General features: G+C 46.9%; 51 protein-coding genes, 1 tRNA gene and 1 pseudogene. 24 read left to right on the top strand and 29 right to left on the bottom strand.

Annotated elements, in window-relative coordinates; genetic code table 11:
* Positions 1-119: 119 nt before the first annotated feature.
* Entirely contained in the window at positions 120-938 is an 819-nt protein-coding gene (locus FC96_RS08660) for a C40 family peptidase (RefSeq protein ID WP_056942709.1), read from the bottom strand.
* Positions 939-1,073: 135 nt separating this feature from the next.
* Here FC96_RS08660 and arsC point away from each other — a divergent pair, with 135 nt between their 5' ends.
* Both arsC and FC96_RS12920 read left to right on the top strand, forming a co-directional pair.
* Positions 1,074-1,487, top strand: a complete 414-nt coding sequence (arsC, locus tag FC96_RS08655) for an arsenate reductase (thioredoxin) (RefSeq protein ID WP_056942708.1) — start codon at positions 1,074-1,076, stop codon at positions 1,485-1,487.
* Entirely contained in the window at positions 1,488-1,664 is a 177-nt protein-coding gene (locus FC96_RS12920; RefSeq protein ID WP_156403201.1) for a hypothetical protein, read from the top strand. It begins immediately after the preceding gene.
* 68 nt (positions 1,665-1,732) lie between these two features.
* Here the strand turns inward: FC96_RS12920 and FC96_RS08650 are convergent, their stop codons facing one another.
* The gene (locus FC96_RS08650) at positions 1,733-2,464 is read right to left on the bottom strand and encodes an SDR family oxidoreductase (RefSeq protein ID WP_054661151.1); all 732 of its coding nucleotides are present in this window, start codon (positions 2,462-2,464) and stop codon (positions 1,733-1,735) included.
* Between the two features lie 74 nt (positions 2,465-2,538).
* Here FC96_RS08650 and FC96_RS08645 point away from each other — a divergent pair.
* Positions 2,539-3,007: pseudogene (locus FC96_RS08645) on the top strand (MerR family transcriptional regulator).
* Between the two features lie 4 nt (positions 3,008-3,011).
* Here FC96_RS08645 and FC96_RS08640 read toward each other — a convergent pair.
* From FC96_RS08640 to FC96_RS08610, 7 genes are all read right to left on the bottom strand, one after another.
* The gene (locus tag FC96_RS08640; RefSeq protein WP_056942707.1) at positions 3,012-4,415 is read right to left on the bottom strand and encodes an amino acid permease; all 1,404 of its coding nucleotides are present in this window, start codon (positions 4,413-4,415) and stop codon (positions 3,012-3,014) included.
* Between the two features lie 89 nt (positions 4,416-4,504).
* Positions 4,505-5,008 carry a cysteine hydrolase family protein gene (locus FC96_RS08635; protein WP_056942706.1) on the bottom strand — a complete coding sequence of 168 codons (504 nt, stop codon included), beginning with the start codon at positions 5,006-5,008 and terminating at the stop codon, positions 4,505-4,507.
* Positions 5,009-5,204: 196 nt separating this feature from the next.
* Positions 5,205-6,224, bottom strand: coding sequence for a uroporphyrinogen decarboxylase family protein (locus FC96_RS08630; protein WP_056942705.1), 1,020 nt, complete (start codon positions 6,222-6,224; stop codon positions 5,205-5,207).
* Between the two features lie 33 nt (positions 6,225-6,257).
* Positions 6,258-7,121, bottom strand: coding sequence for a transporter substrate-binding domain-containing protein (locus FC96_RS08625; RefSeq protein WP_056942704.1), 864 nt, complete (start codon positions 7,119-7,121; stop codon positions 6,258-6,260).
* Positions 7,122-7,136: 15 nt separating this feature from the next.
* Complete coding sequence (locus FC96_RS08620) at positions 7,137-7,847, bottom strand: amino acid ABC transporter permease (RefSeq protein ID WP_056942703.1); 711 nt, start codon at positions 7,845-7,847, stop codon at positions 7,137-7,139.
* An 11-nt stretch (positions 7,848-7,858) separates the two neighbouring features.
* On the bottom strand, positions 7,859-8,530 hold the full coding sequence (locus FC96_RS08615; protein WP_056942702.1) for an ABC transporter permease subunit: 672 nt from the start codon (positions 8,528-8,530) through the stop codon (positions 7,859-7,861).
* A gap of 21 nt (positions 8,531-8,551) precedes the next feature.
* Complete coding sequence (locus FC96_RS08610) at positions 8,552-9,295, bottom strand: amino acid ABC transporter ATP-binding protein (protein ID WP_056942744.1); 744 nt, start codon at positions 9,293-9,295, stop codon at positions 8,552-8,554.
* A 566-nt stretch (positions 9,296-9,861) separates the two neighbouring features.
* Here FC96_RS08610 and FC96_RS08605 point away from each other — a divergent pair.
* The 5 genes from FC96_RS08605 (at position 9,862) to FC96_RS08585 (ending at position 14,735) form a co-directional block, all read left to right on the top strand.
* Positions 9,862-10,806, top strand: coding sequence for a C39 family peptidase (locus tag FC96_RS08605; RefSeq protein WP_054661146.1), 945 nt, complete (start codon positions 9,862-9,864; stop codon positions 10,804-10,806).
* A gap of 65 nt (positions 10,807-10,871) precedes the next feature.
* A complete protein-coding gene (locus FC96_RS08600; protein WP_235804747.1) occupies positions 10,872-11,858 on the top strand; it encodes a DUF5776 domain-containing protein in 987 nt (328 codons plus the stop codon).
* A gap of 142 nt (positions 11,859-12,000) precedes the next feature.
* The gene (locus FC96_RS08595; protein ID WP_056942700.1) at positions 12,001-12,276 is read left to right on the top strand and encodes an autorepressor SdpR family transcription factor; all 276 of its coding nucleotides are present in this window, start codon (positions 12,001-12,003) and stop codon (positions 12,274-12,276) included.
* A complete protein-coding gene (locus FC96_RS08590; protein ID WP_056942699.1) occupies positions 12,266-12,841 on the top strand; it encodes a DUF1648 domain-containing protein in 576 nt (191 codons plus the stop codon). The genes FC96_RS08595 and FC96_RS08590 overlap by 11 nt, the downstream gene beginning before the upstream one ends.
* 127 nt (positions 12,842-12,968) lie before the next feature.
* Positions 12,969-14,735: a phosphatase PAP2 family protein gene (locus FC96_RS08585; RefSeq protein ID WP_056942698.1), complete on the top strand. Its 1,767-nt coding sequence runs from the start codon at positions 12,969-12,971 to the stop codon at positions 14,733-14,735.
* Between the two features lie 71 nt (positions 14,736-14,806).
* Here FC96_RS08585 and FC96_RS08580 read toward each other — a convergent pair whose 3' ends face one another.
* A complete protein-coding gene (locus tag FC96_RS08580) occupies positions 14,807-17,170 on the bottom strand; it encodes a hypothetical protein (protein ID WP_056942697.1) in 2,364 nt (787 codons plus the stop codon).
* A gap of 98 nt (positions 17,171-17,268) precedes the next feature.
* A complete protein-coding gene (locus tag FC96_RS08575; RefSeq protein ID WP_054661142.1) occupies positions 17,269-18,138 on the bottom strand; it encodes an AraC family transcriptional regulator in 870 nt (289 codons plus the stop codon).
* Between the two features lie 301 nt (positions 18,139-18,439).
* Here FC96_RS08575 and FC96_RS08570 point away from each other — a divergent pair, with 301 nt between their 5' ends.
* Positions 18,440-19,744, top strand: a complete 1,305-nt coding sequence (locus FC96_RS08570; RefSeq protein ID WP_252192414.1) for a glycoside-pentoside-hexuronide (GPH):cation symporter — start codon at positions 18,440-18,442, stop codon at positions 19,742-19,744.
* A gap of 54 nt (positions 19,745-19,798) precedes the next feature.
* On the opposite strand, the gene citF is transcribed toward FC96_RS08570, so the two are convergent.
* From citF to citD, 3 genes are read right to left on the bottom strand one after another with little or no spacing between them, the layout of a single operon-like run.
* Complete coding sequence (gene citF / locus FC96_RS08565) at positions 19,799-21,346, bottom strand: citrate lyase subunit alpha (protein WP_054661141.1); 1,548 nt, start codon at positions 21,344-21,346, stop codon at positions 19,799-19,801.
* Complete coding sequence (locus tag FC96_RS08560; protein ID WP_056942695.1) at positions 21,343-22,242, bottom strand: aldolase/citrate lyase family protein; 900 nt, start codon at positions 22,240-22,242, stop codon at positions 21,343-21,345. The genes citF and FC96_RS08560 overlap by 4 nt, the downstream gene beginning before the upstream one ends.
* Positions 22,243-22,536, bottom strand: a complete 294-nt coding sequence (citD, locus tag FC96_RS08555; RefSeq protein WP_054661140.1) for a citrate lyase acyl carrier protein — start codon at positions 22,534-22,536, stop codon at positions 22,243-22,245.
* 189 nt (positions 22,537-22,725) lie between these two features.
* Here citD and FC96_RS08550 point away from each other — a divergent pair, with 189 nt between their 5' ends.
* Entirely contained in the window at positions 22,726-23,592 is an 867-nt protein-coding gene (locus tag FC96_RS08550; protein ID WP_056942694.1) for a LysR family transcriptional regulator, read from the top strand.
* 277 nt (positions 23,593-23,869) lie between these two features.
* Here FC96_RS08550 and FC96_RS08545 read toward each other — a convergent pair whose 3' ends face one another.
* Entirely contained in the window at positions 23,870-24,760 is an 891-nt protein-coding gene (locus tag FC96_RS08545; protein WP_056942693.1) for a hypothetical protein, read from the bottom strand.
* Between the two features lie 247 nt (positions 24,761-25,007).
* A complete protein-coding gene (locus FC96_RS08540) occupies positions 25,008-25,910 on the bottom strand; it encodes a hypothetical protein (RefSeq protein WP_056942692.1) in 903 nt (300 codons plus the stop codon).
* A 1,143-nt stretch (positions 25,911-27,053) separates the two neighbouring features.
* On the opposite strand from FC96_RS08540, the gene FC96_RS08525 reads away from it, so the two are divergent.
* On the top strand, positions 27,054-27,848 hold the full coding sequence (locus FC96_RS08525) for a hypothetical protein (RefSeq protein ID WP_056942689.1): 795 nt from the start codon (positions 27,054-27,056) through the stop codon (positions 27,846-27,848).
* A gap of 186 nt (positions 27,849-28,034) precedes the next feature.
* On the opposite strand, the gene FC96_RS08520 is transcribed toward FC96_RS08525, so the two are convergent.
* The 3 genes from FC96_RS08520 to FC96_RS08510 form a co-directional block, all read right to left on the bottom strand.
* Positions 28,035-28,334 (bottom strand): hypothetical protein, encoded by a 300-nt coding sequence (locus tag FC96_RS08520; protein WP_054661132.1) that lies wholly within the window; start codon positions 28,332-28,334, stop codon positions 28,035-28,037.
* A 279-nt stretch (positions 28,335-28,613) separates the two neighbouring features.
* Positions 28,614-28,685 (bottom strand) — tRNA-Arg (locus FC96_RS08515).
* 66 nt (positions 28,686-28,751) lie between these two features.
* Positions 28,752-29,078 carry a hypothetical protein gene (locus tag FC96_RS08510; protein ID WP_054661131.1) on the bottom strand — a complete coding sequence of 109 codons (327 nt, stop codon included), beginning with the start codon at positions 29,076-29,078 and terminating at the stop codon, positions 28,752-28,754.
* Between the two features lie 151 nt (positions 29,079-29,229).
* Between FC96_RS08510 and thrC the strand changes: the two genes are divergently transcribed.
* The 3 genes from thrC to FC96_RS08495 all read left to right on the top strand — a co-directional run bounded on the left by thrC (position 29,230) and on the right by FC96_RS08495 (position 32,081).
* Entirely contained in the window at positions 29,230-30,726 is a 1,497-nt protein-coding gene (gene thrC, locus FC96_RS08505) for a threonine synthase (protein WP_056942688.1), read from the top strand.
* A 77-nt stretch (positions 30,727-30,803) separates the two neighbouring features.
* Positions 30,804-31,289, top strand: coding sequence for a MarR family winged helix-turn-helix transcriptional regulator (locus FC96_RS08500; RefSeq protein ID WP_054661130.1), 486 nt, complete (start codon positions 30,804-30,806; stop codon positions 31,287-31,289).
* Between the two features lie 156 nt (positions 31,290-31,445).
* Positions 31,446-32,081, top strand: a complete 636-nt coding sequence (locus FC96_RS08495) for an NAD(P)H-hydrate epimerase (protein ID WP_054661129.1) — start codon at positions 31,446-31,448, stop codon at positions 32,079-32,081.
* 50 nt (positions 32,082-32,131) lie between these two features.
* On the opposite strand, the gene FC96_RS08490 is transcribed toward FC96_RS08495, so the two are convergent.
* Both FC96_RS08490 and FC96_RS08485 read right to left on the bottom strand, forming a co-directional pair.
* Entirely contained in the window at positions 32,132-33,472 is a 1,341-nt protein-coding gene (locus FC96_RS08490) for a M20 family metallopeptidase (protein ID WP_054661128.1), read from the bottom strand.
* 221 nt (positions 33,473-33,693) lie between these two features.
* Positions 33,694-35,214 carry a YfcC family protein gene (locus tag FC96_RS08485; protein WP_420835111.1) on the bottom strand — a complete coding sequence of 507 codons (1,521 nt, stop codon included), beginning with the start codon at positions 35,212-35,214 and terminating at the stop codon, positions 33,694-33,696.
* Positions 35,215-35,446: 232 nt separating this feature from the next.
* On the opposite strand from FC96_RS08485, the gene FC96_RS08480 reads away from it, so the two are divergent.
* Together FC96_RS08480 and FC96_RS08475 are read left to right on the top strand one after the other, a co-directional pair.
* The gene (locus tag FC96_RS08480) at positions 35,447-36,007 is read left to right on the top strand and encodes a M15 family metallopeptidase (RefSeq protein ID WP_056942686.1); all 561 of its coding nucleotides are present in this window, start codon (positions 35,447-35,449) and stop codon (positions 36,005-36,007) included.
* A gap of 12 nt (positions 36,008-36,019) precedes the next feature.
* Positions 36,020-37,894, top strand: coding sequence for an FAD/NAD(P)-binding protein (locus FC96_RS08475; RefSeq protein ID WP_056942685.1), 1,875 nt, complete (start codon positions 36,020-36,022; stop codon positions 37,892-37,894).
* A 98-nt stretch (positions 37,895-37,992) separates the two neighbouring features.
* On the opposite strand, the gene FC96_RS08470 is transcribed toward FC96_RS08475, so the two are convergent.
* Positions 37,993-38,646, bottom strand: coding sequence for an LVIS_2131 family protein (locus FC96_RS08470; RefSeq protein WP_056942684.1), 654 nt, complete (start codon positions 38,644-38,646; stop codon positions 37,993-37,995).
* Positions 38,647-39,564: 918 nt separating this feature from the next.
* Here FC96_RS08470 and FC96_RS08465 point away from each other — a divergent pair.
* From FC96_RS08465 to FC96_RS08455, 3 genes are all read left to right on the top strand, one after another.
* Positions 39,565-40,455: a linear amide C-N hydrolase gene (locus FC96_RS08465; RefSeq protein WP_055679929.1), complete on the top strand. Its 891-nt coding sequence runs from the start codon at positions 39,565-39,567 to the stop codon at positions 40,453-40,455.
* 317 nt (positions 40,456-40,772) lie between these two features.
* Positions 40,773-41,201 (top strand): C40 family peptidase, encoded by a 429-nt coding sequence (locus FC96_RS08460; protein ID WP_420835112.1) that lies wholly within the window; start codon positions 40,773-40,775, stop codon positions 41,199-41,201.
* Positions 41,202-41,532: 331 nt separating this feature from the next.
* Entirely contained in the window at positions 41,533-41,865 is a 333-nt protein-coding gene (locus FC96_RS08455; RefSeq protein ID WP_056942683.1) for an ATP cone domain-containing protein, read from the top strand.
* 123 nt (positions 41,866-41,988) lie between these two features.
* Here FC96_RS08455 and spx read toward each other — a convergent pair whose 3' ends face one another.
* On the bottom strand, positions 41,989-42,384 hold the full coding sequence (spx, locus tag FC96_RS08450; protein ID WP_055679927.1) for a transcriptional regulator Spx: 396 nt from the start codon (positions 42,382-42,384) through the stop codon (positions 41,989-41,991).
* 366 nt (positions 42,385-42,750) lie between these two features.
* Here spx and FC96_RS08445 point away from each other — a divergent pair, with 366 nt between their 5' ends.
* On the top strand, positions 42,751-44,913 hold the full coding sequence (locus FC96_RS08445) for a cation:proton antiporter (protein WP_056942682.1): 2,163 nt from the start codon (positions 42,751-42,753) through the stop codon (positions 44,911-44,913).
* A 315-nt stretch (positions 44,914-45,228) separates the two neighbouring features.
* Here the strand turns inward: FC96_RS08445 and FC96_RS08440 are convergent, their stop codons facing one another.
* The gene (locus FC96_RS08440; RefSeq protein WP_056942681.1) at positions 45,229-45,987 is read right to left on the bottom strand and encodes a rhomboid family intramembrane serine protease; all 759 of its coding nucleotides are present in this window, start codon (positions 45,985-45,987) and stop codon (positions 45,229-45,231) included.
* 155 nt (positions 45,988-46,142) lie between these two features.
* On the opposite strand from FC96_RS08440, the gene FC96_RS08435 reads away from it, so the two are divergent.
* Complete coding sequence (locus FC96_RS08435; protein WP_056942680.1) at positions 46,143-47,720, top strand: bifunctional metallophosphatase/5'-nucleotidase; 1,578 nt, start codon at positions 46,143-46,145, stop codon at positions 47,718-47,720.
* A gap of 70 nt (positions 47,721-47,790) precedes the next feature.
* On the opposite strand, the gene rny is transcribed toward FC96_RS08435, so the two are convergent.
* Both rny and FC96_RS08425 read right to left on the bottom strand, forming a co-directional pair.
* Positions 47,791-49,386, bottom strand: a complete 1,596-nt coding sequence (gene rny / locus FC96_RS08430; RefSeq protein WP_056942679.1) for a ribonuclease Y — start codon at positions 49,384-49,386, stop codon at positions 47,791-47,793.
* Between the two features lie 165 nt (positions 49,387-49,551).
* On the bottom strand, positions 49,552-50,496 hold the full coding sequence (locus FC96_RS08425; RefSeq protein WP_056942678.1) for an alpha/beta hydrolase: 945 nt from the start codon (positions 50,494-50,496) through the stop codon (positions 49,552-49,554).
* A 144-nt stretch (positions 50,497-50,640) separates the two neighbouring features.
* Here FC96_RS08425 and FC96_RS08420 point away from each other — a divergent pair, with 144 nt between their 5' ends.
* From FC96_RS08420 to FC96_RS08410, 3 genes are all read left to right on the top strand, one after another.
* Positions 50,641-52,428, top strand: coding sequence for a M3 family oligoendopeptidase (locus FC96_RS08420; RefSeq protein WP_056942677.1), 1,788 nt, complete (start codon positions 50,641-50,643; stop codon positions 52,426-52,428).
* 186 nt (positions 52,429-52,614) lie between these two features.
* The gene (locus FC96_RS08415; RefSeq protein WP_056942676.1) at positions 52,615-53,040 is read left to right on the top strand and encodes a helix-turn-helix domain-containing protein; all 426 of its coding nucleotides are present in this window, start codon (positions 52,615-52,617) and stop codon (positions 53,038-53,040) included.
* A 34-nt stretch (positions 53,041-53,074) separates the two neighbouring features.
* Positions 53,075-53,932, top strand: coding sequence for a hypothetical protein (locus tag FC96_RS08410; RefSeq protein WP_056942675.1), 858 nt, complete (start codon positions 53,075-53,077; stop codon positions 53,930-53,932).
* Positions 53,933-54,071: 139 nt separating this feature from the next.
* Here FC96_RS08410 and aroB read toward each other — a convergent pair whose 3' ends face one another.
* Genes aroB through FC96_RS08395 form a run of 3 tightly spaced genes read right to left on the bottom strand, consistent with a single transcriptional unit; the run spans position 54,072 to position 57,045 of the window.
* Positions 54,072-55,139: a 3-dehydroquinate synthase gene (gene aroB / locus FC96_RS08405; protein ID WP_056942674.1), complete on the bottom strand. Its 1,068-nt coding sequence runs from the start codon at positions 55,137-55,139 to the stop codon at positions 54,072-54,074.
* Between the two features lies 1 nt (position 55,140).
* Positions 55,141-56,160 carry a 3-deoxy-7-phosphoheptulonate synthase gene (gene aroF / locus FC96_RS08400; protein WP_055679923.1) on the bottom strand — a complete coding sequence of 340 codons (1,020 nt, stop codon included), beginning with the start codon at positions 56,158-56,160 and terminating at the stop codon, positions 55,141-55,143.
* 18 nt (positions 56,161-56,178) lie between these two features.
* The gene (locus tag FC96_RS08395; protein WP_055679922.1) at positions 56,179-57,045 is read right to left on the bottom strand and encodes a shikimate dehydrogenase; all 867 of its coding nucleotides are present in this window, start codon (positions 57,043-57,045) and stop codon (positions 56,179-56,181) included.
* Between the last annotated feature and the right edge of the window lie 626 nt (positions 57,046-57,671).

Raw genomic sequence — 57,671 nt, 5'->3', positions numbered from 1 at the left:
ACCAAAACGGAGGCGGTGAGATGACCCTGAAAACGCACCCGTAATGACTGATCACTTTTACGATCAACGGAGATGGCGAGCGAATAAAAGCTGACCCAGCGATTCAAGTCGTCACCTAGCTAAGCCACCATTCGACGAACAGTCCCATTCACATACCGGCGCCAATCTGGCTGATTAAGTGTCGAAATGCCAACACCGTGCGTATCGGTACTTGGAACCGCCTCGATAAACAGGTTGTTGCCAAGGTACATCCCCACGTGATCATTCGCGTGCTTAATACTGAAAAATAGTAGGTCACCGCGTCGCATCGCTTTGAAAGGCACCGCCGTTCCCTGATTGAGTAAAGTGTAAGTCGTGGTCCCGCTCAGTGGTCCAATATCGACGCCAGCTTGCGCGTAACAATGACGGACAAACGACGAACAATCGTAATGTCGATGTTGGATATCCGTTAGATTACGGCCGCCGCCATAGACGTACTTAGCCTTGCCAATCAGCGATAAGCCGGCCGCAACAGCCGCTTCCACCTGCGGATTAGTCCCCTTTAAAGCTGCCAAGTCACGGTAACGAGTCTTTTGAACACTAATCCAGTATGATCGCCCATGTTGGGAAAATTGAACGTACCCGAGGGTCCGATTACCATTAAGATCCTTTCGCGTTTGGCCCACTATAGCGGTCGCCAAGTTTAAGGTCTTGACCGTCCCAAGTGCCCGAGCGCCCCACGTCCCGGCCGGTGCCGAATACACAGTGGCCTCAGGGTCCGTAATCTTAAGTTGGTACGGGTAGCGATACGTCTGATAGACGTGATTAGGCACGACACGAGTCATTAACTCGCTCACTGCGTTAGGTCGACTTGTGACGTCGTACAAAGCGCGACCCCCTGCCAAAATGCCAATAATGCCGAGAACGGCGATACTGCCCCAAATTATCCGATGCTTCATTTGAATTCCCCCCAGAGTTTTAACTGTATTAAACGTAGCATAAGGTCGGGTGCTCGGCGCGGCTCTTATTCATTCTTTATATACTATAAGAAAAATATAAACTTGATTTAAACAAGGAAAGGGGCGCAACCACCCATGAAACTTGATTTTTTATGTACCGGTAATTCCTGCCGCAGTCAAATGGCTGAGGGCTTCGCCAAGCGACTATTACCCGCCGACTGGCAAATTCATAGTGCGGGCATCCGAGCTGATGGCCTTAACCCAATAGCGGTTCGCGTTATGGCTGAGATTGGCTTCGATATTTCTGACCAAACGTCGACCGTCCTAGATCCTAAGGCACTCCAAAGTAGCGACCTTATTGTGACGCTCTGTGGCGACGCTCGCGACCATTGCCCGGTCACACCAGCTCGGGTTCAAAAACAACACTGGCCACTGCTCGACCCGGCGCAAGCCACCGGTAGTGAAGCTGAAGTTCTCGATGCTTTTCGCACGGTTCGCGACGCCATCAAGGCCCGGGTCACTGAACTCGCTGAATCGGAGGTGAGCTAGTTGCTCAAAGGTATCCTGAATGCGGTCATCATGCTAGTCTCACTCTTCCTGTGCATTGGGTTTGTCGCCGTTATCCACCTTACCGATAGCATTGTTTTTATCGTGTTAGGGGTTCTAGGGTTTGCCATTTTTTCTTTTCTATTTTTGGCCACTTTATCTGCATTTCGGTCACACTAGCCCACTCAATAATCCAAAAAAGCCTTATGATGACTGGGTGACCAATCATCATAAGGCTTTTTGTCTCATTAGCTATCCTGCCGCGTTGCGGCAATGTCGATTTCGCGGACGTTCACCTCTTGTGGCATGTTATAAATAAACGCGACTGCTTCGGCGACGTGCTTGGGGTCAAGCGTCAAACCGCCCATGGTCTGCTTCCATGCCCCATAGTCCTTTAACGCACCATCATCTGTGACATGCGTCAACAGTTCCGTTTCAGCCGCACCAGGCGCCACCATCGCTACCCGGACGTTATGACGAGAAACTTCTTCCCGGACCGTCTCACTTAGCCCGTGAACGCCAAACTTGCTGGCCACGTATGCAGCGTGGTTCACGAAGGTCTTCTTACCCGCCAACGATGAAATATTAATGACTGTTCCGCCCTGTCGTTCCGTCATTTGAGGCAACACAATTTGCATCCCATTCAAGACGCCCATCACGTTGGTATCCAGCATCGTTTGCCACTCTGCCGGATCCTGCTTCAAGACGTTACCCAACAGCATGACCCCAGCGTTATTGACCAGTAAGTCAACGGGACCGTACGCCGCTTGGGCATCATCAATGGCAGCTTGAAAAGCAGCTTTATCCGTCACGTCAACCGACCGAACCATGACGTTCTCAAAGTTCAGGGGGAGGGCTTCAATCTTTTCAGGTCGTCGTCCAAGTAGCAACAAGGGATTTCCAGCTGCATTAAAAGTCTTCGCCATTTCGGCGCCAAACCCAGAACTCGCACCAGTGATCACAATTAAATGATTTTTCATTTTAAATTCCTGCCTTCTTTGTTAAACTGTCATCATCATACAAGCTCAAGTATACTTGAGGGCAAGGAGAAAAAATGAAAACTTATTCAATCAGCGAAATTGCAGCAAAATACAACGTCACCGTCGCCACACTTCGGTACTACGATGATTCAGGACTGCTACCCTTCGTTAAGCGCAACGGTGCAGGACAACGCGTTTTCACCGATGACGACCTCGGTTACTTGGAGGTCATCGACTGCTTGAAACGCTCAGCCATTCCGCTTAAGGCCATCCGAAAGTTCATGGACCATGGACTGGTGCATGATGGGCGATGCCACCCTACCCAATCGGTTTGACTTTATGGTTGAGCAAGAGACCCTCTTAGAACAGAAAATCGCCGTCTTGCAGGCTAACCTGGCCTTCCTACGCTGGAAAAAATGGTACTATGAGCACGCCAAAGACGCTGGAACCGAAGCTGTTTTCTGGATCCCTGGCACCCACATCGTGGACCCTAAGTGGCGAGCCCAATACGTCGCGACCACTGAAACGGAAAAAACGGACTGAAAAATCAGTCCGTTTTTTGACTATGTTTACCCTTTTTTCGCCGGTGTCTCACCATGTAAAATAGTGTCGCCAACACCAACACCAGCGCCCCAGCTGTGACAGAGACCCGGGTATCTGGATTGATGAACATGAACGCCACAATGACGAGCAACATCGCAATCGCAAAATAGTTGGAAACCGGGTAGAGCGGCAGTTTGAAGGGATGGGCCGTCATCACCTGCGGATTGTTCTGGCGGAACCGAAGCTCGGCCAATAAGATAACAAACCACGGTACCATACCGGGTAAAACGGAAGAACTAAATACGACAACGAAAAGGTTAGCAGTAGATTTATTATAGATAGAAAATAGCATATCCAAGATAAAGCCGAGCAAAATGCCGCCGGAAATCCCCATAATTGCAGCATCGGGAACAATCCGCTTAGAAATTCGGCCAAACACCTTCGGCGCATCACCTTCATGCGATAGTTTAAACAACATCCGACTGGAAGAATAAATTCCCGAATTGGCCCCTGAAAGTGCGGCTGTCAAGACTACAAAGTTGATAATTGAAGCGGCCGCTGTAATGCCCACTTTAGCAAATGTGGACACGAACGGTGACCCAATGGCACTCAACTGATTCCACGGATAAATGGTCACAATCACAAAAATGGCGCCTACATAAAAAATCAAAATACGAAAGAGCACGGATTTCACAGACTTGATAATGGCCTGTTGCGGGTTGGCCACTTCTCCGGCCGAGATCCCCAGCAGTTCGATTCCCTGGTAAGAGCCCACGATAATTGACATGGAAAAGAAGAAACCCGTCACACCACCAGTAAAGAAACCGCCGTGCGCCCACAGGTTACTGAATCCGGTGGGGTGACCACCGTTTCCAAGACCAAAGAAAATGACCAAAAAGCCTAAAATGATCATCATGACAATGGTGACCACCTTAATCATCGCAAACCAAAATTCCAATGAGCCATACGCTTTTGCACTCGCTAGGTTAGCCGCTACGAGAAACGCAATAATAATGAGGCCCACCGTAAAGGCGTTAATGTGCGGCCACCAATATTTCAGGTACTCGGTTGCGGCCACGACTTCCGACATTCCGACCACGATGTACTCAAAAACGTTGGCCCACTTCGCCAGGTACCCAGCCAAGGGGTGCACATACTCGGTTGCGTAATCCGCAAAAGACCCCGTACCGGGATTGACGTAAATCATTTCACCTAATGCTCGCATGACAATGTACAAAATCAGGCCCACGAACGTGTAAGCCAAAATAACTGAGGGTCCCGTCCACTTAATCGTTGACGTTGATCCCATAAATAATCCGACCCCGATGGCCCCGCCCAACGAAATCATTTCCATTTGCCCAGCCGTCATGGAACGCGATAGCTTCGGCGTGTTCTTGATATCCTTCATAACTATGCCTCGTGTCATCCAAATTAGTTGTCTGCGAAAAAACAAAATCCGCTTAACTATAGCACACGGTTAAGCGAATTGTCAGGCCCTTATTCAGTTGATTTGGCTTCTAAGAAAGTGACAAACCGACCGTCCCAGACCGTTTGGTAATGGTTAATGAGGTCTGGAACCGCAATCTTTCCCATTGGGGTCATTGAAACGGCACCACGCGTGATGAAAAGGTCGTAGCCTTCATGAAAAGCTACCCGGATGGTCGTATCCACGCAGAACGGAATTTCAGCCCCACAGATTTCTAGTTCGGTAACCCCCAACTGATCTAATAGGGCTGCTAAGTTGGTCTTTAAGAATGCATCCGGATACGTTTTGCGGACGTAAAAATCGCTCGGTAAGGCGTCTAACCCCGAAACGAGTTGCCACCCCTCACTCTGGTACACCATACCAGCCTCCTCGTGTTGGACGAAGACAACGGGCTGATTGTTCTCTCGATAAGCGGCAATTCGTTGATTAATCAATGCTAATACCGATTCGGCCTGGTAGAGTGGTGTTACTGCGTTTTGCATATCAATGACCATTAAGGCGCGGTTATATTGCATTGAAAGGACCTCCAAAATTTATAGTTGGTTACATTGTAACACCAACCAAAAAGGGGGGGTGAACTTGGTGGAATTTCACCGCCTGATTACTGATTATGAGCTAACTACAGCAACTATCTGACCAATCTTTTTAAATTATCTCAACTTTCAAAACCACAAGGCAGTAGTCGTCGTGTAAACTCAACGTCACTCTTTGTCAATTTATATTGCTATAGTCATGTGCTGCCTCTGTTGCCCATCGAATGTGATCAACTGGCGTATCACGTTGAACCGTGCAATCAGCACCAATAATAACGCCTTTAGTACCCGCTTCATTAATAAGACGGCGAACTTCAGATTGAATTTCCTTTTTTGTCCCCTTGTACAAGATATCATTCTTAGTAATCCCCAATCCGCCAAAAACAGCCTTATTCTTAAATAATCTCTTGCCCTCACCCAAAGTGTAACCATCAATTTGCGTTGCCCAGTTAACTACTGGTAGGTCATAGTCAACAAACCAAGGAAGATGATTGGTTGCTTCACCAAATCCACAAACATGGAGAATTCCAATTTCATCTTGCGCATTGATCTCAGCAATTAACTCACCATCAAGCTTCTTTTGAACGGTCTCAAAGAATTCTTGACCAATTCTGTCATCCTGAATTTCCTGAGTACTGAACAGTACGCCGTCAATTCCTGAACTGTGTTGCGCGGCAATTTGCTTCTTAATATCACTATTAATCACGCGTAAAGCTTTTTTAACGGTTTCCGGATCTTCAATGTAAAGGTCCGCAAAAATGACATCGCCTTGAGATAAGTCAGTTTCAGGGGTATCCGCCACCAATTTCCACTTGAATAACGTCACCGCTGAGAAAACATTGCTCAATATGACCGTACGACTGTTTATACTTTTAATCTGCGCTGAGATTAAACTAGATTGCTCCTTCAGCCATACATCATCTTCCGCAATTGGCGTAATTTTAGCCAAAGATCTTAAATCTCTTGGGTTGTCCACATTATTGAGTTGATATGTGAAGTAACCGTCATTCATCAACTTGATAAAGTCTGGATGTACCGCATCTACAAATTCTGATTCTTTATTTAAATCTGCACTGTACATCCCATTAGTTGCAGTCGCCTCCACATGTTCATTTGGTGTGAAATGGTGCCAAACTGAAAATGGGATTTGTGATTCATCCTGATTTTGAAACGCCTTAAGTACTTCTAATTTATTCATGACATCCTCCTATAAAAACCTTCCTGACCTTTTTCACTTCGTTGGATCGGCGTTAAACGTTGTGTCAGCGTCTGGCAGTTTAAACGTATTTTCGTAAAGATACTGCTTCGTAATTTTTTCGAGATACCCGTTATCTTTGAGTTTCTTTAATTCTTTGTTCAGTGCCTTGAGTAGTTTTTCGTTCTTGTCATTTTTGTTCAACAAGAAGTAGCTGTTCTCAAGACCAATGGACTTAGAAATCTGAAGTTTCTTGCCTTCACTAGTGTCGCCAACAGGCTTGTAGGCCGCGTAAGGATAGATTGCAACATCATACTGACCGTTGGAAACTTGCTTCAATGCATCACCAGCAGACTGATCGCCAATCCCCTTTAAATCAATTTTATAATCTGGGTTCTTGGCATTGTAATCTTGAATAAACGCATAACGCGCATCATCGGTCGAAATTGGTGCTAATGACAATTTCTTAGTTGCAACATCCTTAAGAGAATTAGCCGATTTCCCACCCTTTTTGGTAATCAGGCGAAGATCGTCCAACCCGTTTGAAGTTGAGTGCAGATACGTGTTAAAACGTTCCTTTGAATACCACCAGTTTGAAACGGCTAGGTCGTATTTACCTGATTGCAAACCAACAAAAACCGAGTTTTGTGCGGTTGTCGTTTGTTCAAATTTGTACTGCTTCAGGTCCTTGTCTATACGTCCTAACAACGCCCCATAATATCCCCCAATTTTCCCGTTATTCGGATAGGTGTACGGACGGTTATTATCTGGTGCAGCGACACTAACTGTCGTCACACTAGAGCTAGATTTGGCTGAGTTATGCAGCGCTCCTACCGAGATAAACCCGATTACCACAATAGCTATAATCACATATAAGATAACTCGATTTCTTGATTTCAATTTGTTAAACCCCTTCTAAATAAATTCTTGCGTGTGCGAAACGCGTTTCCGAGAAAAAACTTCCAACAACTGGAATAGTTTTGCAAAAATCCAGCAAATAATGATGTAAATAATCAGCGCATCTAGGTATGTCTCAACGTACTTAAACCCTAATGATGACAGAATATTAGCTTTAGCCATAATTTCAACAATCCCAATATTGTAAACAATTGCCGTGTCCTTGATTAAGTCCAAAAACAAATTTGAGAAATTTGGGATGAGATTGGTAATGAGTTGTGGAATAACAATTCTGGTCATAGCACGAGTCGGTTTCATTCCAACAGTCACAGCAGCCTCATACTGCTGATAATTGACTGAGTGGTACGCTGACCGAATACTTTCCGAAATATTGGCTGAAGCATTAAACGAATAAGCCAAGATGGCAATCAACATCACCGGTAGTCCATTAGTGGTCGTATTTAGTCCCATATTTCTGAGTGCTACCAATAGTTGGGGAAGTCCATAATAGACGACATACAGTTGAACGATTATGGGCGTTCCACGAATAAACGAAACATATACTGCTGCAATCGGCTCAAGTACTCTGATTTTTCGCTCTCTCACGATAACAATAAATATTGCTAAAATCAGTCCAATGATTGTCGCAATAATTGATAAAATAATCGTTTCGGGGGCAACTGACAATATTTTGGGAAATGAGTTAATTGCAAACCTAGTATCGAACATGAATCCACCTCCTAAACCGTCACGTATTCATAATCATTTCTGATACTTCTAAATATCCATTCGATTGTAAGCACTATCAGCCAGTAAACTAGTGCAAGAACAACAAAGATCCCTAGCTTATAAACACCTTGATTTTGGTTCGATAAATCTGTTGCAGCGTTGTACATGTCAATGAGGCCAATAACGTAGACCAGAGATGTCGCTTTAACTAAACCAATCACCAGATTTTCAATATTAGGAAGTGCTATGAGCGCAGTTTGGGGCATGATGATTTGCCAGAACGCGTCTTTCGAGTCCATGCCAACGACCAGTGCTGCCTCGTATTGACCTTTATCAACAGACAGGTACGCTGAACGAAAAGCTTCGGATAGATAGGCACTCCACCCCACTGATAATCCAGTAATCCCAAATATCATCTTGGCCCAATCATTAATATCGACTCCGATTAACATGAAAAGTTTGGGTAGTCCATAATAAGTCAGCAGCAACATCAGTAGCGGCGGGGTACCTCGAATAAGTCCTAAATATAGTCTAGCGGCCCCAGACCAAAAATTGTTTTTTCGTAAAGCCAGCCAGGCGACACCCAACCCGATGGCTGATGCGAAGACGAAAGAAAATACTAATAACGTTAGCGTAACTGGCAAACCGGAAAGCAACGTTGTTATGATCCGACTTAGCTTCATAGTCAATCCCCCTCATCATTTTTAGTAGTCCTCAGCAATAGCCGATAGAAATTGTTTCGTTCGGTCATTTTTAGGGTGGTCAAAAATTTCATCAGCATCCCCCTGTTCCAAAATTTCACCATCTGCAAAAAACATCACTCTGTCAGCCACATCCCTAGCAAATGACATTTGATGTGTCACCACAATCATCGTCTGTCCTTGTTCTGCGAGTTGCTTCATATCTCGTAACACTGTACCCACCAATTCCGGATCCAGAGCTGAAGTCGGTTCATCGAATAAAATAATGTCCGGGTTTAACACCGTAGCCCTCGCAATTCCAATCCGTTGTTGCTGGCCACCAGACAGCTGAGAAGGATAGAAGTCTTTCTTATCTAGCAATCCGACTTGATCCAGAGCTATCTCTGCTAAAGAATCAGCCTCCTTTTTGGCCATATTTTGACCGAAAACCAATCCTTCAGAAATATTTTCTAAAGCGGTCTTATTCTTAAACAGATTGTAGTTTTGAAAAACCATGGCCATATGTCTTCGAGTCCACAAAATTTGTTCTTTACTTGGTCTTGCCATGTCGATATTCTGGTCTCGAAATGTCATTGAACCCGAATTAGCTGTTTCTAAAAAATTGATATTTCTCAGAAGTGTCGTCTTTCCAGAACCAGAAGGGCCAATGATTGCTACCACTTCTCCTTGTTCAACCGTGAGATCAATGCCCTTTAACACTTGATTATCTTTAAATGTTTTTTCTATATCCCTAAGTTCTAGTAACATATTTCCTCTTCTCCCACTGCAGATAGTTATTAATATTTCAAAACCAAAATAAAAAACACTCTCGTCTTGCTCTAAACAAGGACGAAAGTGCATTCCGTGGTGCCACCTGATTTCACACTGATAACAGTGCCTTAAGGGTATTTAAAACTAAATACCCTGAAAGATAACGGTCTCTGCCGAATATCCAGCCATTCAACCAGATATTTCTTAATTCAAAGCTCATCTTCACTACTATTAAGAACTTGCCCGCTCTCATCCTAGTACGGGTTCTCTGTAAAGGTCATTAGTAGTTACTCTTCTTCTCGAAAGATTGTAATTTAATTAGTTCAATAAAGCGAACTCTAATCTAAATGCAATTATTTGTCAAGTGCAAAATTTCTATCGCTAACTTGGATGTTTTAGTCATTTTTTGAAATGCAGGTTCAATTTAGATTTTAGTTTCAGTTCTGATGCGTGAAACCTAAATTATTGAACACCCACTACAGTTCCTTCCCTAAATAGTTCTTGCACATTCTAAGTCCAGAAGATTATACTTATAATCATCAAAGAGACCTTGGAGTGTAACCATGAGAATAACGATATCGCCTCACCTATCTGGGCTTGTTGTGGCGCTTGCCTTTGCGACGACCCTATCGATGGCAGGAATGGTGTCTGCATCCGCTGATGTCAGTCCCGTCGCTACGGATCAGCCAACTACGACTAGTGGGTCTGATTCAAGTGCGCCGACCGATTCGCCACAACCCGAGCCGACGCCGACACCGCCTAAGCCAACTTATACGTCAATTACCGCACGCAAACAGTTGAATTATTACACCACAATGGGCGGCAATGCCACTTATAAAATCTACAAGACCGGGGGCTACAATACCTCTGCTTCGAATAAAATAGCTGTTAGCACCAGTCGTCAATTCGTCGGCAAGTCGCTTCATATCACCCAGTCTGAACGGACCGGCGGCATCACTTGGCTGAAATTCACTTACAACCACAAGTTCAGCGGGTGGGTCAATCAACACGCCACCGTCAGTACGACTTATAAGTTGTGGGTCCCGCTCATTGCGCAACGGCCACAGCTCCCAACTGGATGTGAAATCACTGCGACTGCCATGATGCTCCAATTTGCCGGGGCTAAGGTGACAAAACTCAGCTTAACTCGGGAAATGCCGCGTAGTAGTGACCCTAATAAGGGATTTGTGGGCAGTCCGTACTCGAAATCGGGCTGGTACATTTACCCGAAAGCCGTTTTACCCATCGTTAAACGGCATTTAGGAAGCGCACAAAACTTGACTGGTGCCCGCCTAAGCACCATCAAGAAATATGTTCGTCACGACCATCCCGTCGTTGTCTACGTTGCTGGAGTTGATGGTTTCAGCAACCACGCCCTAACCGTCACCGGTTACTCGAAAACCCGGATTTATTACAATGATCCGTGGACGAATAAACGGGCAAGCATGTCAAACAGCGTGATGACGAAGCACCGAAAAGCAGACGCCAACCGCGCGTTTAGCTACTAAATTTATTTGGGGGAAGAAAAATGAAAGCAAAATGGATCCTATCACTCGGTCTGCTGGTCACATCTATGGGCCTAGCCACGACAAGTGCTCAAGCAAGTAGCTATTATTCAACTAATCCAGGTATTATCAGGGCTAAAAAGACCGTCGCAGCCTACACAACGGCAACTAAGTCTAACAAGACCCAAGCGATCAAAAAGGGAAGCTATGCTAAAATCACAAAACTTGTCAGCGTAAAGGGTCACGCTCCGATGTTACAAACAAACACTGGAAAATACATTACCGCGAACAAGGCTTTCGTTGCAAAAACGGCAGGCTACCAAAATCCTAAAAAGTACTATCAAGTACAGTATCACCAAATCAAGCCTTACGGAAAAATCGGCTACACCGTTAAACCCGGATACGAAGGGATCAAGACTTGGCTAATCATGAAGAAAATGCACACCACTAACGGTTACAACAAGTACAATAGTGCGACGGCTTACGCTGTGAAGGCCTTTCAACGTCGGCACCATCTGAAGGCCACGGGAAACGTCAACGAGGCCACTTGGGTTAAGATGGGCTACTCCAAACACAGTTGGACTGCGATTGACAGTTACGTTGCACCGCTGGGCGCACAGGCTTGGCAAGGTCGTTCCGCTCACATCGAAGCCATGATCAAGCAGGCCTACAAGTACATGGGCAACCCATACTTAGTTGGCTCATCTACTAGCCCCAAGTACGGGACTGACTGTTCTGGGCTTGTCATGCAAGCACTCTACGCTGGCGGCATTAACCCACTTCCAACGAGTTCTATCCACCATGCTTTCCCTGGCAACGAATGGAATTCACGCAACTTATGGGCTGCTAAAAAATTGAAAAAGGTTTCTTACGCTCACAAGCAACGGGGTGACTTGGTGTTCTACTACCAGCCAGGCACTCACACCATTTGGCATGTCGCCATCTACCTTGGCGGTGGCAAAGTCATCGAATCATGGCCACCACGCATCATGGTTCAACCAATCCGGAACGGGCAACGTTCTTACATTGCCGGGATTAAGCGACCATTTATTTAAATTTTGAAAGTCTGTTCATCAGCCAAACCTAACGCTGATAAACAGGCTTTTTATTTTGCCGGAATCTATATAGATATTTTTCTAAATACCTGTTATACTCTATATAGAAATATTTCTAAATAGGATCTTAGGAGGTGCCACCATGGGACTATCTGACACATTGAAGGCCATCAACGATCCGGTCCGACGTGCTATCTTAGAATTTTTGAAACAGGGCGACGCGTCGGCGGGCACCATCGCCGACCAGTTTGACCTGACGCAAGCGACCGTTTCATACCACTTGAAACTGTTGCGTCAAGCCGAGTTAATTACCGTTAAAAAGGACAAAAACTTCGTCATCTACCATCTCTCGGCCTCGGTCTTCGAAGACCTACTGGCCTGGCTCTACACGATCGGAGGAACCCCTCATGACAATTAAAAAAAACTTCTTCACCACATCACCCGTTATCATCGCACCCATCCTCTATGGACTGGCGGTGTATTCCAGCCTGCCAAACAAAATGACGACTCACTGGGGCTTCACTAATCAACCGGACGGCTTTATGGCTAAACCCCTTTTAGTCTTTGGCTTGCCACTACTCATGCTGGTCTTTCAGTTCATTGTGCTCTTCGCTACCGGCCACTCTAAGGACGACGCAACCCGTCTAAACTACATTGTGATGTGGTTGCTGCCGCTCGTAACCGTTGTCGCGTACCTGACAACTATCCAATTCAACTTAGGCACAACCCTCGACATCCGCCGAATCGCAACACTACTGGTTGCCATTATTTTCCTAAGCATGGGCAACTACCTCCCAACAGTGACACTCAGTGACCAATCCCGACGGCAACCAAAGAACCCCACCCGGTTTTATCACCGGATTGGCTACCTACTAGTTGGGGGTGGGCTGGCCCTTCTTGTTAGTCTCTTGTTTGGACCGTGGGTGTCCACGGTTATCTTGGGGCTGGTGATTGTGGGATTGATTGCGGTGATATCATTGTAGTTTTAAGAAATCGTGAGGCAAAGAGTCTCACGGTTTTTATTTTACAGATTATTTACACAACATATGCGGCGCCTTTACGCAACCCAGCTACACTGATGGTGATCTCAAAGATCATGGAGGGTTGAAAATGAAAAAAATGATTGGCACCATCGCTAAGTGTACCTTGTCACTGGTTCTTTCTGGGGTTGGGGTAGCAACCACCAGCAGACCCGTGCAAGCTCAGACCGTAACGCCAAAAGAACTTCATCACCTTTTGGCACCCAAACGGGCCAGTTACGGCTACTATATCGAAACGTACCAAAGCAATACCGACAAGGACGTGACGCCAGCGCATAACGCTGCCACAGCCTTGTTTAACAACAGCTTTGCGACGTACTGGGACCCAACCGGTACCGGTCGGCCGCTTAACGCTAAGTTACTCAAAGAAAATCAGCAGAAATCCGTAACCATTTCCCAAAAAGAGACCCCGGCTGAATTCCTCAGATCCTATTTATCCGACCGTCGGGATAGTCCCTATAACGAAATTCCCGCTTTAGGTCCCTTCGCACCAGCGTTCATTAAACTCGCGGACGCCCAAACCCACTTTACGGCTCTGCCGGCCGAGCCCTGGCCAGCGACAGCCAAGGATGACCCGTCTTCGGGAGTTGTTTGGGCAAATAAAACCTCCACACTAGGGCCAATGGTTCAGCTCGTTAATTTAGCGGCCGAAAACACGTATTCTTCATCTGGTCATCCCAAAAAGTATTTTAAATACGTGCGACCTTTCCGACAGGGGCCCGGGATCCACATGAATAAGTATCTCGTTAACGTCTTCAACGCAAGTCCCAAAACCGACTACGATTTCCCTTCTGGCCACACGACCCAAGCTTTTGAAACCGCGCTGATGATGGCCTATGCCCTACCCCAACGGTTCCAACAAGAAGTGACCCGCGCCTCTGAAGTGGGGCTGGATCGCATCCTAGTCGGTCGGCATTCACCGCTGGCTGTCATGGGTGGTCGGGTTCTGGGCACTGCTGTAGCGGCTGCCGTTCTAAATGATCCCAATAACGCCCAAATGATTCAACGGGCTTACCAAAATGCCCAGACTAACCTTGCCAACAAATCCAATCAATCTGCCAGAGACAACTATAAAAACTACCAGACCAATCTGAAACACTATGACGAACGGATGACCTATGGCTTCAAGAAGACCGGTTCAGCTCACGTGAGAATGACCGTTCCAAAGGGAGCAGAGGCCCTACTAAAAACGCGGTTCCCATACCTAACACCGATCCAGCGGCGGGAAGTCCTGTACACCACCGGGTTTGAATCCGGCTATCCCGTTAACGACGACACCGAAGGATGGGGCCGGCTCAACCTCGTCAAGGCTGCCGGAGGTTTTGGCCGGTTGCTGACGAATACCACCGTTAATATGACCGCTAAAAATAACCCCTACGGCCAACACGACACCTGGCAAAACAATATTGGTGGCCAAGGTCGCCTTATCAAAACGGGGTCAGGTGCTTTAACGTTAGCGGGACACAACAGCTTCAACGGGCTAACCCTCAACAGCGGGCAGTTAATTGCCGCAAACTCAGCTGCCTTAGGTGACCAAAACGTGACGGTCGCCCGGGGTCACCTTCGTTTGGCCGCCCCCCGCGTCGTCGTCAAAGGCCACTACACCCAACGCCGGTCAGCTAGCCTTAGCTTAACAACTCGCCAACGTCTCACCATCCGCGGTCGTGCCGACCTGGGTGGCACCTTGAAAGTCACACTGACGCACCGACTCCCGCGCGCCGTGACACTGATACGGTTCAACCACCGAAACGGAAAATTTCGGCACGTCCAACTTGTCGGCAGTCACAGGCAATGGCGCCTCAAATATACCGCTACCAGTGTTCAACTAGTGCGGTAGGCTTCAATAATAAAAATAGTTCGCTGACCTTGTCGGGTTCAGCGAACTATTTTAGTTTAAACGTCAGCACTTTAGGCCATAAACGTGTCAGTTGTCACATCGTAGTGCACGACAACTTCTGGTGAATGGAACACCGTTTGATGGTTCAAATCAATGTATTGGCTTGGATAGGGTGCTGTTGAACGAATTGTTAACACGTGACCCGTTTGATCCGTAACCTCGCCGTTAACAACGTGATAACCGTCAGTCTCATCCTGATAAATATACGTTTGTTGGCCAAATCCGTTAAGGTAGGCCACGAGTTCTTCGCCCATGTCCCAATCATCTTCACCCGTGTACCCATCTGGGAAGAGACGGCTGAAAATGCCCCCGTCAGCGGCAAAAACCGACTGACCAAACCGGTTACGCGACAGATCAGGCCGGTTTAAATTTGGTCCCGCAATACTATATGTCGAGGCCGCTTCACCAGGTTGTAGTTGCCGGTCCGTTGCCGTCGCATTTGAATCATACATATACAACACACCAACGGTGGCTCGGTAAGCCGCCTCAACCAAGTGCGCATCTCCCAGTCTGTGACCTGTGATGAGTGCCGCCGCGGCCGTCACGCCACCCCAGAGTGAATGGATCATGTACGACAAGGCTTCCCACCAGCGATCTGGACTCTGGGCCCGAAAGTCATTACTAAATCCAATGTTTGCTTGCAACAAATGACCATAGACCTGCGCAGCTGGTTGCTCAGCCTGCGCCAAGGCGGCCGCGGCGGGTCCGAACCCAGCGTTATCATAAAAATGCTCCGTTACCGCCGCTGTTAATTTGTCAGCCCCTGCGGCTACAGAAGTAATCATGTTTTGCCATGACGTTGAAATCTCTTGATATTCTTTGGTCAGGTCAGCCGCCTTGAGGGCTGATAATAAATCATTGATGTACAAGAAAAACTGCCCCAACATCTGGGTTTCTTCCTTAGCTCGAACGTTATCGTGAAGCGCTGGGTTAACTCGTAAATCACAAATTTTGGCAGCCCATTTTAGGTAGGTCGCTGGTTTATTTAACTTTAGGTATTGTGCATCCGACTGTGACAATAGGAAGAACAGATGCCCAATGTATTCCAAATCCATCACCCGGTAAAAGTCACCGTACAACTTTGCGGGCCGGCTCAAGTCGCCATCAATGAACCATTTATTTTTTACGTAGTGAACGGCACTCAGTTCTACTTGCTGAATTTTTTCAGCGACCTGATCAATGTCTGGATCCAACAAGCAGGCTTGTAGCACAAACGTCATTTTCCCCAGTGATTCACCTTGGTTCGAAACCGGTTCAAAGGCGTACGGGTGCTGACCCGTAGCACCGCTGTATGAATGTTGCGACACGTAATCCACTCGGTCCTGCAAGAGCCGTCTGATCGAGGCCAGATAGTTGTAAACCAGCATGTCCTGAGTGCCATCGTCGAAGGTCACAATGACTTGGTGTTCGCCCTCGCCTTCGGGCTGATAAGTCACTGTCGTGTCAGTCAATAACGACTTAAGTTCCCGCTTCTTTAAACCGGCTGCCGTCATTGTCACATCACAAATGCTAGCCACTTTTTGGGCGCTTTCTGCGTCAAGGCTGAGCTGTTGGGCGGCATTTGACACCATGGGCGCAAAGTGAATCTCCGGGTGACCAAAAGTAGCCCCGGTTTGATAAAAGTCCGCCTGATCATTAAACAAGCAGGCGTTAAACGCCCACTGCCGCGTTTCGCCAGCTGCCAAATTCAGCACCGTTTGCGGATAGATCCAATCGTGCTTCGGGCCATTATCAGCCGGATACCCGCCGGCTAAAATTAACTGGTGAAACAACATGCCATCGAGGGATGGTGAGACATTCTCAAAGAAGCGATTGTTATATTCACAGTAGGTACCAACTGATAAGACCTCACCAGCCGTCTGGTACAGGCCCAAGTTTTGGTGCTCGTCATCACGCCTCATGACGGCTAACTTTGTATAGTTTTTTGAAATGCTCGGGAAAACGGCCGCCGATTCCTGAGCGTTACGTCTCACGTTCTTATCGCGGTACATCACATAGGCCAGACTAGTCCAAACACCAAGGTTCGTTAGTGTCACCGGACGCTGACTCGGATTTGACACACTAAACTGCCAGTTTAACACCTGGTTTGGGGCAGCCGTGTAGTGTGACTTGAAGACAAGGTCTTGAATGGTTGTCGTCACCGTTAATTGGTCAGCCGTTTGATCAATTTGCGTTGGAAAATCGATACTTTGATACGATTGACCATCAATTGCAACGGTGAATTCGCCAAAGAGTTTATCGTCGTCTTGATAGCCAACTTCGGCTAAATAAGCCGGATCAATCACCCAGTTCATTTGGGTTGCGTCATTCCCCCATTTAAGTTGGGTCAACGCGCCCCGATTGTTACAATTAATGGTAATGCCGTTTAATTCCATCGTCCGTGTCCTCACTTCGTTTTAGTTAATTACTCAACTATTATAAGCGCTTTCATTTCGCGATAATATCGAAACTCTCACTTAAAATTTACATATTCTCACACTTTTCGTTGCTTCAAGCTCCGATACTTTTTCGGCGAAGATCCAGTGTACTTCTTAAAGGCCGTCGAAAAGTAATAGATGTTTTGATATCCCACATCTTCGGCAATTTCAGAAATCGCTAAATCCGTGTTCAGCAGCCGTTTTTCAGCTTCTTCCATTCGATACTGACTTAGGTATTCAAACGGCGTCAACCCAATGGTCGCCTTCAGCGAACGGGTAATGTAGTTGGGATGGTAATGAAATTGATCGCTCAAAACGGTACTCGTTATCTTTTCGTTAAAGTGGTCTCGTAAAAAGCGTTGGACTTCTTTTGAGAGTGCGACGAGCTTACTTTCGCCCTCCGCTCGAATCTGAATCGACTGTAACACGTCAATAAAAAGCTGCTGAGATCGCCAAAAGCCAAAGTCTTCTTGCTCTTTGCTCTCCGCAAAAAGTTGCTTAACCAGCGATAAGGTTCCTTTATGATCGGGAATCTCGATATGCTTAGGCAGGTGAAGGGTGAGCGTCGGTGTAAAGTAGTGCAGCGTTGGCACTTCAATAGACGGCGCCATGGTCACCGGTGTGGCACTCTGCCGCCAATTGCCTGAAGTATAGAAATGAAGCCAATAATAGGAGGTCGTCTGATCCATTTTACGCCAGGAATAGTGATGGTGCTTAGGCTGCAACAAGAACAGTTCGCCCGCATTGACCGTGTATTTTGTGCCATCTTCTGCAATGTAAAGACGGCCCGCTGTCATAAAAATTAAAACAAAGTACTGTAAATCCGTTCGGTTAGGGTGCTCCTCACCGGGTTCAAACGTCACCTGATTGCCTTCAACAAAGGTTGGCAACGGTAAGCACGACATTGAAATGTATTTTTTACTCATACGGCTATCCCTCCGTCATTTTAGCTTCAGTATACTTGATTATTTGGCTTCATTACGCACACTTGTGTGTAATAATGTAAATTCACTGTGTTTGATTTAATTTTAAAAAGCCAGCAAATGGCTTAAATTAGCACATGAAAGCGCATTAGCTGTTATACCGGTGAGTCTAATTCTGCTTTTAGGAGAGAACAAATGTAACCGTTTTCTTGAACCACCATTTTAATCAATTACGGAGGATTTCAACGTGACAAATCGAGTCGGAAATGCTATTCAGCAAAACGTTAAAATTCCCTTTCACCGCATGCTAGCTTACGCTAGTACCGATGCGGCTGGGAACTTGCTTTACACAACGGTAACCACCTTTATTCTGTATTACTATACCGATGTTTTCGGGTTATCCGTAGCGGCAGCCGGAACCATTTTATTGGCTGCCCGTATTCTGGACGCTTTTGATGCACCCGTGTGGGGCTTCATTATTGACCACACCCACACTAGATGGGGACAAAGTCGCCCCTACTTTCTCTGGATGGCCTTCCCGTTTGCCATCTTGTTCGTCTTAATGTTCTGGTCGCCACAGCTCAGCACGACTGGGAAATTCTGGTGGGCAATGATCACTTATTTACTGTTTGGAATCTCATATACCGGAATGTCCACCCCGATCACCTCTATCCTACCCAACCTCTCAAACGACTCCGACGAACGAATCAAAATGAACAGTACCCGGATGATTGGTGGTAACATCGGCTACTTCGTGACGGCCACCTTCACCCTTGGCATCGCCGCCTTTCTCGGTAAAGACAACGCCCTATTGGGTTGGCGGAACACAGCTATTATTTTTGCTATTATCGGCTTTGCATTACTCCTATTTGCCTTTTTCGATACCAAGGAAATCAACACAAATCGGCAAAAGGCATTGCCAATCAAGGATTCTATCAAGGCAGCTAAAAGCAACTGGCCATGGTTCATCTTGGTCATCGTCTTTGTCTTTTACTGGCTGGGGAATGCTTCACGGACCTCGGTTGTCGTCTACTATGCCCAATACAACTTGGGCGTTAAGAACTTCGCCTCGGTCTTAAACGCGCTCGTGATGTTCCAGATGGTGGGGATGCTTCTTATTCCACTTCTCGTTAAGAAGTTCAAAAAGGCCCACGTTCTAATCATGGGGATGACTCTGGCCGCTATTGGGCAAGTTTTAATCGCCTTCGCTGGCCAATCATTGATCTTCCTAGCCATCGTTTGGAGTATTGCATCAATCGGAACTGGGATCGCTGTTTCGATGCCATTTGCCATGCTATCCGACACTGTTGACTATGGCGAATGGAAAAATGGCATCCGGGCCAGTGGTTTCTTAACGGCTATCGGTAGTTCGTTTGCCATCAAAATTGGCTCCGGCCTTGGTGGCTGGGCCCCATCCATGATTTTAAATCATGCCGGCTACAAAGCGGGCGTTACCCAAAGCGCTACCGCACTTTCAGCTATCAAATTCAGCATTAGCTACCTGCCTGCCCTCTTCTTCATTATCGGGGCTGCTATCATGATTTTCTACGTTAAGTACGAAAAACAGGAATCAACAATTAAGCAAGCATTGGCAGATCATGGGGAATAATCTATAACCTAAAAAGCGTCCAAACGATGAGTAACCGTTTGGACGCTTTTTAGGTTAATTTAAACTCTTAGGCTTTCGAATAGTGTCAATAATCGTACCATCACGATATTCAACCAACGCGACTACCTGATCATCAAACTCAACGGGTGCCGGCTTTCCAGTATATTGATAAGCCAGATCACGAAGCTCTTCTATCGACTTTAACGCAATATTCGTCTGACGGAAGGCCTTGAGTAGGTCTTGGCGTTTCGGATTAACCGCGACCCCATAATCTGTCACAACAACGTCAATACTTTCACCCGGCGTCGTCACTGAGGTGACTTGATCTCGCACCGTTGGCATCCGACTGCGGATCAAAGGGGCAACAATAATTGAGACATCCGCCCCCGCCGCAGTATCTGGATGGCCACCGGGAGCGCCCCGCAATACCCCATTTGAGCCTTGAACGACGTTAACGTTAAAGTCTGTATCGATTTCTAGCGCGCCAAGAATCACAAAGTTCAACTGGTTAACAAATGCGCCTTTATTAAATGGATTAGCGTATTGTGAAGCTGAGATTTCGAAATGCCGCCCCTCATTAGCTGATGCAACTGCGGCTAGATCAAATGACTGATCATCAAGAACTGTCTTAATGTATCCTTCGTTGAATAGGTTGACGATTGGCTCAGTAACACCTCCCATTGCCCAACCACAAGTAATATGGTCTTGTTCCATGTACTGCTTCAGAAAGGTGGTTGTTGCTAATGAGGGACCGCCAGCCCCCGTCTGAAAACTAAACCCATCTTTGAAATACCCCGAATAATACATGCATTTGGCCACTTCTTTAGCCATGTCCAGTTCGCGTGTATCCGTGGTTAGACGCAGTGCACCGGTGGCAATTTTAGTCGGATCACCGATTGAGTCCACCTTGACAACGTAATCAACGTCGACCCCCTTAATACTTGCCGGAAAGTTCGGGACATCCACAATCGTATCAGTGATGACCACTACTTTATTTGCGTACTTAGCATCCCCATCGGCATACGCTAGAACCCCGGTATCAGATTGCCCCCCCTTACCACTGGCATTGCCAAAGGCGTCGCTTGTTGAGGCTCCAATAAATGCAACATCAATCTTAACCGTACCATCTTCAATCGCGCGAGCTCGACCACCGTGGGAACGGATAACGGCCGGATTTTTCAATTTCCCTTCTGAGACCACTTCACCAATCTCATCACGGATACCACTAGTGGAAATTCCCGTTACAGTACCGTCTTCAATACATGGTACAAGATAACTATGAGCTTTACCTAAACTCGACGCACAGACCGTCAAATCTTTAATTCCGAGCTGATGGATTTCCTTCATCACCATATTGACCACGTAATCGCCATCTCGTAAATGGTGGTGAAACGAAATAGTCATGCCATCCTTAAGACCAGACGCGATAATCGCCCCTCTAATCGAAGCTATCATCTTGTCACCAGTCGGTTTCACATATGCTGATACTTTTGGCGCGGCTTTAGGGTAGGTATAACCGTCACGGTAATAGATTCCTTGAAACGGCTCCACACCATTCTTTAAATACTCATCTGGAATATCACGACCAACGCTATTAATCATACTAGTTCCCCCTCGTAAATTCCGGCAGCCTTTGCAAGCTTCAACGTTCGTTCTGCACCTTCTACCCAGGCAATATCAACCATTTTACCGTCAACCGTCAAAACTCCAACACCATTGTCCTTGCTATCCTGAACGGCTTCCATAACGTGTTCAGCATGTTGAATTTCCTGTTCACTCGGATTAAAGATCTCATGAGTGATTCCAATCTGCTTGGGATTAATACATGACTTGCCATCAAATCCCATGTTCTTGATCAACCGGAGCTCTTCTTTAAATCCTTCCTCGTTATCAGTATCCGTATAGACCGTATCAAACGCCATAACACCGGCCGCACGGGCAGCAATCAACATCTGAGAACGAGCACCAAACAGCTCTGTCCCAGCAACAGTCCGCTTGGCATGCATGGTTCGTGTATAATCACCAGCGCTCAGCGCAATCCCCATCATCCGGTCGTCTGCTGTCGCAATTTCATATGCATTCATAATGCCCAGTGGGGACTCTAGCGCCGCCATTAACATTGTTTGACCAACCGTTCGCCCAAATTCTTTTTCGGCAGCTTCAATTTTTTGCGCCGCTGCCTTTACTTCAGCTGCAGTTTCTGTTTTGGGTAATCGGATTCCTTCTGCGCCACCCGCCACAGCAGCTCTGATATCCTCGTTGATTAGATCCGAATCCAATGCGTTGACTCGAACCCAGCGTTCAACACCTTGGTAATCTAACTGCTTCAGCGTCTGATATAATTGGATTCTAGCTGAGTCTTTTTCATTTTCTGCAACGGCATCTTCCAAGTCAAAAATGACACAGTCTGGGTGATAAACAAAGGCATCCTTCACCAAGGCCGCACGTTGCGTATTTAAGAAAATCATGGAACGCCTAATTCGCTGTTTGACTGCCATCTAAAGCACCTCCCACGGTAGATCCGATTTCTTACCAATGGCGCGATATACTGCTGTTTGAAGTCTGGCTTTAATCGTGCAGTCTAGCGCTCCTTTATCAATAATCTTAACCTCTCCGCCCTCAACATCCAGGTCCTTCAACGTTTCCTTAACAAGGGCGATGATGTGTTGGCCATACTGGTCATAAACACTACTATCCAAATCAATTTTTAGGTCACTTTGACTTGGTGAAATCATGACTTGTGCATCACTTGATTCCACTGTCCCAGCAACAGCTTGGGTCGTTATTTTCATCTTGTTACCCCCTACATAAATTTAATGACACCTAAATGGTAACTTGCGAACAAGCCGTCGTAAAAGGTAAAAAAAGCATTTTGAATATGCTCTAAAGGAATGGCAATGTTTTTTATCATCACTTATTAGAATCGCGGGGTTATACTAAGAGTATTAGCTGTCACGTCACTTTAATCAGGAAGGATTGCCATGGACGATAAGGACATTGAAATGTTGCTTGCTATTCAGCGCACCCAAAGCATTACTCACGCCGCCGAATTACTCTTTATCAATCAATCATCACTATCAAAACGACTGCAACAACTTGAACGGCAATTAAGCACTAAGTTAGTCATACGAACCAATCAGGGCATTCACTTTACGTCAGCTGGCCGATCCGCTTTAAAAACGGCCAAGCAAATTAAGCGGTTGAATAATGAATTAAAAGAAAGCCTATCTGTCGATGATTCCGAGTTTAGCGGTACCTTAAATCTCGGGTGCTCCATTGACTATGCCCAGTACGAATTGCCAGACTTATTGGTTGCTTTTCAAACTAAATATCCACAAATTCAGCTCAATATCACGATTGATTACAGCCGGTCAATCCTTCAAAAACTATTAACCGACGATTCCGTGAACGTGGGGATTATTCGTGGTGAGTTCAAAGGGCCCTTAAAGAAAGTCCCAATCGTAACAGAAGGAATTAATCTCATCTGTCAAACACCTGAAGACAGTCAGCGCTTATCAGATTTACCCTATATCCAGCGTAAAAGCGATGATCATTTCCAAGCTGAAATGACCGACTGGCTAATTCAACAACAGCTATCCATTTTGAATCACCAAACTATTTTGGTTAATAATCTCACCTCATGCGTTGAGTTTGTCCGTCGCGGGCTAGGTTGGGCAATTGTCCCCGAAATTGCGTTAAATCACTTTTCTGGCTATCGGGAACCACTAACCCTTCACAACCAGCCCTTCACCCGAACAACCTACCTGATGGCGCAGGCTAAGACCATGAAACAACCCGTCGTTAACGCTTTTTACGAGATATTAAAACAGCGGTACCTAAATATGTAATTGAGTGATTTTATGATTATCCAATGATGCTTTGAGCTCAATCTACTTAAAGACATAACAAAAAGCCGCCGATCTCTCAGCGACTTCTCTTACCAAACTTGACTCAATTTGGCTATGCGTCCTCAAGGACTTTTCATACCTTTACAAACTTTTTTTAAAAGAATTCTGGCTTTCTGCCGTTTATCGAATGCTGTAAATTGATATTAAATGCCATAAAGTACTGTAAACAAATTTGAGTATTGGATAAGACAAGTACAAGGAGTAGCCATTGAGGTTACTACTTTTTTGCGCAATTTTTAAAAAAATTCACAAGTTTATACCACCAAATGCCCAGTAATTCGGCTCGTTGAAACCTAATCTGTAATCCAACAAAGTCCTTCACCATTAAAACAATATCCGGTTCAAAAAGACTTGCATTTGCTGTATCCAGCCTTTTTATGTAATCCCGATGAAGGACACTGTTATCTGCAATTTGAGTTATCTTAAAGCCCCCCCAATACCGGTCTAATAACCTCCAAACCACCGAGTATGCCAAAATAGCCGAAACGTACCACATTGTGGCAAATACAATAATTCCGGCAAGGCTAAAACTAAGTTGCAACCAATCAAGTGTAAAAATCGAAATAACCAGTTCAATAATTCCAATCATAAATAGCAGTTTAAAAGTTGCCATATACTCAATGATAAAACGATAGCGATCTTGATTTACACTCAGTTGCCTTTGCATGTCACTCATTGGATCTGATTTTGAAAAAATAGTGACTATGCTGTCATTAACTATAGACTGGAAGTCAATCCTACTATCTAATCCCCCATTCTTTCGACTGGAATACAGGGTGTATATGTTTAAAAATCGCTTTGTAATTAATAGGTTAAAATATTTTGATGAAAAAGCTATCTGTGGGTCAATCAATTGGCTTGCTGCTCTGCTCAGATGTTCAAAAAGGAAAGCTAAAATTGTTAATGAGACAAACATTAAACTAATTACATCAGCCTGAATATCCCCATCTTTGAACATTTGTGTAACAAGATATGAGAATAAGTTTAAAAATCTACTGTCTAAACTTGGGACAAATAATATAACCAAATTCCAGAAAAACACGAAAATATTGACTAACTTGTGAAAAACCACGGATGTCTGCTCGTAAAGATTATCCAAATTCAACAATAATATCCCACCAATTCATGCCTACTTTAAATAAGAATACCAAAAAAGGCAGCAAAAAAGCTAGGGACTAACCTAAATCAACCATACTTATGTGTACAGTGCAACGAGTGAAAAGGTAAATGTCTCACCCCTCAGCTTAACAAGTATAATTCAAAATAGTCTGCTTGACAGTCCTCTTGATGATATACGCATCAGCTAATTTTTGCCAAGTAACTGCTAATTGTACTATAATCAGTTTTTTTAATACTCAGCTTTCCCCATGCCGTTTTCTGATACTTATCCACAAGTTAAGTGTATTTCTGACTGAACGTATTTTGTCCCATTTTTCTCCATAATCTAAAGGAAGTTTCAGCAACGGAAAAATATCCTCTTTGGAAATCTTTTCGTACTCTTTTGCGACTTTACTGCCTGTTTTAATCTTCCTGGGAATGTAGTTGAATGGGCGAACACCGTCAAAAAACATTTTTATTATTTGACCTGTTTCGGTTTGTCCATAAATAGTAATTTTCCTAATTTGCTTGACCGTTTGGACTTTTTTGATTGAGTTATCAAAATAGGCATTCCATAAATATGAGACAAATAAAATGGCTACCTGCTCACTGGACTCTCCCATTTCTGGTATTGCAAATTTATCTGAGTTTCTTTGTATCATTCGTCCTTGATATGTTCCATCTTGTTCAATTGCCTCAAAGGGCGAATAATCAATGATCACAATTGCGTCATAAAACCTATTTAGAGAAATGTTAGCAAAGCTAATACCAGCAATTTCTTTTTGTGAATCTCTCCAAATCCTTGTAAAACTCCGATAACGATTGATTCTATCTCTATCAGACTCACCTGGATACATTTGAATTATTTTTGGGCTAATCTCGTGCAAAGTAATAGTGCCTACAACAATTCGGACTTTGGGAAATTTAGATTGATTGTATTGAACCCTTTGCTCTCGAACCTCTTTAGTGACTTGAAAATAGACCCCAAACACACTTAGTATTGCCCCCAGATACCCTCCCCAAAAACCAAGCCAACCATCGTTAGAACCACCGAGTGTAACATTAAACTTTCCACTCATTAGATTCTGGATAATAAAAGGGACGGAAACAATCACAATCACAACTACTGGGATATATATATAATGCCAATTTCTTTTCATAAAAAAATATCCCCCAAGTATCGAAATAATTTAACTCAAGCATAACAAAACCCTAGTATTTCTACTAGGATTCATTAAAATACTTATTGTTTTAGTGTTTCTCGATACTTCGTTAGCCGATCGACAATTGCGATACGCCATTCATGGGAATTCTTAAACTTCATGTCGTATTTGTCAGCAAACATTTGGTCTCTAATGGGCGTATATTGGGAATTGATAATGTACTTTTGAGGAAGTAATTCCAATTCAACTGGCCTTAAGTAGCTCAGCAGGGACAGCATTTTGTTTTCTCATACTATTGTTGTCACCAAAGGATCTAACTGATGATTCTCCACTGACCACCAGTCCAGTTTGATCAATTGAACAATAAAACTGCATACTCAATCTGTGGCCTTATTTTCAAACGAAAAACTGTCTGAGCTAGCTCCAATAACTGAATTGAGTTTTTGGTACCACCATCCGAGGTAATTTCCATAGTTTTGTCAAAATTGAATCCTCAGCTAACAATTTGTTCACTCTACGCTATCCCAACAAACTCCGCCAGCTTAAACGTTTCATTTTGACCATATGGTCATCGCTCTGCCTCTTTTTCCCTACTAGATTGATTTTTTCCCGCCATCATCCGTCTGTAACGAATTTGATTCGGTAAATTTTGGAAAGAACAGCCCTTACGGGTAAATAAACATTTTAACGGATAAATCCAGGATTAGAGTGCGTTGTAGTTGATTTATTTAAAGTTTCTGTTTTTTTCCATTCCATCATACTTATTCTGCAATGGTTGGTTGATCTGCAAAGTTAACGGCATTAAGTTTATCAATATCACTACCCAGTGTAAGCGCGTTAAAAGACCTGTTTTTGTCTAATTTTATCAGCCTACATGGACGCATTCATACCCCTTCCGTTTTGAAAGGCCAAAAAAATGTCCCTAGTCCTCACTACCCCAATTTTGACACCGGCATTTTCCGACAATTTAGTAACGTGAAATCGTACGCAACTCTTCGAGAAACCAGCATCCGCAACTGATTGAAAGATATTACCTTGTTCAAGGTAATTATCGGTAAATTTTCGCTGTTTCATTGTCAATTTCATCTCATGTCTCCACACCTCCCTGATATAATGATAGGAAAAAAGGGGGTTACTATTTTGCATTTTATTCTTACTCACACGAAAACTTGCTTGCTTCTTATTTTTCTCGCATCTTTAACTATTGACGTCGCTTTCGGAGGCCTACTTCTTTATTCAATGTTCCAAAATCCTGAATTTTTAGGTAGCATCGGTACTTGGGTTATTGGCATTATTGGTGCTTTGTCTAGTTTATTCTATTTTTTAGTAGATCGTAGAAGAGATATCAAAGTTCTTTTTACTCTTACAGTTAGATCCAACACCATTTATTATAAGGCACAAGCATATAACGATAGTAAAATGGATAACTCTGTTATGCCTAGTTGTATTTTTGTCTCTGAAAAAGAACCAACGCTCGCTCTTATACGACAGTGCTATAAAGATGAAGAATTAATGCATAGCAAAGGAATTGGATGTTTCTCTTTTTCAGATTTGGATGGACCAAATACTCTGGAGTATCTACATCTTAAATCACATGGTGTCTCAAAAGAAATACTGATTGATTATGAAAATTTTGCAGTTAAAATCGGACAAACTTTCAATCATGAACTTAACAATTTCAATACCATTCGGCAATGTTACTTATCTGTTGTTTTTTCTGATATATCTGATGAACCATATATATTTCGTTTTCTTCCTAGTAATGATTTTATTCAGAAAATTAACGAAAGCATGCAGCATAACCCTACTTTACAAGCCAAGCCAAAAACTATAACGGTTCAAATTCCAGCATATCTAATTGATTTGACAGAGAAAGAAGACTCAAGCCTATCGACTACTATTACCAAAAGCCTAAAAAATTATTTTAAAATTTGAAGCATTAATATTTCTCGTATAACAAAGGTCTTAGCAATTGTGAAGCCTGCCTCCAGAGTGTTTAGTATGGATCTGTACTTGCAGACTTTCTCAACAACTGATGGCCGCCGTTCTTTGAACTGTTTGGAACCCATATTACATAGCATCGCCATATCTACCTTTGACAACCGAGTATGGTGTTTTACGTTAATACTGACGGTGAAACATTTCAAGTTCCGTTTTATCCAAGTAAGATAACCGGTAAAAATGCTGCGTCACTTGAGCTAACCCATAATCTTCTAACGTACTGAACTCAGTTTCAGCTAATACCAGATCCGTATCATGAAATATGTTGTTTGCCGTGGTTCCCAACCTCCCCCATTCTGTGTAGAGCGCACCATCCCATTTGAGTTTACCGGCTTCAAACTTCTCCCAAAATGCTTTATCTCTAACCACACCTTCTAATAATTCCAGTATATCGCTCGCTACATTATCAAAGTGCCCCATTGCGTCACCTCAAACAAACTTAACATGTTAGCCGCACCTTCACTAACATCACGAACTGGTTTCTAAGTGAAGCAGGCGCATCTCCTAAAAAAATTGAACTTCAACTTAGGGATTCAAACATAAACATCATCACTCATCGCTACAGCCATTTAAATCCAGAACACAAAAAGAAAATGGCCAAAAAGCGAACTCGTTTCGCCGAATTTTAGAGTAACTGCCATAAGAATGCTGTACGCAAAACAAAAAACGCTGCCGCAGCAACGTTTCAACAATCCTATATGCGCCCCCCGAGAGTCGAACTCGGATCATGAGGACCGAAATCTCATGTGCTATCCATTACACTAAGGGCGCTCTACCCTTTTATTTTAGGGCGTTTTGCCCGCTGATGCAACCAATGTGCGGGTTAATTTTGGGAAACTATCGGCCCTCGGCCGCTTTTCCCGCCTCGTCTTGCAGATAAAAGAACAGCGCATCCGCATTCAGCTTGAAGTCTGCCACAAAATCAGTGGTCATCGGCTTCACCACAGCGCCGTCTGCGCCCATGATATCAACGACTTTTAAGTTGTCACCATCCCACTTAGCAGAATCGTAGTGGCCCTCTTCGGCGGTATCGAGGTAGGCCTGGAAGGAATCTAAAACCGTTTCCTTAATGATGCTTTCAACCGTGACGTCTTCACCGTTTTCTTGCCGTTTTGAGACCACCACTTCGACCTCATTCATATTAACTGGTACATCAATTTCCATAACGCGACCCCTTTCGAAATGATTCATTCGTTTATTTTAGCATGCCCATAGATGATAAATCGCAATTCAACCTTAAAATATGTTGAAAATTAGGTTAGAATTAGGGTATTGTGAATTCAAAACTTAACGTCTTATGTTAAAGGAGGAGCTTATGACGCTCAACTATCGTAGCACGCGTGATCCACAAGCCGCAACTCTCACCGCTTCTCAAGCCATCTTGCAAGGACTCAGTCCTGACGGTGGGCTGTACGTCCCAACGGAAGCGCCCGTTCTCGACTTACCATTAGCCGACTTACCCGCCATGAGCTACCAAGAAGTAGCCTTTCGAGTATTAAAGGCCTTTTTAACCGACTTTACTGACGAAGAACTCCGCGACTGTATCGCCGCGGCTTATAATGGCACTTTTGACGATGCGGCCATCGCCCCTGTTAGCCACCACGGTAACGATTATTATCTCGAACTCTTTCACGGTCCAACCATTGCTTTCAAGGATTTGGCCCTTCAAATGTTGCCTCACTTGATGACCGTGGCCGCCAAAAAGAATCATTTTAGCAAAGAAACCGTCATTTTGACCGCCACCTCTGGCGATACTGGAAAGGCCGCCATGGCCGGCTTTGAAGATGTTGCCGGTACCAAAATTATCGTTTTTTATCCGAACAATGGCGTTAGCCCCATCCAGGAGCGGCAAATGATTACGCAAACTGGCGATAACACTTACGTGGTTGCCATCAACGGCAACTTTGATGAGGCTCAGACCAACGTTAAAGAAATTTTCAACGACAAGGCCTTTGCCGCCCAGCTTGCGGAAAACGGCTTCCAATTTAGTTCGGCCAACTCCATCAACATCGGCCGACTAGTTCCCCAAGTGGCGTACTACTTCAGCGCGTACGGTCAGTTAGTGGCGACCGGTCAGCTCCAGCTTGGTGACACTGTGAATTTCAGCGTTCCAACCGGTAACTTCGGGGACATTCTTGCTGGCTTTTACGCCAAGCAACTGGGCCTGCCCATTCACAAACTGATTTGTGCCTCAAATGACAACAATGTCTTAACCGACTTCTTTAACACCGGCGTTTACAACCGCAAGCGGCCGTTTAAGACCACGACGTCCCCGTCCATGGACATTCTCGTATCAAGCAACCTCGAACGCCTCTTATTCCACGCGCTAGGTGACTCAGCCAGCCAGACGGCGGAGAAAATGCACGCATTAGAAACGGCTGGCCAATACAGCGTTTCACCAGAAATATTAACCGGTCTCCAAACTGATTTCTGGGCGGGTTATGCAACAGCGGCGGCCGATAAACAAGCCATCAGCGACGTCTACCATCAGACAAACTTTGCCATCGATCCCCACACCGCAGTTGCCAAGGCGGCAGCTGATCAATATCGGACGGCTGAATCGGATAATCGGCCCATGGTCATTGTCTCAACGGCTAGCCCGTACAAGTTCCCCAACGCGGTATTAGCCGCCATCGAAGACACGCCTGTGACCGCCGACGGATTAGCAGCGGTCACTCAGCTCCATGACCTGGTTGGCGTTCCACTACCGCCCGCCATCAAGCGCCTTTTTGACGCAGAGGTGCGCCACCACCAGACCGTCCCACCAGATGACATGCAACATGCAATTCGTGAAATTTTACACATTATTTAAGTTATATTTCTGGCAAATCAGCCTCTAAAGACATATACTTTAATTGTCAAACAATTTTAACTTAGAGGTGACGGGTAATGGCTTCAGGTTCCAATGATTACTTAACGCTTTCTACCTACACCGCCATTTTGCATCGTCAATTACAACGGGACATGAATCAGTTGCTGATCAAAGATAAGCTACCCGTCAACATCACCGAGATGTATCTCATGGTGTTGATTTTAGAAAGTCAGCCAATCAGCCAGCGCCGCGCCGCTACTACCCTCGCCGTTGATGAAGGCTTAATGACGCGGATGGTGAAGCATTTAAAAGAAATAAAACTGATTAACAAAATTAGTTCTTACAAGGATAAGCGCGTGAAAGAATTAACGCTAACAAAGGACGGCGAAAAATTACTTGAGTCGGCCTTAAGCAAGTTCGACCGGTGGTGGGAAGATTTTACACCAGATTTAGCAGGTCACGACATTAACGATTTGGGTCGTGAGCTCTTTGAAATTTCTAAAATCGTCTTAGCGCAACGGCACAACATGCCGCTGAATAACTCCCGCGTTGAAGAGTCTTAACAGCGTCACGCCACTCATCGTAATCGATGGGTGGTTTTTTTGCGTTCTCACTTGCATTTCACCCCCAAAAGTTCGACCATGTAGGTGATGATTTAATCTAACGGGTGGCTTGGCGGTACCAGATTTTCACCGGCCACCAAAAGGAGCGTGATTCACATGACAGAATCAATCTCAGTTGCGACGGCTCGGGAAGCCGACGCCCGGACAATTAACGAAATCGGGATTCCATCACTGGTCTTGATGGAGCGAGCCGCCCTGGGTTCCACGGCCCGGTTACTCAATGGTGACTTTGACTTAACGAAGGTCCTCATCGTTGCCGGGACTGGCAACAACGGTGGTGACGGACTGGTCGTTGCCCGGTTACTTCACGTTCGCGGCATTGACGTGACCGTCATGATGACGGGCGACCCAAAGAAAGCCTCGCCAGAAACTGCGCAACAACTTAAAATTTTAGCTTACTACGGCATCACCATGCAGCCGACCACCACTGACATAGCCGACTATACCACCATCGTTGACGCTATCTTCGGTGTGGGTTTAGACCGGCCTGTCGCGGGTCGATATGCGGATTGGATTAACGCCATTAACGCATCGGCAGCCAAAGTACTCGCTATCGACGTCCCATCAGGCTTAAACGCCGATACCGGCCAACCACAAGGCGCCACTGTAAAAGCCGCAGTGACGTCCACAATGGCCTACCCTAAAATCGGGTTCAATCAGTCAACCGCCCAGCCTTACACGGGGAAGGTTGTTGTTGAAGATATCGGTGTCTATCTTGCTAACAACTCGTGACCATCAAAAAAAGGAAATCTAGTTGGATTTCCTTTTTTGGTTGCTGTAACTTATTTGCCCGCAATACGGTAAATCGCCTCAGCGTATATCTGCATCGCTTTGGCCATCGCATCAATCGGCCACTGCTCGTTTACTTGATGCATGTAATCTGGTGTATCTGGCAGCATGGCCCCAAAGGCCACACAGTTGTGCATCGTTCGAGCAAAGGTCGCGCCGCCTGAAACCTGCGGCGCTGTGTCATCACCCGTCAGATCCTGATAGACACTCATTAGCGTCTGAACGAGGTCGCTGTCCATAGGCACGTAAGACGGCGCCAAATAATCGAAGTGTTCGTACTTCAGGTCGTAGTCGGCCACCCGGTCACTTAACTTTTGAATCAACGCATCATGATCGACCGTCACCGGAATCCGCATATCAATCTGCATCCGCGTTTCCTTTTCGTTAATCACCAAGCTTGAGATGTTAAACGTCAGATGACCGGACGCATCGTCTTCCACGTCGCCCAGTACGTTCGTCCCCGTAGCGTCTTCCTTGAATAGCTTCCCGATAAAGTCCAACGGCTTGGTAGGCACTAATTGATCCAGGGCCATCGCCAACCGCAAAACGGCGTTGGTTCCCTCTGGCGCCAGCATCGCATGAACGGCTTTCCCGGTCACAACAATGCCACCGTTATCAAAGTCTCCTTCGTAGTCAAACCCAAGGGCATCCAAGGCATCGACAACTTCGTCAACTAACGGACCGCTATACGGCGCTTTCGCGGGAACCGCGTTGAACGGGTTTTCCAAATCCAATGATAATTTGTCCGTTCCGGGCCCTACCAAGTAGGCCTGTTGCAGCCCTTTTTCAGCATAGGTCACTGGGAACTCTGCATCTGGCGCAATTCCGTGGGTGATGGGGTCTTCCTTTTCATTATAGACCGCAATGCCACGCCACAGATTTTCCTCATCCGTCCCGAAGATAAAGCGGATGCGTTCTTTAAACGTTACGCCGGCATCCATCAACGCTTTAACGGCATACAGTGCAGCGATGGAGGGCCCTTTATCATCTTGAGTGCCCCGCCCGTGAATGACACCATCTTCAATGGTTGCCTTGTACGGGTCTGTTGCCCAGTCATTGGGGTCGCCGGCCGGAACCACGTCAACGTGACCAATAATCCCGAAAATATCATCACCAGAACCGACTTCGGCATACCCATAGTTGCCATCGGGATCCGTGTAAGTTTTGAATCCCAAGTTGTCGCAAATCGTCATCATTTCGTCTAACGCATCCCGCACGCCTTGACCAAATGGGGCACCCGGCGCTGCCTCTGCCAAATACGAGGGATGACTCACCATTTTCGCTAGCGCAGTTAATGCGTCTTGTTGATGTTGCTCTGTAATAAAGTCTTTCATGGTTTGTGCTCCTTTTTGTGTGTTCTCAAGGCAAACCGCCTTGTTCCGCACTTCTTTTTAACGTGTTCCCCAAGGCAAACCGCCTTGCTCCGCACTTCTTCTTTAACGTGCTCCTCAAGACTGATTGCTACTAGCTAACCGAAAAACTCATAAAATCCAAACTCAGGATTTTTGAGTTCCCCGCTTAGCCTCCGCAATCAACCCGTCTTGTTCCGCACTTCTTAGAATAATGCCAACACTCCCAAGAACACCGCCGTTACGATGAACAGGTAGATCATAAGCTTTGCAATCCACTTCCACCAAACGCTGATGTTCACGTGGGCGATGGCTAAAGCCCCCATTACGACACCAGAAGTTGGGGTAATCAGGTTCACCCAACCAGAGGCTGCTTGGTAAGCCGTAATAACGACTGAACCGTCAACACCGGCAAACTTGCCCATTGGGCCAATAATTCCCATGGTAGCTGAAGCAAGCCCGGACGTCGATGGAATCAAGAATGACATTGGAATATAGAAAATGTAGGTAATGACGATGAAGACACTTTCGGAGAGGCCCTTCAGTCCCATTTCACCCCAGTGGAGCACCGTGTCTGTGATCAACCCATCGTTCATAATCACTTGAATTCCACGAGCCACGGCCACGATAATCGCAACACTCATGAATTCTGACATTCCTTTAATGAAGGCGTCAATATAGTCATTTTCCTTCATGTGGTACACAAACATAATCACAATCGACATGAATAAGAATAACATCGTGATTTCGCCGAAGTACCAGTCACCCATTGGTACCATGTCGCTACCCAGCAGGTTACCGAGGACAGGGATGCTTGTCAGCCACTTCGTTGTGCTTTCAAAGAAGGTCCATTTACTACTAATCGACTGCCACGGCACGAGACCCATGATCATCATGAGGAACGTTAGGCCAAATAGCCAAATAACCGCTTTTTGGCGGCCCGTCATCTTAACGTCGGCCGCCCCTGCAGGTACTGAGAAACGTTGCAGGTCTTCAGTTCGTTGGCTATACACCAGTGAACGACTTGGGTCTTTTTCAATCTTTGAAGCATACCGGTACACGTACCAGATACTAATCGCTAGCGTCAAAACCCACAGAATCAATCGTGGGAACAGGCCGACCCCCATTGAGAGGTTCAGTGTCTGAGACGCCACCCCAGTCGCAAACGGATTAACTGTTGATGCTAGACACCCAACTTGGGACCCAACCAATACAATGGCTACCGCAACCAGAGAATCAAATCCAACACCGATCATAACAGGAATTAACAATGGATAAAACGCGATCGTTTCTTCGGCCATTCCGTAAGTGGTGCCCCCCAAAGCGAAGAGGGTCATCAATACCGGAATCAAGGCTTTTTCCTTCCCCTTAAACCGTTTCACAACGGCACCAATGCCATCGTCCAAGGCTCGGGTTCGGTTAACAACGCCCAAGAAACCACCGATCACCAGGATAAATAGCGAGATAGAAATGGCGCCTTCCGTTGCGTCATTTCCAACCATCCCGTATACCGGGGCCATCATAACATCCCAGATTCCTTGTGGGTTAGCCGTTACAGACTTATAAGTGTGAGCGATAATGTTGCCCGCCTTATCCGTCGCGTATTGGCCAGCTGGGATAACCCAAGTTAAAATAGCCACTAACACAATGATGAAAAATAAGATCGTAAACGCTGAAGGCATTTTAAAACGCCGTTTCGAAGTTGCTTTTGTCTTTGGTGCTTCCATAGTTCTCATCTCCTTGTCTTCCTGAACTATCTTTATTTTAGCGCTCACAAGTTAACAAATTGTGAAGATTTTGAGACTTTTTTATGCAATCTTTCATCTACGTCTTATATCCCCCATTGATTTTAAATTCAAAAGCCTTGTCTTTTCCTTTTTAGCCCGCTTTTCGTTATACTTGTTGAGGATCCACTCAACTAATAACCATGACGCGTTAACCTGATAGGAGGCAACCGGAATGCCAGAAAAAGACCCAGACTTCATGAACGTATTAGCCGTTGACCCAAATATCATCGTTGACCTAAAGTACGCCACAACCGATAATTTCACGCATCAGATGATCTATGATTTCACCACCGCAGTCGCACGAACTGGGACTGTAAAGAAACTGGGAATCGCCAGTCGATTACTCTACGACCAAGGCTACCGGCTCAAAATCTGGGATGCTTTCCGGCCCGTAACAGCTCAGGCCAAGCTATTCAGCGTTGTCTCAGACCCGATGTGGGTGGCCGAGCCCAACCCGAATTACTCCCACCAAAAGGGTGTAACCTTCGATCTCACCCTGACCGACTTAGATGGCCATGAGGTGGAGATGCAATCGGCTTTTGACGATTTCACCGGTAAGGCAAAACGGTCAGCGCCACGAACCGCAATTCAAGAAGCTAATTATCAACGCTTGGATCAGGCAATGACACAGGCTGGCTTCATGGGTTACGAAAACGAATGGTGGGACTACCGGGACACTGACATGGACACCTATGGTCCAAAGCAAACTGATCCAAATCTATATCAATTGTAAAGAAGGCAAAGCATGGACATCACAATTATTGGCGCTGGTCCCCGGGGGCTTATGACCCTCGGCCGGCTCATCGCCTGGCAAACCCAACAAACAAACGAACCGCTCGCCGTCACCGTTGTTGACGCTTATCCCATCGGCGGCCACGTCTGGCGAACCGATCAACCAAACGAATTAATCATGAACACCCCCGCCCAACAGATTACCCTATACGCGGACGATTCCGTCAAAATGGCCGGTGAAAATACCGTGACCGGACCCAATCTATCCGAGTGGAGCGACCGGGCCGAGACAGCGGCTTATATCCGGCAGCAACACTATCCCCAAGAAGCCTTTTTCTTGGCGCAAACGGCCGCTCTTCAACCGAACGACTACGCCCCGCGGAACTTGTATGGCGTCTACATGCAGTGGGTGTTTGATGATATGATGCACCAACTACCAGCCAACATGACCGTATCCTTTATCCAAGCAACGGTCGACAACGTGACCCCCAAGAATCCAGGCTACACCGTGACTACCAGCGAGCAGAGTTGGACAGCTGACCAAGTGGCTCTAACTATCGGTCACTATGTGATGCGGCCCACGGAAGAAGAACAAAAATTCAGCGCAACTGCGGCCGCTAACGGGGGATTTTACCTACCGCCAATCCTGCCTGGCGACACTGATTTAAGCGCAGTAGCTGCTTACCAACCCGTCTTAATGCGCGGCGTGGGACTCAGCTTTTATGATTACGTTTCAATGTTAACTGAAGGCCGTGGCGGCGTCTTTAACCGTCAAGCTGATGGTCACTTAACTTACGAACCATCTGGTCAAGAACCACACATCATTGCGGGATCTCGGCGCGGCTTTCCCTACTATCCTAAAGGTTATAACCAAAAAGCATACGGCGAACAAATTAGTCCCGTCTTCTTAACGCCTGAACGAATGACCAAAATGGCTGAAGAATCTGGGCTTAGTGGTGCCGATTTTTATGCGTTGCTCAAACGTGACGCTGAGTTAACTTACTATTCTCGATTAATTGAGATTAAGTATCCCGACCTCAGCGTCGCCGACTTTGCTAGCCAGTTCTCGACGGCAGCCGACCCAGATGCCGTCATCGAAGCCCAGGGCTTCGATCCAGCTGACCGATTAGACTGGAAAACGCTCGTGTCACCGCTGGAAGATCTCAACCTTGATAATCTGCAAACCGCTATTCAAACTCGGGTCACCGCCATGGTTGAAGATGCAAAACTCGGAACGAAGACGGGGCCGTTAACCAGTGCGCTTGAAGTCTTTCGAGATCTGCGAGACCAAGTCCGGTTTGCTGTTGAGCACAACCTGTTCAAACAAGATGATTATCTGAACTTCTTACTCCGTTGGTACACGCCAATGCAAGACTTCATCTCCGTGGGACCGCCCCTCATTCGGCTTGAGCAGTTACTCGCCTTGATGGCGGCCGGTATCGTTGAATTTATGAAACCGGAGATGCAGGTATCAGTCGTGGATGGCCAGTTTGTCGCTCGAGCAAAGGATGACGACCACACTTACACCGCTCGGGTCTTGATTGAGGCCCGAACGCCTGGCATCAACGCCACTAACAACGCTGATCCCGTGGTTGAGTCATTGCTGGCTTCCGGCGTGGCAACACCCCACCAGCGGCAGTTAACGGATGGTACCCAGTACTTTACGCACGCCATTAACCTTGATCCGAAAACCGACCAGTTGATCGACCATAGCGGCAACATCGTGACTGGGCTGTACCTCTTTGGAATCCCAACGGAAGGACTCCATTGGATGACGACGGCTAGCCCCCGTCCTGGTGTCAACGACGGTAACCTCATTACCGCCGATCGAATTGCGCAACAAATGATCACGGGTCAACATGACTTTGATAATCACTTACTGCAATAAGTCCTTAAAACCATCTTAGACTGTTAACGAAGACAAAAAACGAGTCAGTTTGAAAAATTCAAACTGACTCGTTTTTAGTTCGCCAAATGTGGCGTCGTTTACTGGTTATCTGCGTGCAGTGGTGCGTGCGTCATAAAGGAGTGATCCGGAATCCGAATTAACGTAAAGCGGTTCGCCAATCGGCCAGCGTGTAACCCAATACCGTTTAAGAAATTCTTCTTATACGTTGTTTCGATTACCCCGACCCAGGCTTTTTGATGCGTCCGATCCATCGCCTTTAGCTTAGCGGTATTCCATTTATAAGCCGAAGCATCAACGTTAACTGGGTTCTTGCCATCTGAAACGGTGGCCGCATTACTGGTTACCTGATACTTCTCACCCGCCGTATAGTACGTAAAATACTGAATTGGCGTCCGGCCAGTTCCCGTCTTAACCCGAACGTAAAAGGATTGATTCCGCGTATTTTTACCCGTTTCAAGTACCAGTGGCTCATACTTGTAAGCCACTGTCACTCGACTTTGTTTTAACGCGCTGACGTCCTGAAAAAATGTTGCATAACCCATGCCCCAAAGTCCCAGTAGAAAAATAACTAGCTCAACCACTGATATCATCACGTTCCGACTTGAATAGGACTTCTTTTCGGTCACTAAAAGTCGTAACCGTCGAACCCGCATGTCGTGCACCATCCACACCAAGTAGACGAGCAGAAGGAGCCATAACCCCATGCCAACCAAATTCCAAGCCGATTTCATCGCTATTCCCCTTTTTACATGTCTTAATTGCTTACCTATAAGATTAAAGGAACCCCGGTCTAAAAACAAGTCTTTCGCTGGATTAGATGAGGCGGTATAGTGAAGGAAAGAGTGTGGAACAAGGCGGTTAAACCGCAGAATGTAAGGGGGACAGGTAGAAACTCTGGACTTTGAGTTTTTGCCTGTTTCCCTTACATGGCCGCGGTTTGCCTTGTGGAGCACGTTTAGAGTGTGGAACAGCGCGGTTAACTCCCGGAGTATAAGGGCGATAGCCGGAAGCTCCTGGGCCTGGAGGTTTTGGCTATCGTGCTTATACAGGAGGGAGTTGCGCTGTGGAACACGTTTAGAGTGTGCAAGGACACGGGTTGACCGCAGAGCGTAAGGCAGAAGACCGGAGAATCCTGGGCTTGGATTCTTTGGGCTTTTGGCTTACGCAGTAGCGGTCAGTGTCCTGGAGCACGTTTAGAGTGTGGAACAGCGCGGTTAACTCCCGGAGTATAAGGGCGATAGCCGGAAGCTCCTGGGCCTGGAGGTTTTGGCTATCGTGCTTATACAGGAGGGAGTTGCGCTGTGGAACACGTTTAGAGTGTGCAAGGACACGGGTTGACCGCAGAGCGTAAGGCAGAAGACCGGAGAATCCTGGGCTTGGATTCTTTGGGCTTTTGGCTTACGCAGTAGCGGTCAGTGTCCTGGAACACGTTTAGAGTGTGGAACAGCGCGGTTAACTCCCGGAGTATAAGGGCGATAGCCGGAAGCTCCTGGGCCTGGAGGTTTTGGCTATCGTGCTTATACAGGAGGGAGTTGCGCTGTGGAGCACGTTTAGAGTGTAGCCGGACACGGGTTCCCAGAACCGCTCAATCCCGTTGTGTCCACCCCAATAGTTGGCCAATTGTAGACGTTAATAATGGAGGCGCTATTATGTGTACAAGTTTAACCCTAACCGCTAACGATCAAACCGTTCTGTTAGCTCGAACGATGGATTTTCCTAATGTCGACCCGTGGGTCCCACGGTCCTTTGCTGCGCAAACGACCTGGCAGCCGGTGTACGGCGACGCACAAGTCACCCAGACCCGCATCGTTGGCGCTAGCCGCCACCTTAACGGCCATGACCTATTAGGAGACGGATTGAACGCCGACGGCCTGGCCTGTGCCGAATTGTATCTGCCCCACGCCGTTCACTACTATCACACACCCCAAACGGGCCGCATCAACTTAACGCCACAAGACTTCATCATGTGGGTGTTGAGTGGCCACAAAACCGTGGCGGAAGTCGTCGCAGAGCTCCCGAACGTCGCTTTAGTAGCCAGCGTTTGGTTCGCCGAAAATAAGGTCTATCCGTTTCATTGGCTAATAGCTGATCAAACTGGCGCTAGTGTCGTGATTGAACCAACGACTCTCACCCTTCGCGCCAGCCCAAATTCGGTCGGCGTTTTAACCAATACGCCGGTCCTAGCTAATCATGAAAAGCGGCTGTTAGCCTTCCTTAACGTTCCCGAATTAGCTAATCTTGGTCCGGCTGCCACCGAATGGGTTCAGCAGGGGCGTGAATTGCCAACCGGGCCGGTCCCCACCAACCGATTTATCCGAACGGCCATCAACCGTTGGGGGCATCCAACGCCCATAACCGCTGAAGGCGCCATTTCGGCAGCCTTTGACTACCTTAATCAGGTGGTGATTCCCAAACAGCCGGGCCGCCAACCTCGAAATCACAATTTTACCCATTACCGATGCGTCATAGATCTGACTCATTTAACCTACTTTCACATCCCAACTGCCACAAACAAGCTGTCAAAAACCGTTATTTCATAGAAATAGCGGTTTTTTGGACAATCTTTTCGCCCATATTAGGGGGTTTGTTACATTGCTGCAATAATCAGCCGAAGCCTGCCATGCCGGGCTTAAAAACCGTTTACTTGTCAAATATTAAGGAGAAAGTTACAGCGACGGGGGATTTCATTAACTGAATAGATAAATCCCTGAAACATCTTTGTAACCTAGGCTTGGTACACTGTTCCTCGTTAAGTTATTTAAATTAAAAAATTGATTCACTAAAAAAATTACTGTTTTGAGGGGAATATACAATCATTATGAAGAAGTTTGTTTTGAAAGTCGTTTTAACCGTTGCTATGATGTTTGGCGTTTCAGTTGCTGTGAATACCGTTACCCATGCTGACACTGCTCACGCAGCAAGCTACAGTAGTGTTTACAAAGTTGCTAAGCAACAATTAGGCAAGCCATATGGCTGGGGTGCAGTTGGCCCTTACTCATTTGACTGCTCAGGTTTTACTAGCTACGTTTACAAAAAGGGCGCTTCAAAAGCGATTCCTCGTACCGCCCAAGCCCAATTCAACAAGTACAAGCACGTCTCAACTAAAAACATCCAAAAGGGTGACCTCGTCTTCTTCGGCGGTAACGCTGCTAGCATCAGCCACGTTGGGATGTACATTGGTAAGGGTAAAATGATTGATTCTCAAAACCGCGGTGTGATTACTGAAGCCGTTATGGCGCCATGGTGGAACTACGTTGGTGCTGCTCACGTTACTGACTTAGATTAATCTTAAATTCATAATGATTGAACCAGCCAGGGTTGGCTGGTTTTTTTCTACCCAAATTTAAGGTAGCCACGGAAATTTTACGCCGTCGCGAATACTCGATTTTAGAGCTTGGTGCTCAGCCCGTCGGTTTACTGACTTACTCATAACCTACCCAGCCGCCTTGGACGCCAGTTTAGTCTGTTTCTCCGCTTATTGACATAACGTAGCGTTAGGTTCATTTCGACCACCACCCACAATATATTGTAACTTTAATATGATATCACCCATATATTGTTGATTTTATCAAACAAGCGTTCTATAATTAAGGTATCGAATAAAAGGAGTCCTGACCGTGAATAAGCGCAATCCCCTACAATCCCACATTCAAGTTACGGTTCGTTATGTTGAAAAACGAAACGGTAAGAAAGCCAACTTCGACGCACGTAAGATTTTAAGTAGTTTAAACCATCTGACGCACGATGATCGGCTCATTCGCCGAACCAATGCGTTAGTCCTAGCTCAGATTGCCAGCTATACACAGATCGACACTCAGACGATTCGCGACTTGATCATCAAGACCCTTAACCAACTGGACCACCCTGAATTAGCTAAGCGATATGACGAATATCGGCCGTCTCAGCCAAGTAAGAGTAGTTTCCAGCAACTGTCCTTCTTCAATCTGTAGAAGCGGCGAACTAACCTAATAATGCCATCAACCGTTGCCTTAGTGACAACGGTTTTTTTGCGCACAAGAAAAGGTCGACGTCACCGCCGACCTTTAAAACCCAATTTGTAAATGTCAGATTTCTTAACTCAATTGTGATTCCAAGTTACGCAATTCCGCAACTCGCACATCACGAGGTAAGAACCGACGAATTTCTTCTTCATTGTATCCAACTTCCAACCGCTTATCATCAAAGATGATTGGGCGCTTAATCAAATCCGGATATCGAACAACTAAATCAACCAATGAACTAATAGATAAATCATCCAAGTCGATATCAAGTTGCTTAAAAATATTTGAGCGAGTGGAAATAATATCTTCGCTCCCATTTTCAGTCAGCCGCAGGATCTGTTTAATTTCGTCTGCATTCAGTGGATTTGATTTAATATTCCGCTCTTTAAAAGGAATTTCGTGGTCCTTTAACCAAGCGCGTGCCTTACGGCTTGAAGCGCTACTTGGTGCAATGTATAAGTTGATCATATCGAGCACTTCCTCCTCAAAAGTTGTCTGGTGACAACCAAATACCAAATAAAAACATCAACCACATTCACGAGCAGTCCCCAACACCACTCCTTGAACACTTATATAATAACATAGCTTCCCAATAAATCAACCCACTCTTTATATTTTTTTCGTTGTGAAATGCAAAAACGCTTGACTTCTCATACAATTGATATAGCTTGCTATATCAAGTAATGGCGTGATTCTTGACTTGTGAAGTTTTATAATTTCTGGTAAAACAGTTTACCTATGGCCGCTCCCGCTTGACCAACCGTTAATTCAGCCCCACATTCACGACGACTTGCGGTACAATTTGAGTTAAGAAATTTTGGGGAGGGACTCTGTTTGTCTGTTTTTGTTATGGTCATTTTACTGGTCACGGCGGCCGTCGCCGCTAATATTGTTTACGACCTATTTCCAAGAGTACCACTAGCGTTTTACCAAATTGCAGCTGGGTTAATTCTGTCGTTAGTTCCTTCATTTAGCGACTTTCATCTCGAACCTGAGCTGTTTATGTTACTCATCATCGCACCGCTTATGTTTAACGACGGTCAGACTGTCAACATTGGTAGTCTGCGGCGCAATCTCCGGTCCACCCTGTCATTAGCCGTCCTTCTGGCAGTCGTCACCGTTGTCGTCGGGGGCCTTTTCGCTCACGCAATCTGGTCGGCAATTCCCCTAGCACTTGCCTTTGCGTTAGCTGCTATCGTGACGCCAACTGACGCCGTTGCGGTCAAGTCCATTACCGCCGATTTAGAGGTCCCTGAAAACGCCATGAACGCATTGGAAAGCGAATCACTGTTTAACGACGCCTCCGGATTAGTGGCCTTGAGCCTAGCCCTCGCCGCCTTTACAACCGGTGAGTTTTCCGTTGGCCACAGCCTTTTACAATTCATCATCGTGTTCTTTGGCGGCATTATTCTTGGCCTCATTTTAGGAATGCTGGTCGTGCTACTGCGGCAAGCCTTTCAAAAAAAGGCGATGAACGCCGTTGCAGTTGACCTTCCAATCAATGTGATGACGCCGTTTTTAGTGTACATGGTTGCCGAAGAGTTAGGGTTATCCGGCATCTTGGCTGTAGTGGCTGCTGGCCTTGTCCACGGGATGCAGATGCGTCGGCTCCAGCTCACTTCAACGCAGACCCAAGTGGTCACTCGCAGCACCTGGACCATCCTAACTAGCCTCCTAAACGGCTTTGTTTTCGTCTTACTGGGCACTGTCATGCCACAGGTTTGGCAAAATCTCACGAGTAGCGACACGTCTCACATGCCCCAACTCATCGTGATTTCGATTGGCCTCTACGCACTCATGACGCTTCTTCGCTACCTTTGGCCAGCCTTCAACCTGGTTAACCTCCGCTCTGAGTCAACTCACGCCAACCGGGACCGGCTCATTTTAGCTATCAGCGGCGTTCACGGAACCATTACCCTGGCAATGGCCTTTTCGTTACCGCTAACGCTAAGCGGGCACCCCTTTCCGTTCCGGAACTCTCTTATTTTCATTTCTGGTACCGTGATCCTGTTAAGTTTAATCATTCCCACCCTACTATTACCGCTATTAATCGATAAAAAACAAGCGTCTTTTAGCCAATCTGAGCTGGATGATGCAATTACCCAAATGGTCAATTTTGCGGTGGATCAGTTAAAATCAGCAACTGACGACCACGCGATATTGGCCCCCGTGATTGAAACTTTGAACAGTCAACGCGGGCACCACCAAGTCTCCGATGAAAAGCAAGTCCACCAGTTACTAGAGCAAACGGGCGAAGTTGAAAGCGCCGCAATCGGCGATATGATCGAAAAGGGCGAGGTTGACGCCACCGTCGGATGGAAGTACAATCGAATGCAAATCTTCCAGTTGCAATTTGCCTTTCTCAGCCCGTTTGCCCGCATTAAAATGTGGGGCCGGCTCTTAACCCTGAGACTGTTTCCAAAGCACGCCCAAAAAACGTTCCGGAAGCACTATCGGCAGCAGGCCAAAACATTTTCCAAAGAAAACCAACGCCGCTTTTTGACGGGGCCATCTGGCGCCCTACCCGCACGGTCATCGGAAAATCGGCCGTTACCCGCAGTCGTTCAAGAAGCAATGGCCCAGATTCCAGCAAATATTCGGCAGGACCCGCAAAAATGGTCCCGGGCTCAGCGTCGTAGCGTCCGTCAACAACTACGTGGCTCTGACTTTATGGCTGCCAAGCAGCAGCTCATGGCACAGATGGAGGACCGCGGCTTCCAAGCCGTGATGACCTACTTAAATCAAGTCGAAACCGCCGCCAACCAGACGGAAGTTGAGGTTGTTCGCCATTATTACACCGTTCGTCATAGTCGGTTCAACCGCAACGAAGCGACAAACGATAAAGAAGACCAACTCTTCATCCAGGCCTTTCAGTATGAATACGCCTTCGTTCAGCGCGCTGCTAACGAACAAAAATTATCTGATGCGCTTGTCAACGAGCTCCATTCAAAAATATCAATGGATCAACTTGTGTACATGCAAAGCGCAAATAGTTGATATACCGGGGGTTGTTATCTTTTCACAAACTCTGTTACAGAGATGTTACGTTAGCTTCACACTTTCTTCACAGTTTGGTTTTATATTAATAACCGTAGCTTAGTAGTTATCAATTAACACTAAGGCTTCACATATATTATCCCCCTCCTCAAAAGGTGGAAACCCTATTCCGTGAACCCCATCACGAAATGCCTACTCCAAATTGGAGCCCTACTTCCCCCAAATTAGGGCACTGAGATTAGAGCCATTAATCAAATTAAAAAGCCGCGGTTACGTTAGGTAACCGGGCTTTTTTTCGTTCTATTTAATTTCAAATTATCCTGCAATGAAGGCAATCCCAATCAGAACAACGCCGACTAGTGAGCCCAATATCGTCGTCCGTAAATTAGCAGCCGAACGAGCTCGCAACGGTGGCCAGAGATACGCCGCGATGAACCCAGATGCTAACCCACAAAGCTCGCTCAAAACGCCGTAGTTGCCGCTCAATACAAAGCTCAATAACAGGTTAATGATGACCAGCAAACTGGCGTATCGGCCAGTCGCCTCGTTAACGCCCGTTTTTAAAATGAAGGCCTCAACGACGACCACCATCAACAGACCAAAAACGGCCGTCGTGCTTCCCGTACTCATACCAACTGGCAACCCGAACCGACTAAGGTAACCCGCGATTAATTGGCCCCCAACGCCAGCGAACAAAAACGTCATTAAGAACCGAAAATGTCCCTGGACTGGTTCGAGCCACTGACCTACAAAGTAAATAAATACCAAGTTAAAAATCAGTTGCATCACACTCACTTGGACAAACTGATTCAGCAGCAGACCCCACCAATTAGAAGTTGGGCCACCACGCCAACCCAAAGCCGAAAAAACCGTAGCAATACTCAATAGGTTGCCCGATGTCATAGCTAAATATGACAGGATAAACCCTAGGCCACAAAGTAGCATAATTGCCCATGTTACCCAATTTTCACCCTTGAACCGGAACCAGAACTTCCGCAGTGGTCGGTGTCGGTTCTTATACCACTCTGGTAACTCCGGTTCCGAGACCGGTTGATTGTTTTGCTTATCTTTCATTTTCACCCTCCCTGTTCTTCTATCATACCTTAAGGCGACAAGGATTCAACTTTCCGCCCGATACAATCCGTCCAGATTGTCTTTGAGCACTAAATAGCCTATAATTTTAAGTATTATAAGGTCTTGGTTAACCGACCAAAAAGGAGGCTATTCGTGTGAAACTGACCATCTTGTCGACTAGTGATACCCACGGCTTCGTATTTCCAACCAACTACGTGGAAAAAGGCGCCGACATGCCGTTCGGACTCATTCGAGCCGCTAACACGATTGCTGAAGCCCAGCGGAACAGTACCGGGCCCGTGGTGACAATTGACGACGGTGATTTTCTGGCGGGATCGCCACTAGCCTACTACGTTGCCCGGGTTCATCCCGGAAATGATCCGTTTGCGCTCACTAATATTTATAATCAGATTCACTATGACGTTGGGGTCCTTGGTAACCACGAATTTGACTATGGCACCAACTACCTTGAACACGCCATCAACGCCAGCGACCGCACCATTATCAACGCTAACCTACTGGACCGGGCTGGCCGGCCACTTATGGGTCAGCGATACCGGATTATTGAACGAGACGGTGTCAGAATTGGGATTATTGGTCTCACCACCAAAGCCGTTGTTCAGTGGAAAAATCGCGCAGACGTGCACGACGTTCATTACCGTTCTGCCGTTTCGGTGGCCAGCGAACTCGTGCCGTTTCTACGACCACTAGTTGATGTGCTGATTATCAGTTATCACGGTGGATTCGAACGCGACTTAGAAACCGGTAAGTTGCTCACTTCTCTAAGTACCGGTGAGAACGAAGCGTATCAACTCCTCCAAGAGGTGCCTGGTATCGACGCGCTCATTACTGGCCATCAACACCGCCGAATTGCAACGCGGTTATTTGGCGTGCCCGTTACCCAACCGGGTTACCGGGGCGAAGCAGTGGGCAAGATCACGTTGGACCTTGAACCCACCAGCAACCAGCGCTACACCGTGATCGGCGGTCAAGCTGAACTGCTAGATGCCAGCCAATCTACATACGATCCCGCTATTTTGACTCAGAGCAAGGCCCTTGATACCACCGTTGATAATTGGCTATCCGAACCGTTAGCGACCATCACCGGGGACATGACCTTTGACCGAGCCGAAGATGCCCGCATCACCGAAACTGCCTACACTGAATTTATCCAAAAAATTCAGATGGAAACAATGGGTGCTGACTTATCCGCAACGTCCATTTTTAACAACGAAGGCCACGGGTTTGAAAATCCCATTACCATGCGCAACATCATGACGAACTACGTCTACCCCGACGGCCTTGCATTGTCGGAAATTAGTGGCAAGGACCTCAAGCAGGCACTGGAGCAGACCGCCCACTATTTTATTCTTTCAAATCATCAAATCGTGGTCAACCCGGCTTACTATACGCCCAAATTGCGGCACTATAATTATGACATGTACGAAGGCGTGGACTACACGATCAACGTTGCTAAACCCATGGGCCATCGAATCGAAAACCTCACCTATCAAGGCCGCCCGGTTGAGGATTCGCAACACTTCACCATCGCTCTAAACCGGTATCGAGCTGGTGGCGGTGGTCACTATCACATGTTTAAAGCAGATAAAATTATCGCTGAAAATAAGACGCCAATGAGTCAAATCATTGCGGATTATCTCCGGCGGCATCCGCAAGTCAACGCGACCGTCAATCATAACTTTAAAGTCATCGCAACAGCTGACGATGACTAATTTCCACCAACTAAAAAATGCCAACCTTTCAAATTTTGAAGGGTTGGCATTTTTTAGGAGCTAAGCTTGGCTAAGCTCTTTTTCTCTTTTTCTTCTTTTTTGTTGGTCGATCGCCCACGTACTCTACCGCACGGAGTTCTCTAATCGTTGTAACTTTAATTTTACCCGGATACGTCAGATCCTTTTCAATCTGGTCCTTAACGTTATTCGTTAGCGTCACACTCGCTTGATCATCCAATTCTTGTGGCTTAACCACAATCCGAATTTCACGTCCCGCTTGAATGGCGTAACTTTCTTGGACGCCTTTATGTGCGTTAGCAATGGCTTCCAAGTTCTTTAACCGGTTAATATACTCTTCGACCGACTCACTCCGAGCTCCTGGCCGAGCGCCCGATACCGAATCGGCAGCCGCAACTAGAACTGAGATAGGCGAGGTAATATCGACATCGCCGTGGTGCGAAGCAATCGCGTTAATAATGACCGGATTTTCGTCGTAAGTCTCCGCAATTCCAACCCCTAACTCAACGTGGGTCCCCTCAATTTCGTGGTCAACCGCTTTTCCGATATCGTGTAACAAGCCTGCCCGTTTAGCTAACCGGACATCCTCACCTAATTCGGCTGCCATGACACCAGCCATCTGAGCCACTTCAACGGAGTGACTCAAAACGTTTTGTCCGTATGATGTTCGGAACTTCAGGCGACCCACAATTTTAATCAGTTCAGGGTGCATAAACCCAATCTTAAGGGCACTCACGACCCGTTCACCGGTTTGGCGAAGATCCTTCAGCACTTCGTTTTCAGCGCTCAGCACTTCTTTTTCGATTGTGGTTGCCGTAATTCGGCGTGAGGCCAGCAAACTTTCAATCGCAATCCGTGTCGTTTCACGCCGAATGGGATCGTGAGTACTAATTTGAAGGGCGTTAGTTTGATCAGGATCAAAAATCAGGTCGGTTCCTGTTAATGATTCCAGAAGGCGAATGTGTTGACCCTCTTTGCCAATCAACCGGCTCTTTGCCTCACTAGTCGGGACCAACACAGTGTGTTCAAAATGCTCCCTTGGCCAGTCTACTGGTCCCCGTTGAATGGCTTCAATAATTAACGACCGGGCGGTTTTGTCAGCTGACGCCTCAGCGTTATCGCTTAATTCACGAACGGTACTTTCAGCTTCCTGACTCAACTCTCGGGCCGTTTGGTTGCGAATCATTTGCTGAGCGGTAATCAAATCCAGCTCGGCTTGTTTGGCGACTTCAACTTGACGCTGGTCCGTTAAAGCATCCGCAACCGTTCGAGCTTTTTCCAGCAGTTGTTTTGAATCATCCAATTCAACTTGCGTATCATCGATGTGAGCCTGTCGCTGATTTAAGCGACGCTCCTGTTGATTCAACGTTTCATGGCGCTGCGTCATTCGATCCCGCCGTGCTTCAATATCTGCCATTTGGTTGGTAAGCTCATCTTCGGTTGCTAACCGGTCCGTGTTGATCGATTCTTTGGCGCGCATTAAATACGCTTTGGCCCGTTGATTGGCGTCAATTGCCGCCGCATCTTGAAGTGCCTGGGCTTTTTGCTTAGCAGTCGCGATGTCTTGTTGGTACTGGCGCCGGCGGCTAAGCCCGCCAACCACAAGGCCCAACACAACTGCGACAATGATGGTTAGAGTTGCAATCAATTCGGCACTCCTTTCTTCACTAAAAACTGGTGGTAACTAAGTGTATTATACGCTACCCGAGGGGAATTCTAAACCCATTCGTTAACCGCCCGCCGGTTAAACGACAAAAGCAGAAGTGGCCTTGATTGATACTGGGCTGCTCCTGCTTTAACTCGCATTTGATTATTAATTTAAGTACCGAGCCAAAAAGTTTCGGATTGTTTGCGTATAAAGCTTGGGCGCGTGGGCAAACGACGCGGCGTGGGCTGCCCCCTTGACCACAAGTAACTGTTTGGGCCCGCGGTCTGCCCTATACAAGGGATAGACCATCCGGGTCGGGACAAAGTCATCGTTGCCCCCGTGAATAAACAGCATTGGCTTATGGTTCTTCTTCACCTGATTAAGGGCACTCGCCTGCTTAAACGTATAGCCGTTTTTGAGCTTATTGATAGCACTGACCGTTGGAACTAGTGGGTATTCCGGCAAATGATACATTTGCTTAGCCTTATAGACAATCTCGTCATACACGCTCGTATAGCCACAATCTTCAATGTAGGCTTTAAGCTGGACGGGGGTCTTTTCGCCACTAACCATCATGGTCGTCGCGCCGCCCATGCTAGTCCCAAATAACACAATCTGGGAATCTCGACCATTGTGCTTGATGACCTGCTTAATCCACTTAATGTAATCTAGCCGGTCCGGCCAACCATAGCCAATGTAGTTCCCCTGACTCTGACCACTTCCGCGATCGTCAGGTAGTAAGACGTTATAGCCAAGGTCGTGGAATAACCCTGCATAGGCCCCCATCCGTTCACTGCTACCACCAAATCCGTGGGCAATCACAACGGTTTTAGTCGTTTTCTTAGCAGCTGGCACGTAATTCGCAACCAGCTTCAGATTGTCGGTCGCTGACGTTTCGTGCCAAGTCAGCTTTTTGGCATTCGCATACCACGTTTTTTCCCGGTACTGCGGATCATGCTTCTCAATTCGCGAGTCGTTATTAATAAACGTTTTCTTGCCTCGCGCAACGGCCACATTATAAAAATAATAGCCCGCAGCGATATCGGCCACTACTGCGACGCCTAAAACAACTGCGAGGCCAATCAACCAATGTTTCAATCTCTTGTTCACGTTTCAATACCCCTCATCATTAGTTTATGGCGTTAACAGACACAATTATATGAGCGTCGTCCCTAAATTGCAATATAGCGCCCCCCTGAACCGTTTTGAGATTCTTTGCTATAATGGCGCTAACAACTTTTAGGGGGCTTAACCATGACCTACAGCTTAAACTGGGATCTTGATAGTATCTTCTCCGGCGGCGTTCACTCACCCGCTTTGACTAAAAAAATAACCACCTTATTATCCGAACTAACGGACTTGGATCAAGCCGCCAAGGCCACTGAGATGCCGATTGCAGGCCTGGCCGACTTTATCGATCAACTTCAAAAGACCGCAGCAGGAGTGGCCCAAGTGAGTGTGTTTGCCACCGCCCTCCAATCTGATGACATCACAAATGAAGCCGTCAAGCCATTACTTGACCAAACCCAACAACTCCAAGTCCGAGTTGATACCATCCAAAAGGGGCTCCAACGGCGGCTCAGCCAACTCAGCGAGACTGACTTTCACCACTTACTTGAAGCGCCTCAACTCGGCGTCATCGCGTTTAACCTCACGGAAATGCGCCAACTTGGCCAAACCTTACTACCCGCTGATCAAGAACACCTCATCAGCCAATTAAACCTTGATGGTCTACACGCTTGGTCGAGTCACTACGATTCGCTTGTTAGCCAAGTCACCGTTCCCTTTCACCGGCCAGATGGCACTCCGGTCACGCTATCGGCAGGGCAAGCAGATAACCAGCTTCTTGGCAATCCCGATGTCGCTTACCGCAGCGAACTGCTGCCCGCATGGGAGGCAGCTTGGACGGATAAACAGGCCCTATTTGCGGACACCCTCAACCATTTAGCCGGTTCCCGGCTGACTGATTATGCCGCTCACGGAATCGATGACGTGTTACAGCAACCACTAATGCTGAACCGCTTATCACGCAAGACACTAGATACGATTTGGCAAGTTGTCATCGCTCACAAGCAGCCACTGTTAGCCTACTTAGACCGTAAGGCAGCCTTGATGGGGAAATCCCAGGCAGGGTGGCAGGACGTTGAGGCCCCCCTTCACCTGGGCAATCAAAAGCCGCGCCAGTTCACCTACGATCAGGCAGCCACTTTTATCATCAAGCAGTTTGGTGCCTTTTCGCCAAAGATGGCGGAGTTGGCAAAATACGCATTTGACCACCACTGGATTGAAGCGGAGGATCGACCAAACAAGCAGCCCGGCGGATACATGGAAAGTTTACCTGAAACTGGTGAGTCGCGAATCTTTTTGACCTTTACCGGGTCGGTAAACGACGCCGCTACTATCGCTCACGAGCTTGGTCATGCCTTTCATGGCCGGGTGATGACAGATCTCCCCTACTTCCGCCAGAACTACGCGATGAACGTCGCTGAAACGGCCTCAACTTTTGCCGAGATGATCGTGGCTGATGCCAACGTCGCAGAGGCTAAAACACCCGCCGAAAAGTTAATGTTACTAGACGCTAAGATGGTCAATCCATTGGCGATGTTTTTAAATATCCATGCCCGGTACTTATTCGAAACTCGGTTTTACGAACAACGAAAACAAGGGGTTCTCACACCAAGCGCCCTCAACACGCTCATGTTGCAGGCCCAAGAAGAGGCGTTTGATCACCGGCTAAGCAGCTACTCGCCCCATTTTTGGGCCAGCAAAGGCCACTTTTACATTGATGATGTGCCATTTTACAATTTCCCTTACACCTTTGGCTACCTCTTCAGCCTCGGCCTTTACGCCAAGTCCCAAACAACCGAGCACTTTGAATCTGCCTACATTGCACTGCTGCGAGATACCGCCAATATGTCCACCGAAGCGCTGGCCCAAAAACACCTTGGTGTCGACTTGACGCAACCCGAATTCTGGGAGGCAGGCACCGCCCTGATTGAAAAAGACGTGGCGGAATTCATGCGATTGAGTCAGGATTTTTAGCGCTTTTACTGAGCGGCAACCACCATCACAATAATGAACGGGGCAAAGCGCCTTTCTGGTCGTCTTCATCGCGACATTAGCGGTCTTGCACGCCAAATAATGCGGCTAATCCCCGGTTAACCCTCAGTTCCTGCAAAGATTTTCGCCACTATTAATGCTATAATGGTTGGTATAGAGGTGATGACCATGTTCCCAGAACGACTCCGAGCACTCCGGCGCGGACAAAGTTTGACTTTGGACCAGTTAGCTGAAGAACTCAATCAGCATTTCCGACCCGACGCTGAACATCAAAATACCGCGGCTCAAATTGGTAATTGGGAGCGCGGCATCCGGATTCCTTCCTATATGGAGGTCCGTAAGTTGGCCGAGTTTTTTGACGTCACAATGGATTACTTGGCCGGTAAGGCTGAACGGGATGAATACGACCTGAGTCGCCTGTTTTTATCCGGCAAAATGCTGACGTTTAATCAACAGCCACTAAGTTCGGAAGACCGTTATGAAGTCTTCCAATTGATCAATGGTTACTTACACGGAAAGGGCCGCCGGATTGTGCCCGAACCACCACTTGATCACCAAGAATCACTTGATTTGCATTTGGACGGCCGTGATTAACGGTCGTTTTTTCGATTAAAGGGAGGCCACTCATATGAACCCCAAGCAACTTAAAAAATTAAAAAAACGGGCCCGCCAACACCAAGCGTCCACGACCAGTCAACCCACTGACTACATTGCCGCAATGACTGCCTACCAGACCCTTTTTGCCGATTACCCCACCATCAAAGTCCTCATCAACAATGTCTTACAGGCTGATCGGTTACTGAAGCACGGCTTACTCCCCCAGACCCTTCCCCACCTGCTCTTACCAGATGATACCCAAGACGTTATCTTTCAACGGATTAACGCCCAGTTTCCCGTCGGCGATCCAGAAGGGGATCGGTTGTGGGACCAACTCTCAGCCGCCTTACCCGACCTTGATGAGAAACTCCGGTCATTTCGCGATTACCTAGAAACCGAATATGGCATGTGGGCGTATATCTCGGCCCCCTTTGTCAAGGACCTCGCTGACTTTGTCGACGGTCGCCCTGCCTTGGAAGTCATGGCTGGCAACGGCTATGTATCTAAGGGCCTCCAGGATAATGGGCAAACCGTTATTGCGACGGACAGTAAGGACTGGACCGCTGAAAATGAAACGGGCCGCCACCCCGTCACCGATATTGAACCACTATCGGCCAGTGAAGCGGTGGCTAAGTACGGCAATCAGGTCGCCGTCATCATCATGGCCTGGTCCCCAGACGGCCTCACCATTGATTGGGACCTATTGCGACAAATCCGAGCGCTCGATCATCCGGTTGACTTTGTCGTCGTCGGAGAGCGAAACGGCGCAACGGGTTCCAAGCTATTCTGGCAAAACGCCGAGTTTGTGGACAGTCCAGCTGTGAAGGCTCTAAACGCCCACTACTTCCAGTTTGATTTAATTGCAGACCACGTCTACTTAGTGAAGTAACGCAGCCGACAGATTTTGAGACGCAAAAACCGCTTTGAAGAGGCCCTAACTCTTCAAAGCGGTTTTTTAAAAGTTTTCAATTCAACATCATTCAACACCGGATTGGTCTCTGGTCCCCACCTCCTTGAATTAAATCGGGTTATTTAAGTTGTAGAAAATTGGCAATCTCTGCCGTAGGGACCGACTGAATGGCCGGGTTTCCAACGGCTTTTAAGTAAACTAGGTTCAAGTGACCATGACGGTTCTTTTTATCGTTTTTCACCTTAGCCAACACTTGGTCGGATTCCAGCAATGCAGACGTTGTCGGTAGCCCCACCGCAGTTAGCCGATCCGTAATTGCTTGAGTCACGCCCGCTTCGCTGAGGCCCGCGGCTTCAAATCGCTGACTGAGTGCTACCATGCCAATACTGATAGCTTCCCCATGACGCAGGTCGCCAGCCGCTAAGGCTTCCACAGCATGACCAATGGTGTGGCCAAAGTTTAACAGTTGCCGCTGGCCGCTCTCGGTCTCGTCAGCCATCACCACATCAGCCTTATATTGAATCGACCGGGCACTCAACTCTGGTGAATGAACCATGATGGCTGCTGGCGAGTCAATTGATTCAATCAACTGCCAGAAATCGCCGCCCTTTAACGCGGCCGTTTTGACGATTTCACCATACCCTTCAACGAGGTCGCGGGGTTCGAGGGTCTGCAAGGTATCCGGATCAATCACCACCAGGTCAGGTTCGTAGAAGGCCCCGATGATGTTTTTGATGGTGTCCAGATCCACAGCAGTTTTACCCCCGACCGAACTATCGACCTGGGCCAACAAGGAAGTCGGCACCTGAATTAAGCTGATGCCACGCATGTAGGTTGCCGCCAGGAAACCAGCCAAATCACCGGTCACGCCACCACCTAACGCAATGACCCCATCGTCACGATTAAACGCGGCGGCCGCCATTTGTCGGGCCAGGTCGCCGAGAACCGACAGGGATTTCGAAGCTTCCCCCGCCGGAAAAACGTACCGGTAGACGTCAAAGCCAGCAGCCACTAGTGATTGTTCAACCTGTTGTTGGTACAACGGGGCGACGTTATCATCGCTCACCAGGGCCACCTTACGTGGCGACCACTGCTGAGCGACCAAATCACCAATCGCCGCCAGTAAGCCTTGTTCAATCAACACGTCGTACCGCTTACCTGGTAAATCCACCGTAACTGTCTGCATCTTAGCGCCCCGCTTCCGCTTGCACCTGAGCTGGCACTCCAGTCAGTGCTGCCCGAATAGCGTAAGCTTGATCGGCCATCGCCTTGTACTCATTTGGCTTTAAGGCTTGCGCGCCATCGGAAAAGGCATGTGCTGGATCATCGTGAATTTCAACAACTAATCCCGAAGCCCCAGCAGCTGTTCCAGCCAGCGCTAACGGTGTCACGAATTCGGTATGCCCAGCCGCATGACTCGGATCAATGATGACCGGGTAGTGGGTCAGCTTTTGGAGCACTGGCACAACGCCGACGTCCATCGTGTTTCTGGTGTATTTGTTATCAAACGTCCGAATCCCACGCTCGGAAATCATGATGTTATGGTTACCGCCAGCGGCAATGTATTCTGCCGCATTCAAAATATCGTCAACGGTAGCTGACATGCCCCGCTTCAGCATCACAGGAATATTCGTTTGACCGACCGTTTTAAGCAACGAAAAGTTTTGCATGTTTCGGGCACCAATCTGGAAAATATCCGTGTATTTAGCGACCATTTTGACGTGTTCATCGTCCATGACTTCCGTCAACACGTCCATATTGTATTGATCAGCTGCTTTTCGTAACGCAATCAAGCCCTCTTCACCCAGTCCTTGGAAGGAGTATGGCGAAGTCCGAGGCTTGAAGGCACCACCCCGCAGAACCGTGGCACCGCTGGCTTTTGCGACGGCCGCCATCTTTGTCACGTGCTCGAGTGATTCAACGGAACATGGTCCCGCCATCATGGTGAAGTTGTCGCCACCAATGACGGAGTGGGCAGTGTTAATGACCGTGTCTTCTGGGTGCAGTAACCGACTGCCTTGAACCGCGGCCGGAACATCTTCAATCAACTCGTCAGCAGCCTGGCGTTCCGCTTCCGTTAAGTCAGCTGCGGAAATGCCTTGAATAGCCACCCGGTTACGATGAACGAAGACGTCGTTAGTGCCATTGAAACGCTGTTGCAGTTCTTGTGCCATTTGGGTGTTCTTTTCATTTAAAACAATAATCATAATAAAAGCCTCATTTCGTTATTTGGTTGAATTTAGGAGTTGTTGCTGCACGGCTTTCTTAACCGTTTCGATTGGCATGGTAGCGCCAGTCCATTGTTGAAATGAATCTGCTGCTTGATGAACGAGCATTCCCAAGCCGTTTAACACTTGGCAGCCCTGTCGCCGAGCCTGTCTCAGCAACGCTGTCTCAAGCGGGAAATAAATGGCATCGGCGACGACCTGACCGGGGTGCAATTGCCCTAAAACTTCGGGTGGAACCGGTAAGTCACCTTCGCCTGCCATCCCGACGTTAGTGGTGTTAACCACAATATCCGCTGCTGCGACGGCCGCTTGCATTTGGCCAACATCGTCATAAGGGCGCACCGTAATGTCACCTGACCAGCTGGCCAACCGGTTGCTGACCGACTCATACGTGGCATTCCGTCGCTTAAACACGGTGACGTGTCCGCCATCTCGTGCACAGGCTGCAATGATGGCACGGCCGGCACCCCCCGCGCCTAAGACAACGATTGACTGATTCTTAACCGCAACGTCCGCATCCGCTAACGCGCCTAGAAACCCCTCACCATCGGTGCTATCACCGATCAGCCGACCATCACGATTAATGACGGTGTTAACCGCCCCCAGCTGTTGTGAGGTTTCCGTGACCGAATCTAACAGTGGTATGATGGCCTGCTTGTGCGGCATCGAAACGTTTGCACCAAGGATCGGCAGCGTTCGAATCGCATTGACCGCATCGGCAAGATGAGCCTGGTCAACTTCAAACGCGAGATAGACACTATTCAGACTTAAAGCCTGAAAACTCGTGTTGTGAATCAGTGGTGATAGGCTGTGCTTCGCCGGGTCTGCGATGAACCCGTATAAACTAGTATGTCCGTCGATCAATGGCGTCCCCCTCTTCCCAATCCTAACTTGCTGTTCTTGAAGTAACAAAAAACCTCCCGCTAGTGTTTTCAAAACACTGCGGGAGGTTAGTCCACGTCAATTATATAACGGAGTCCCGTCACACAGTGTTTTGAAAACCCTAACTGTGTGACCGAATCATGCCGAAAAACTATTGGCCGCACAGATTGCAGATGAGTGTCTGCAACCTGGACGGTGTAGACACTACTTTGACCAATAGTAACTAAATCGATTTAATTGTCGGTTTGTAATTGTCGTCATGATGGATAACTCCTATGAATGATTTCTTGATTGGTGATAAGATTACCGGATTAAGAATTGATTGTCAACCCCTCATTTCATTTTAATTTTCAGAGTAACCAATCCGACCGAGCTAAACCAGTGATACGCCAGCAAATTGACCGCCTAAATAATTTTCAACCCCGTCAAATGCCCATCATATTGCGGTCTGTCTTAATTTCAACAACGACCCTTCCCAGACTCACTTAATTTAGGTTGACCGCCGATGGAGACGGCGGTCAACCTAAAGCCTCACTTTTTTCTTGACAAATTAATTTATAATGAGTAATGTTATCAGCAATCAAATAACCGTCCATATAAACCGTTGA

Origin of the sequence: Secundilactobacillus kimchicus JCM 15530, assembly GCF_001433995.1 — a bacterium.
In the GTDB taxonomy this organism is placed as follows: domain Bacteria; phylum Bacillota; class Bacilli; order Lactobacillales; family Lactobacillaceae; genus Secundilactobacillus; species Secundilactobacillus kimchicus.
The sequence above is the reverse complement of the archived record's forward strand: the minus strand, read 5'-3'. Positions and strand labels throughout refer to the sequence as shown.

Excerpts from the sequence above, each read along its gene's own strand:
- FC96_RS08475 (WP_056942685.1), top strand. The coding sequence starts at position 36,020 with ATGGACATCACAATTATTGGCGCTGGTCCCCGGGGGCTTATGACCCTC.
- aroF (WP_055679923.1), bottom strand. The coding sequence starts at position 56,160 with ATGATTATTGTTTTAAATGAAAAGAACACCCAAATGGCACAAGAACTG.
- FC96_RS08460 (WP_420835112.1), top strand. The coding sequence starts at position 40,773 with ATGATGTTTGGCGTTTCAGTTGCTGTGAATACCGTTACCCATGCTGAC.
- FC96_RS08520 (WP_054661132.1), bottom strand. The coding sequence starts at position 28,334 with ATGGGGCACTTTGATAATGTAGCGAGCGATATACTGGAATTATTAGAA.
- FC96_RS08510 (WP_054661131.1), bottom strand. The coding sequence starts at position 29,078 with ATGGAAATTGATGTACCAGTTAATATGAATGAGGTCGAAGTGGTGGTC.
- FC96_RS08615 (WP_056942702.1), bottom strand. The coding sequence starts at position 8,530 with ATGAAGCTAAGTCGGATCATAACAACGTTGCTTTCCGGTTTGCCAGTT.
- FC96_RS08490 (WP_054661128.1), bottom strand. The coding sequence starts at position 33,472 with ATGAAAGACTTTATTACAGAGCAACATCAACAAGACGCATTAACTGCG.
- FC96_RS08570 (WP_252192414.1), top strand. The coding sequence starts at position 18,440 with ATGCTAGCTTACGCTAGTACCGATGCGGCTGGGAACTTGCTTTACACA.
- FC96_RS08480 (WP_056942686.1), top strand. The coding sequence starts at position 35,447 with ATGCCAGAAAAAGACCCAGACTTCATGAACGTATTAGCCGTTGACCCA.
- citF (WP_054661141.1), bottom strand. The coding sequence starts at position 21,346 with ATGATTAATAGCGTTGGTCGTGATATTCCAGATGAGTATTTAAAGAAT.
- FC96_RS08485 (WP_420835111.1), bottom strand. The coding sequence starts at position 35,214 with ATGGAAGCACCAAAGACAAAAGCAACTTCGAAACGGCGTTTTAAAATG.
- FC96_RS08650 (WP_054661151.1), bottom strand. The coding sequence starts at position 2,464 with ATGAAAAATCATTTAATTGTGATCACTGGTGCGAGTTCTGGGTTTGGC.
- FC96_RS08420 (WP_056942677.1), top strand. The coding sequence starts at position 50,641 with ATGACCTACAGCTTAAACTGGGATCTTGATAGTATCTTCTCCGGCGGC.
- FC96_RS08620 (WP_056942703.1), bottom strand. The coding sequence starts at position 7,847 with ATGTTCGATACTAGGTTTGCAATTAACTCATTTCCCAAAATATTGTCA.
- FC96_RS08575 (WP_054661142.1), bottom strand. The coding sequence starts at position 18,138 with ATGAGTAAAAAATACATTTCAATGTCGTGCTTACCGTTGCCAACCTTT.
- FC96_RS08600 (WP_235804747.1), top strand. The coding sequence starts at position 10,872 with ATGGGCCTAGCCACGACAAGTGCTCAAGCAAGTAGCTATTATTCAACT.
- FC96_RS08550 (WP_056942694.1), top strand. The coding sequence starts at position 22,726 with ATGGACGATAAGGACATTGAAATGTTGCTTGCTATTCAGCGCACCCAA.
- FC96_RS08590 (WP_056942699.1), top strand. The coding sequence starts at position 12,266 with ATGACAATTAAAAAAAACTTCTTCACCACATCACCCGTTATCATCGCA.
- FC96_RS08630 (WP_056942705.1), bottom strand. The coding sequence starts at position 6,224 with ATGAATAAATTAGAAGTACTTAAGGCGTTTCAAAATCAGGATGAATCA.
- FC96_RS08635 (WP_056942706.1), bottom strand. The coding sequence starts at position 5,008 with ATGCAATATAACCGCGCCTTAATGGTCATTGATATGCAAAACGCAGTA.
- FC96_RS08465 (WP_055679929.1), top strand. The coding sequence starts at position 39,565 with ATGTGTACAAGTTTAACCCTAACCGCTAACGATCAAACCGTTCTGTTA.
- FC96_RS08660 (WP_056942709.1), bottom strand. The coding sequence starts at position 938 with ATGAAGCATCGGATAATTTGGGGCAGTATCGCCGTTCTCGGCATTATT.
- aroB (WP_056942674.1), bottom strand. The coding sequence starts at position 55,139 with ATGCAGACAGTTACGGTGGATTTACCAGGTAAGCGGTACGACGTGTTG.
- FC96_RS08440 (WP_056942681.1), bottom strand. The coding sequence starts at position 45,987 with ATGAAAGATAAGCAAAACAATCAACCGGTCTCGGAACCGGAGTTACCA.
- FC96_RS08410 (WP_056942675.1), top strand. The coding sequence starts at position 53,075 with ATGAACCCCAAGCAACTTAAAAAATTAAAAAAACGGGCCCGCCAACAC.
- FC96_RS08605 (WP_054661146.1), top strand. The coding sequence starts at position 9,862 with ATGAGAATAACGATATCGCCTCACCTATCTGGGCTTGTTGTGGCGCTT.
- FC96_RS08595 (WP_056942700.1), top strand. The coding sequence starts at position 12,001 with ATGGGACTATCTGACACATTGAAGGCCATCAACGATCCGGTCCGACGT.
- FC96_RS08610 (WP_056942744.1), bottom strand. The coding sequence starts at position 9,295 with ATGTTACTAGAACTTAGGGATATAGAAAAAACATTTAAAGATAATCAA.
- FC96_RS08585 (WP_056942698.1), top strand. The coding sequence starts at position 12,969 with ATGAAAAAAATGATTGGCACCATCGCTAAGTGTACCTTGTCACTGGTT.
- citD (WP_054661140.1), bottom strand. The coding sequence starts at position 22,536 with ATGAAAATAACGACCCAAGCTGTTGCTGGGACAGTGGAATCAAGTGAT.
- FC96_RS08560 (WP_056942695.1), bottom strand. The coding sequence starts at position 22,242 with ATGGCAGTCAAACAGCGAATTAGGCGTTCCATGATTTTCTTAAATACG.
- thrC (WP_056942688.1), top strand. The coding sequence starts at position 29,230 with ATGACGCTCAACTATCGTAGCACGCGTGATCCACAAGCCGCAACTCTC.
- spx (WP_055679927.1), bottom strand. The coding sequence starts at position 42,384 with ATGATCAACTTATACATTGCACCAAGTAGCGCTTCAAGCCGTAAGGCA.
- FC96_RS08580 (WP_056942697.1), bottom strand. The coding sequence starts at position 17,170 with ATGGAATTAAACGGCATTACCATTAATTGTAACAATCGGGGCGCGTTG.
- FC96_RS08500 (WP_054661130.1), top strand. The coding sequence starts at position 30,804 with ATGGCTTCAGGTTCCAATGATTACTTAACGCTTTCTACCTACACCGCC.
- arsC (WP_056942708.1), top strand. The coding sequence starts at position 1,074 with ATGAAACTTGATTTTTTATGTACCGGTAATTCCTGCCGCAGTCAAATG.
- FC96_RS08540 (WP_056942692.1), bottom strand. The coding sequence starts at position 25,910 with ATGAAAAGAAATTGGCATTATATATATATCCCAGTAGTTGTGATTGTG.
- FC96_RS08495 (WP_054661129.1), top strand. The coding sequence starts at position 31,446 with ATGACAGAATCAATCTCAGTTGCGACGGCTCGGGAAGCCGACGCCCGG.
- FC96_RS08415 (WP_056942676.1), top strand. The coding sequence starts at position 52,615 with ATGTTCCCAGAACGACTCCGAGCACTCCGGCGCGGACAAAGTTTGACT.
- FC96_RS08640 (WP_056942707.1), bottom strand. The coding sequence starts at position 4,415 with ATGAAGGATATCAAGAACACGCCGAAGCTATCGCGTTCCATGACGGCT.
- FC96_RS08470 (WP_056942684.1), bottom strand. The coding sequence starts at position 38,646 with ATGAAATCGGCTTGGAATTTGGTTGGCATGGGGTTATGGCTCCTTCTG.